This window comes from Mycolicibacterium chitae (assembly GCF_900637205.1).
Taxonomy (GTDB): Bacteria; Actinomycetota; Actinomycetes; order Mycobacteriales; family Mycobacteriaceae; genus Mycobacterium; species Mycobacterium chitae.
Genome location: NZ_LR134355.1, coordinates 4,149,550 through 4,204,613, shown reverse-complemented (window position 1 = coordinate 4,204,613; position 55,064 = coordinate 4,149,550). Strand labels below are relative to the sequence as shown.

The 55,064-nt window shown below is 70.4% G+C and carries 59 protein-coding genes (2 of these 59 only partly in view); 29 read left to right on the top strand and 30 right to left on the bottom strand.

Translation table 11 applies throughout. The features are described 5' to 3' along the window. On the bottom strand, positions 1-2,241 hold the 5' portion of the coding sequence (locus tag EL338_RS20155) for a heavy metal translocating P-type ATPase (protein WP_126335367.1). It extends 21 nt beyond the left edge of the window; only the first 2,241 of its 2,262 coding nucleotides appear in the window; its start codon is at positions 2,239-2,241; the stop codon falls past the left edge of the window. A 9-nt stretch (positions 2,242-2,250) separates the two neighbouring features. After that, complete coding sequence (locus EL338_RS20150) at positions 2,251-2,460, bottom strand: heavy-metal-associated domain-containing protein (protein ID WP_126335366.1); 210 nt, start codon at positions 2,458-2,460, stop codon at positions 2,251-2,253. Between the two features lie 212 nt (positions 2,461-2,672). Between EL338_RS20150 and EL338_RS20145 the strand changes: the two genes are divergently transcribed. Then, positions 2,673-3,350: a PadR family transcriptional regulator gene (locus tag EL338_RS20145; RefSeq protein WP_126335365.1), complete on the top strand. Its 678-nt coding sequence runs from the start codon at positions 2,673-2,675 to the stop codon at positions 3,348-3,350. Here the strand turns inward: EL338_RS20145 and EL338_RS20140 are convergent. Beyond that, positions 3,326-3,739, bottom strand: a complete 414-nt coding sequence (locus EL338_RS20140) for a nitroreductase family deazaflavin-dependent oxidoreductase (protein WP_126335364.1) — start codon at positions 3,737-3,739, stop codon at positions 3,326-3,328. The genes EL338_RS20145 and EL338_RS20140 overlap by 25 nt on opposite strands. A 172-nt stretch (positions 3,740-3,911) precedes the next feature. Here EL338_RS20140 and EL338_RS20135 point away from each other — a divergent pair, with 172 nt between their 5' ends. From EL338_RS20135 to EL338_RS20095, 9 genes are all read left to right on the top strand, one after another. Further along, positions 3,912-4,289 (top strand): hypothetical protein, encoded by a 378-nt coding sequence (locus EL338_RS20135; protein WP_126335363.1) that lies wholly within the window; start codon positions 3,912-3,914, stop codon positions 4,287-4,289. Between the two features lie 77 nt (positions 4,290-4,366). Further along, positions 4,367-4,762: a nitroreductase/quinone reductase family protein gene (locus EL338_RS20130; RefSeq protein ID WP_126335362.1), complete on the top strand. Its 396-nt coding sequence runs from the start codon at positions 4,367-4,369 to the stop codon at positions 4,760-4,762. 52 nt (positions 4,763-4,814) lie between these two features. Further along, the gene (hemL, locus tag EL338_RS20125; protein WP_126335361.1) at positions 4,815-6,128 is read left to right on the top strand and encodes a glutamate-1-semialdehyde 2,1-aminomutase; all 1,314 of its coding nucleotides are present in this window, start codon (positions 4,815-4,817) and stop codon (positions 6,126-6,128) included. 23 nt (positions 6,129-6,151) lie between these two features. Beyond that, on the top strand, positions 6,152-6,736 hold the full coding sequence (locus EL338_RS20120; protein WP_435404911.1) for a histidine phosphatase family protein: 585 nt from the start codon (positions 6,152-6,154) through the stop codon (positions 6,734-6,736). Next, on the top strand, positions 6,733-7,335 hold the full coding sequence (locus EL338_RS20115; protein ID WP_170217465.1) for a TlpA disulfide reductase family protein: 603 nt from the start codon (positions 6,733-6,735) through the stop codon (positions 7,333-7,335). The genes EL338_RS20120 and EL338_RS20115 overlap by 4 nt, the downstream gene beginning before the upstream one ends. Then, a complete protein-coding gene (locus EL338_RS20110; protein ID WP_126335359.1) occupies positions 7,332-8,114 on the top strand; it encodes a cytochrome c biogenesis CcdA family protein in 783 nt (260 codons plus the stop codon). Before EL338_RS20115 ends, EL338_RS20110 begins: the two co-directional genes overlap by 4 nt. Positions 8,115-8,173: 59 nt before the next feature. Then, positions 8,174-9,679, top strand: a complete 1,506-nt coding sequence (gene resB, locus EL338_RS20105; RefSeq protein WP_126336984.1) for a cytochrome c biogenesis protein ResB — start codon at positions 8,174-8,176, stop codon at positions 9,677-9,679. Beyond that, a complete protein-coding gene (ccsB, locus tag EL338_RS20100) occupies positions 9,676-10,653 on the top strand; it encodes a c-type cytochrome biogenesis protein CcsB (protein ID WP_126335358.1) in 978 nt (325 codons plus the stop codon). Before resB ends, ccsB begins: the two co-directional genes overlap by 4 nt. A 234-nt stretch (positions 10,654-10,887) precedes the next feature. After that, entirely contained in the window at positions 10,888-12,069 is a 1,182-nt protein-coding gene (locus EL338_RS20095; RefSeq protein ID WP_163792255.1) for a MinD/ParA family ATP-binding protein, read from the top strand. A gap of 20 nt (positions 12,070-12,089) precedes the next feature. Here the strand turns inward: EL338_RS20095 and EL338_RS26200 are convergent, their stop codons facing one another. Continuing rightward, positions 12,090-12,251, bottom strand: a complete 162-nt coding sequence (locus EL338_RS26200) for a hypothetical protein (protein WP_170217463.1) — start codon at positions 12,249-12,251, stop codon at positions 12,090-12,092. A 75-nt stretch (positions 12,252-12,326) separates the two neighbouring features. Here EL338_RS26200 and EL338_RS20090 point away from each other — a divergent pair, with 75 nt between their 5' ends. Next, entirely contained in the window at positions 12,327-12,608 is a 282-nt protein-coding gene (locus tag EL338_RS20090) for a DUF4229 domain-containing protein (protein ID WP_126336982.1), read from the top strand. Positions 12,609-12,622: 14 nt separating this feature from the next. Here EL338_RS20090 and EL338_RS20085 read toward each other — a convergent pair whose 3' ends face one another. Then, a complete protein-coding gene (locus tag EL338_RS20085; protein ID WP_126335357.1) occupies positions 12,623-13,756 on the bottom strand; it encodes a phosphotransferase in 1,134 nt (377 codons plus the stop codon). A 167-nt stretch (positions 13,757-13,923) separates the two neighbouring features. Between EL338_RS20085 and EL338_RS20080 the strand changes: the two genes are divergently transcribed. Further along, positions 13,924-14,151: a helix-turn-helix domain-containing protein gene (locus EL338_RS20080; RefSeq protein ID WP_126335356.1), complete on the top strand. Its 228-nt coding sequence runs from the start codon at positions 13,924-13,926 to the stop codon at positions 14,149-14,151. 4 nt (positions 14,152-14,155) lie between these two features. Then, positions 14,156-14,713: a Clp protease N-terminal domain-containing protein gene (locus EL338_RS20075; RefSeq protein ID WP_126335355.1), complete on the top strand. Its 558-nt coding sequence runs from the start codon at positions 14,156-14,158 to the stop codon at positions 14,711-14,713. A gap of 1 nt (position 14,714) precedes the next feature. Here the strand turns inward: EL338_RS20075 and EL338_RS20070 are convergent, their stop codons facing one another. Next, on the bottom strand, positions 14,715-15,584 hold the full coding sequence (locus tag EL338_RS20070; protein WP_126335354.1) for a 1,4-dihydroxy-2-naphthoate polyprenyltransferase: 870 nt from the start codon (positions 15,582-15,584) through the stop codon (positions 14,715-14,717). Positions 15,585-15,616: 32 nt separating this feature from the next. Here EL338_RS20070 and EL338_RS20065 point away from each other — a divergent pair, with 32 nt between their 5' ends. Both EL338_RS20065 and EL338_RS20060 read left to right on the top strand, forming a co-directional pair. After that, positions 15,617-16,393, top strand: coding sequence for an S-methyl-5'-thioadenosine phosphorylase (locus EL338_RS20065; RefSeq protein WP_126335353.1), 777 nt, complete (start codon positions 15,617-15,619; stop codon positions 16,391-16,393). A 45-nt stretch (positions 16,394-16,438) separates the two neighbouring features. Next, positions 16,439-17,566 carry an NAD(P)H-dependent flavin oxidoreductase gene (locus tag EL338_RS20060; protein ID WP_126335352.1) on the top strand — a complete coding sequence of 376 codons (1,128 nt, stop codon included), beginning with the start codon at positions 16,439-16,441 and terminating at the stop codon, positions 17,564-17,566. A gap of 3 nt (positions 17,567-17,569) precedes the next feature. Here EL338_RS20060 and EL338_RS20055 read toward each other — a convergent pair whose 3' ends face one another. Together EL338_RS20055 and EL338_RS20050 are read right to left on the bottom strand one after the other, a co-directional pair. Next, positions 17,570-18,595: a sensor histidine kinase gene (locus EL338_RS20055; protein ID WP_126335351.1), complete on the bottom strand. Its 1,026-nt coding sequence runs from the start codon at positions 18,593-18,595 to the stop codon at positions 17,570-17,572. Continuing rightward, entirely contained in the window at positions 18,582-19,292 is a 711-nt protein-coding gene (locus EL338_RS20050) for a response regulator transcription factor (protein ID WP_126335350.1), read from the bottom strand. Before EL338_RS20050 ends, EL338_RS20055 begins: the two co-directional genes overlap by 14 nt. 100 nt (positions 19,293-19,392) lie before the next feature. Between EL338_RS20050 and EL338_RS20045 the strand changes: the two genes are divergently transcribed. After that, complete coding sequence (locus tag EL338_RS20045; protein WP_179967112.1) at positions 19,393-20,088, top strand: AzlC family ABC transporter permease; 696 nt, start codon at positions 19,393-19,395, stop codon at positions 20,086-20,088. A gap of 3 nt (positions 20,089-20,091) precedes the next feature. Then, complete coding sequence (locus tag EL338_RS26290) at positions 20,092-20,415, top strand: branched-chain amino acid transport AzlD family protein (RefSeq protein ID WP_179967111.1); 324 nt, start codon at positions 20,092-20,094, stop codon at positions 20,413-20,415. Between the two features lie 18 nt (positions 20,416-20,433). On the opposite strand, the gene EL338_RS20040 is transcribed toward EL338_RS26290, so the two are convergent. From EL338_RS20040 to EL338_RS20015, 6 genes are all read right to left on the bottom strand, one after another. Beyond that, positions 20,434-21,048: an MSMEG_1061 family FMN-dependent PPOX-type flavoprotein gene (locus EL338_RS20040; protein WP_126335349.1), complete on the bottom strand. Its 615-nt coding sequence runs from the start codon at positions 21,046-21,048 to the stop codon at positions 20,434-20,436. An 18-nt stretch (positions 21,049-21,066) separates the two neighbouring features. Continuing rightward, positions 21,067-22,176 (bottom strand): o-succinylbenzoate--CoA ligase, encoded by a 1,110-nt coding sequence (gene menE, locus EL338_RS20035; RefSeq protein WP_372942149.1) that lies wholly within the window; start codon positions 22,174-22,176, stop codon positions 21,067-21,069. A gap of 64 nt (positions 22,177-22,240) precedes the next feature. Continuing rightward, entirely contained in the window at positions 22,241-22,627 is a 387-nt protein-coding gene (locus EL338_RS20030; protein ID WP_126335347.1) for a VOC family protein, read from the bottom strand. 99 nt (positions 22,628-22,726) lie between these two features. After that, positions 22,727-23,575: an SDR family oxidoreductase gene (locus tag EL338_RS20025; protein ID WP_126335346.1), complete on the bottom strand. Its 849-nt coding sequence runs from the start codon at positions 23,573-23,575 to the stop codon at positions 22,727-22,729. 75 nt (positions 23,576-23,650) lie between these two features. Then, entirely contained in the window at positions 23,651-24,568 is a 918-nt protein-coding gene (locus EL338_RS20020) for a 1,4-dihydroxy-2-naphthoyl-CoA synthase (RefSeq protein WP_126335345.1), read from the bottom strand. Positions 24,569-24,610: 42 nt separating this feature from the next. Continuing rightward, positions 24,611-25,303, bottom strand: a complete 693-nt coding sequence (locus EL338_RS20015) for an HAD family hydrolase (RefSeq protein WP_126335344.1) — start codon at positions 25,301-25,303, stop codon at positions 24,611-24,613. Positions 25,304-25,424: 121 nt separating this feature from the next. Between EL338_RS20015 and EL338_RS20010 the strand changes: the two genes are divergently transcribed. Then, on the top strand, positions 25,425-26,438 hold the full coding sequence (locus EL338_RS20010) for an acyl-CoA dehydrogenase middle domain-containing protein (RefSeq protein WP_235666223.1): 1,014 nt from the start codon (positions 25,425-25,427) through the stop codon (positions 26,436-26,438). Between the two features lie 166 nt (positions 26,439-26,604). Beyond that, a complete protein-coding gene (locus EL338_RS20005; protein WP_126336981.1) occupies positions 26,605-27,909 on the top strand; it encodes an LLM class flavin-dependent oxidoreductase in 1,305 nt (434 codons plus the stop codon). On the opposite strand, the gene fadD8 is transcribed toward EL338_RS20005, so the two are convergent. Both fadD8 and EL338_RS19995 read right to left on the bottom strand, forming a co-directional pair. Then, complete coding sequence (gene fadD8, locus EL338_RS20000; protein WP_126335343.1) at positions 27,906-29,528, bottom strand: fatty-acid--CoA ligase FadD8; 1,623 nt, start codon at positions 29,526-29,528, stop codon at positions 27,906-27,908. The genes EL338_RS20005 and fadD8 overlap by 4 nt on opposite strands. Before the next feature lie 28 nt (positions 29,529-29,556). Continuing rightward, positions 29,557-30,261 carry a GntR family transcriptional regulator gene (locus tag EL338_RS19995; protein ID WP_372942376.1) on the bottom strand — a complete coding sequence of 235 codons (705 nt, stop codon included), beginning with the start codon at positions 30,259-30,261 and terminating at the stop codon, positions 29,557-29,559. 32 nt (positions 30,262-30,293) lie between these two features. Between EL338_RS19995 and EL338_RS19990 the strand changes: the two genes are divergently transcribed. The 7 genes from EL338_RS19990 to EL338_RS19960 all read left to right on the top strand — a co-directional run bounded on the left by EL338_RS19990 (position 30,294) and on the right by EL338_RS19960 (position 38,799). Continuing rightward, complete coding sequence (locus EL338_RS19990; protein ID WP_435404877.1) at positions 30,294-33,077, top strand: FAD-binding and (Fe-S)-binding domain-containing protein; 2,784 nt, start codon at positions 30,294-30,296, stop codon at positions 33,075-33,077. 54 nt (positions 33,078-33,131) lie between these two features. After that, positions 33,132-34,037: an o-succinylbenzoate synthase gene (locus EL338_RS19985; protein ID WP_235666556.1), complete on the top strand. Its 906-nt coding sequence runs from the start codon at positions 33,132-33,134 to the stop codon at positions 34,035-34,037. 54 nt (positions 34,038-34,091) lie between these two features. Continuing rightward, on the top strand, positions 34,092-35,045 hold the full coding sequence (locus EL338_RS19980) for a GlxA family transcriptional regulator (RefSeq protein WP_126335340.1): 954 nt from the start codon (positions 34,092-34,094) through the stop codon (positions 35,043-35,045). 18 nt (positions 35,046-35,063) lie between these two features. After that, the gene (locus EL338_RS19975; RefSeq protein WP_126335339.1) at positions 35,064-35,813 is read left to right on the top strand and encodes a DJ-1/PfpI family protein; all 750 of its coding nucleotides are present in this window, start codon (positions 35,064-35,066) and stop codon (positions 35,811-35,813) included. 66 nt (positions 35,814-35,879) lie between these two features. Continuing rightward, complete coding sequence (locus EL338_RS19970; protein ID WP_126336979.1) at positions 35,880-36,659, top strand: alpha/beta fold hydrolase; 780 nt, start codon at positions 35,880-35,882, stop codon at positions 36,657-36,659. Next, on the top strand, positions 36,656-38,314 hold the full coding sequence (gene menD, locus EL338_RS19965) for a 2-succinyl-5-enolpyruvyl-6-hydroxy-3-cyclohexene-1-carboxylic-acid synthase (protein ID WP_126335338.1): 1,659 nt from the start codon (positions 36,656-36,658) through the stop codon (positions 38,312-38,314). The genes EL338_RS19970 and menD overlap by 4 nt, the downstream gene beginning before the upstream one ends. Further along, positions 38,311-38,799, top strand: coding sequence for a DUF3592 domain-containing protein (locus EL338_RS19960; protein ID WP_179967110.1), 489 nt, complete (start codon positions 38,311-38,313; stop codon positions 38,797-38,799). The genes menD and EL338_RS19960 overlap by 4 nt, the downstream gene beginning before the upstream one ends. A gap of 4 nt (positions 38,800-38,803) precedes the next feature. On the opposite strand, the gene EL338_RS19955 is transcribed toward EL338_RS19960, so the two are convergent. Beyond that, a complete protein-coding gene (locus EL338_RS19955; RefSeq protein WP_126335337.1) occupies positions 38,804-39,475 on the bottom strand; it encodes a DsbA family protein in 672 nt (223 codons plus the stop codon). A 99-nt stretch (positions 39,476-39,574) separates the two neighbouring features. Here EL338_RS19955 and EL338_RS19950 point away from each other — a divergent pair, with 99 nt between their 5' ends. Continuing rightward, complete coding sequence (locus tag EL338_RS19950) at positions 39,575-40,756, top strand: glycosyltransferase family 4 protein (protein ID WP_126335336.1); 1,182 nt, start codon at positions 39,575-39,577, stop codon at positions 40,754-40,756. A gap of 31 nt (positions 40,757-40,787) precedes the next feature. On the opposite strand, the gene EL338_RS19945 is transcribed toward EL338_RS19950, so the two are convergent. Then, positions 40,788-41,612, bottom strand: coding sequence for an SDR family oxidoreductase (locus tag EL338_RS19945; protein ID WP_126335335.1), 825 nt, complete (start codon positions 41,610-41,612; stop codon positions 40,788-40,790). A 69-nt stretch (positions 41,613-41,681) separates the two neighbouring features. Between EL338_RS19945 and EL338_RS19940 the strand changes: the two genes are divergently transcribed. Continuing rightward, the gene (locus tag EL338_RS19940) at positions 41,682-42,368 is read left to right on the top strand and encodes a demethylmenaquinone methyltransferase (protein WP_126335334.1); all 687 of its coding nucleotides are present in this window, start codon (positions 41,682-41,684) and stop codon (positions 42,366-42,368) included. Positions 42,369-42,380: 12 nt separating this feature from the next. Here EL338_RS19940 and EL338_RS19935 read toward each other — a convergent pair whose 3' ends face one another. The 11 genes from EL338_RS19935 to EL338_RS19885 form a co-directional block, all read right to left on the bottom strand. Beyond that, positions 42,381-43,157, bottom strand: coding sequence for an oxygenase MpaB family protein (locus EL338_RS19935; RefSeq protein ID WP_235666222.1), 777 nt, complete (start codon positions 43,155-43,157; stop codon positions 42,381-42,383). Between the two features lie 91 nt (positions 43,158-43,248). Further along, positions 43,249-44,151: an oxygenase MpaB family protein gene (locus EL338_RS19930; RefSeq protein WP_126335333.1), complete on the bottom strand. Its 903-nt coding sequence runs from the start codon at positions 44,149-44,151 to the stop codon at positions 43,249-43,251. 19 nt (positions 44,152-44,170) lie between these two features. Continuing rightward, positions 44,171-44,764, bottom strand: coding sequence for an Rv1363c family protein (locus tag EL338_RS19925; RefSeq protein WP_126335332.1), 594 nt, complete (start codon positions 44,762-44,764; stop codon positions 44,171-44,173). Then, positions 44,751-45,965, bottom strand: a complete 1,215-nt coding sequence (locus EL338_RS19920; RefSeq protein ID WP_126335331.1) for an MCE family protein — start codon at positions 45,963-45,965, stop codon at positions 44,751-44,753. The genes EL338_RS19925 and EL338_RS19920 overlap by 14 nt, the downstream gene beginning before the upstream one ends. Further along, positions 45,962-47,029, bottom strand: coding sequence for an MCE family protein (locus EL338_RS19915; RefSeq protein ID WP_126335330.1), 1,068 nt, complete (start codon positions 47,027-47,029; stop codon positions 45,962-45,964). Before EL338_RS19915 ends, EL338_RS19920 begins: the two co-directional genes overlap by 4 nt. Continuing rightward, positions 47,026-48,138 carry an MCE family protein gene (locus EL338_RS19910; protein ID WP_126335329.1) on the bottom strand — a complete coding sequence of 371 codons (1,113 nt, stop codon included), beginning with the start codon at positions 48,136-48,138 and terminating at the stop codon, positions 47,026-47,028. Before EL338_RS19910 ends, EL338_RS19915 begins: the two co-directional genes overlap by 4 nt. Beyond that, the gene (locus tag EL338_RS19905; protein ID WP_126335328.1) at positions 48,135-49,187 is read right to left on the bottom strand and encodes an MCE family protein; all 1,053 of its coding nucleotides are present in this window, start codon (positions 49,185-49,187) and stop codon (positions 48,135-48,137) included. Before EL338_RS19905 ends, EL338_RS19910 begins: the two co-directional genes overlap by 4 nt. Continuing rightward, entirely contained in the window at positions 49,187-50,233 is a 1,047-nt protein-coding gene (locus EL338_RS19900) for an MCE family protein (protein WP_126335327.1), read from the bottom strand. Before EL338_RS19900 ends, EL338_RS19905 begins: the two co-directional genes overlap by 1 nt. Beyond that, a complete protein-coding gene (locus tag EL338_RS19895; protein WP_235666555.1) occupies positions 50,230-51,630 on the bottom strand; it encodes an MCE family protein in 1,401 nt (466 codons plus the stop codon). The genes EL338_RS19900 and EL338_RS19895 overlap by 4 nt, the downstream gene beginning before the upstream one ends. Next, positions 51,630-52,487, bottom strand: a complete 858-nt coding sequence (locus EL338_RS19890) for an MlaE family ABC transporter permease (protein ID WP_126335325.1) — start codon at positions 52,485-52,487, stop codon at positions 51,630-51,632. Before EL338_RS19890 ends, EL338_RS19895 begins: the two co-directional genes overlap by 1 nt. Beyond that, entirely contained in the window at positions 52,484-53,296 is an 813-nt protein-coding gene (locus EL338_RS19885) for an MlaE family ABC transporter permease (RefSeq protein WP_126335324.1), read from the bottom strand. The genes EL338_RS19890 and EL338_RS19885 overlap by 4 nt, the downstream gene beginning before the upstream one ends. A gap of 290 nt (positions 53,297-53,586) precedes the next feature. Here EL338_RS19885 and EL338_RS19880 point away from each other — a divergent pair, with 290 nt between their 5' ends. Then, complete coding sequence (locus EL338_RS19880) at positions 53,587-54,831, top strand: TetR/AcrR family transcriptional regulator (RefSeq protein WP_126335323.1); 1,245 nt, start codon at positions 53,587-53,589, stop codon at positions 54,829-54,831. A 13-nt stretch (positions 54,832-54,844) separates the two neighbouring features. On the opposite strand, the gene EL338_RS19875 is transcribed toward EL338_RS19880, so the two are convergent. Then, positions 54,845-55,064 carry the final stretch of a GAF domain-containing protein gene (locus EL338_RS19875; protein ID WP_126335322.1) on the bottom strand. It continues 260 nt past the right edge of the window, so only the last 220 of its 480 coding nucleotides appear in the window; its start codon lies off the right edge, out of view; it ends in the stop codon at positions 54,845-54,847.

Below are 55,064 nucleotides of genomic sequence, written 5' to 3'. Positions count from 1 at the left end.
GCTGGCTGCCGTGCTGCGAAAGGTCCGCAGCCGCAAGCTGTTTCCGACGACGAAGACGCTGGAGAAGGCCATCGCGGCGCCGGCCAGCATCGGGTTGAGCAGGCCGAGGGCGGCCAGCGGGATCGCGGCCACGTTGTAGGCGAAGGCCCAGAACAGGTTGCCCTTGATCGTGGCCAGGGTGCGCCGCGACAGCCGGATCGCGTCGGTGACGCTGCGCAGATCACCGCGGACCAGGGTGAGGTCGGCGGCCTCGATCGCGACGTCGGTGCCGGTGCCCATCGCCAGCCCCAGGTCGGCCTGGGCCAGCGCGGCCGCGTCGTTGACGCCGTCGCCCACCATCGCGACCGTCTTGCCGTTGGCCTGCAGCCCGGCGACCACGTCGGCCTTGTCGGCGGGCAGCACCTCGGCGATGACGGTGTCGATGCCCACCTCGGCGGCGATGTGCTCGGCGACGGCGGTGTTGTCGCCGGTCAGCAGCACCGGGGCGAGCCCAAGGTCCTTGAGCTGCCCGATGGCCTCGGCGCTGGTCGGCTTGACGGTGTCGGCGACCACCAGCACGCCGCGCGCCTGGCCGTCCCAGCCCACGACGATCGCGGTCTTGCCCTGCCGTTCGGCGGTGGCCTTCGCGGCGGCCAGCTCGGCGGGCAGGCCGTGTCCGCGCTCGGCGATCAGGTCCTCCCGGCCGGCGACGACGGCGTGCCCGTCGACGGTGCCCTGCACGCCGCGGCCCTCGATGTTCGCGAAGTCCGTCACGGGCGGCAGCGCGCCGACCTCGGCCTCGGCGCCGGCGGCGATGGCCCGCGCGATCGGGTGCTCGGAGGCGTGCTCGAGCGCCCCGGCCAACCGAAGCAGTTCGGCGCGGTCGGTGCCGGGCGCGGCCAGCACGTCGGTGAGGGTCATCCGCCCGGTGGTGACGGTGCCGGTCTTGTCCAGCACGACGGTGTCGACCCTGCGAGTCGACTCCAACACCTCGGGGCCCTTGATCAGCACGCCGAGCTGGGCGCCGCGGCCGGTGCCGACCAGCAGCGCGGTCGGGGTCGCCAGGCCCAGGGCGCACGGGCAGGCGATGATCAGGACCGCGACCGCCGCGGTGAACGCCGCCGACGCGGGGAAGCCCGCCAGCAGCCAACCGGCCAGGGTCGCGACCGCGATGGCGATCACGATCGGGACGAACACGGCCGAGACCCGGTCGGCCAGCCGCTGCACATCGGCCTTGCCGGATTGGGCGTCCTCGACGAGCTTGGCCATCTGCGCCAGCTGGGTGTCCGAACCGATCCGGGTGGCGCGGACCACCAACCGCCCCCCGGCGTTGACGGTCGCGCCGGTGACGGCATCACCGACGGTCACCTCGACCGGTATCGATTCGCCGGTGAGCATGGAGGCGTCGACGGCCGAGCTGCCGGTGGTGATGACGCCGTCGGTGGCGAACTTCTCGCCGGGCCGGACGACGAACTCGTCGCCCACCTGCAGCTCGTCGACGGGGATGCGCACCTCGGTATCCCCGCGCAGCACCGCGACGTCCTTGGCGCCGAGCTCCATCAGCGCGCGCAGCGCCGCGCCGGCCTGACGCTTGGAACGCTTCTCGAAGTACCGGCCCGCGAGCACGAACATCGTGACCCCGGCGGCGACCTCCAGGTAGATGTTGCCCGCCCCGTCCGACCGCGCCACGGTCAGCTCGAAGGGATGCTTCATGCCGGGGGCGCCGGCGGTGCCGAAGAACAGCGCGTACATCGACCACAGCAGGGCCGATGAGGTGCCCAGCGAGATCAGGGTGTCCATAGTCGCCGCGCCGTGGCGCAGATTGGTCCACGCGGCCTTGTGGAACGGCCACGCCGCCCACACGACGACGGGCAGGGTCAGCGCCAGGGAGACCCACTGCCAGTAGTTGAACTGCAGCGCGGGCACCATGGCCAGCGCGATCACCGGGATCGAGAGCACCACCGCGCCGATCAGCCGGCGGCGCAGGCCGGTCAGTTCCGGGTCCGGGCGGCCCTCGTCGGCCTCTTCGGCGGGCAGGGTGGCGGTGTAGCCGGTCTTCTCGACCTCGGCGATCAGGGCCGCCGGGTCATATCCGGCCGGCATCGAGACGGTCGCCTTCTCGGTGGCGTAGTTGACCGTCGCGGTCACGCCGTCGAGCTTGTTGAGCTTCTTCTCGATCCGCATCGCGCACGACGCGCAGGTCATGCCGCCGATCGCCAGCTCGATCCCGGCGTGCTGTTGCGCGGCCCGTGACGCAGTCATAGTCCCGACTCAGGCGGGGACGGCTTCGTAGCCGGCCTCGTCGACCGCCGCGAGGACGGGGGAGTGGTCCAGCGGTGCGTTGCTGACGACGACGAGCGAACCCGTCGCGGCGCTGACGTCGACCTGCTCGACGCCGGCGATCTTGCCGACCTCGTCGCGGATGGCGTTCTCGCAGTGCCCGCACGACATGCCGGTCACCCGGTACTCACTCTTGGTCACGATCCTCCTTCTAGATACCCCTAGGGGGTATGTTACGACTGGCTCAAACGATACCCCCGTAGGGTATCGAATTCAAGCCTGGGGCGGTCGCGCACCCCCGCGGCGCCGGCTCGGCGGCGGGAGAAAGTTCTTGTTCACCGATAGTTCGCGATATATCGTTGCCATATCGGAAGCGCGGAGCGACCCGCTTCCCACTAACCAGAGGAATCGATATGACCAACCCATGGGAACCGCCCCCGGGCGGACTCGGATTCACCTCGGTGGATCTACGGACCTTGTACCGGCAGAGCCGGGAAGGTCACCGCAAGCTGCGGGAAAACCTGCGCGAACAACTGCGTGACTCGGAGTTCCGTGGCCCCTTCGGTGGGCCCGGCGGCGGTCTCGGCTTCGGCTTCGAGCCACTCGGCGGCTTCGGCGGCGGGGGACGCCGAGGCGGCCGTGGCCGCAGCCGTCGCGGCGATGTCCGCGCGGCCATCCTCACGCTGCTGGCCGAGCGGTCGATGCACGGCTACGAGATGATCCAGGAGATCGCCGAGCGCAGCCACGGCCTGTGGCGACCCAGCCCCGGCTCGGTGTATCCCACCCTGCAACTACTGGTCGACGAGGGGCTGATCGTCTCCGTCGAGAGCGACGGCAGCAAGAAACTCTTCGAACTGACCGAGGACGGTCGCGCCGCGGCCGAGAAAGTCGAGACGCCGCCGTGGCAGCACATCGCCGACGGGTACAAGGCGGCCGAGCCGACGCACGTCGACCTCACCAACGCGGTGAGTCAGCTGATGGGCGCCGTGGGCCAGTCGGCCGCCACCGCCACCGCCGAGCAGCAGGAGCGGATCGTCGACATCGTCAACGCCGCCCGCCGCGACATCTACGGCATCCTCGGCGAATCCTGACCGTCCGACTCGACGCGGCGCAGCAGTACCGCGTTCTCGAAGGGTAACCGGGGGAACAGGTTCCGGCCCAGCCCCTTGATCCGCGGTGCGGCCTCGGCCTTGCTGACCACCCGCGGATCGGTCACCGCGAAGGTGCGCCCGCGCCGCTGCATCCGGCCCCCGCCGGCCGCCGTGAGGTTCTTCAACCAGTCCCGGTCCGGTCCGTAGGTGAGCAGGATCGCCACGCCCTCGTCGGTGGAGAACACCGTCAGCGGGGTTCGGTACGGCTTGCCCGACTTGCGGCCCACGTGCTCGAGGATGCCGAAGCTCGGCGCCCGCCCGGCCCAGCGCCGCTGGATCGGGTTGGTCACGTACCGGTTCAGGCGGGCCAGCCACTGGGGGAGTTGCATGCCCCCATGAAACCCTGCCGCGACGACGAGGCCAAGACCCGCCGGCGGGCCGGTTCTTGCGGTTTTTGACCCCGGACTGCCGCCGCTACCTGGTAAAACGCTGCCGTTGGCTAACTTGTTAGGTGATACAAAAACACTTGTGGCTCGTCCACAAACGAGAAGGGACGTCGACTTGGCTGGCAAACGCACTCCGTTGATCGCGACCGTGGCGGGACTGACCGCCGCCGGTTTCCTGTTCGGCACCGGCGCCGCATCGGCACAACCGCACGGTGGACTGCTGGACACCACCTGCAGCTACGCCCAGTTCCAGGCGGCCGCGCAGCAGCACGCGCCTGATCTGGCGGCGAACCCGGAGAAGATGGCGAAGTTCGAGCGAATCCTCAACCTGCCGGTCGAGGAGCGCAAGGCCAAGGCCGAGCAGAAGCGCGCCGAGAAGGGCGAGATCAGCCCCGAGAAGCGCGAGAAGATCCGCGAATGGAAGGAATCCCCCGAGGGCCAGGCCAAGATCGCCACCATGCGGACCGTCCTGGACACCTGCGGCCAGTACTGATTCCGAGCCTTTCGGCAGCACCCTCAGCACCGCCGGCCCCGGGTCGGCGGTGCTGAACTTTCTGCCAAACTGGGGCCATGGCCTATCTCGAGCAGAACTGGTTCACCGCGAAGGTGTTCAACCGGATCGCGATGGCGACCGGCTTGGCCGGTGCCGAGACTCTCACCGTCACCCGGCGCAGCACCGGCGAACCGCAGCGGATCCCCGTCACGACCGTGGTGGTCGACGGCGGTCGCTACCTCGTGTCCACCCGCGGCGAGTCGCACTGGGTCAAGAACGTGCGCGCCACCCCGCAGGTCGGACTGCGCACCGGATCGGGACTGTCCAGCTTCACCGCCACCGAGATCCCCGTCGAGGCGCGCCCGCCGATCCTGGCCGCCTACCGCGCCAAGCTGGGCAAGATGGTCGAGGGGTACTTCCGGGACCTTCCCGACGCGGCCGACCACCCGGTCTTCAAGCTGAGCCCCACCTGAACAACTACACCCTGTAGTTGCCGCCCCGCGCCGTCCTGGGACACTGGTGGCCATGGCCAATACCGATCAGTCCGCAAAACTGTTCGCCGAGGCTGCCGAGCTGATCCCCGGCGGCGTGAACTCCCCGGTGCGGGCGTTCAACGCCGTCGGCGGTACGCCCCGCTTCATCACCTCGGCGCAGGGTTGTTGGCTCACCGACGCCGACGGCAACCGCTACGTCGACCTGGTGTGCTCCTGGGGGCCGATGATCCTGGGGCACGCGCATCCGCAGGTCGTCGCGGCGGTCACCGAGGCCGCCGCAAACGGGCTGTCCTTCGGGGCGCCCACCCCCACCGAGTCCGAACTGGCGGCCGAGATCGTCGAGCGCGTCGCGCCGGTGCAGAAGCTCCGGCTGGTCAACTCCGGGACCGAGGCCACCATGAGCGCGGTGCGGCTGGCCCGCGGATTCACCGGCCGCGCGAAGGTCATCAAGTTCTCCGGCTGCTACCACGGCCACGTCGACGCCCTGCTGGCCGATGCGGGTTCGGGGGTGGCGACGCTGGCGCTGCCGTCCTCGCCCGGGGTCACCGGCGCCACCGCCGCGGACACCATCGTGTTGCCCTACAACGACGTGGCCGCCGTCGAGGCGGCGTTCGCCGAGCACGGCGACCAGATCGCCGTCGTCATCACCGAGGCCAGCCCGGGCAACATGGGATGCGTGCCGCCCAACCCCGGCTTCAACGCCGCGCTGCGCCGGATCACCGCCGCGCACGGCGCCCTGTTGATTCTCGACGAGGTCATGACGGGTTTCCGGGTGAGCCGCAGCGGCTGGTACGGCATCGACCCGGTCGACGCCGACCTGTTCACCTTCGGCAAGGTGATGAGCGGCGGCCTGCCCGCCGCGGCGTTCGGCGGCCGCACCGAGGTGATGGATCGGCTGGCCCCGCTGGGCCCGGTGTATCAGGCCGGGACGCTGTCGGGGAACCCGGTCGCGATGGCCGCCGGATTGGCCACGCTGCGGGCGGCCGACGACACCGTCTACGCCGCGCTCGACGCGAACGCCGACCGGTTGGCCGCCCTGCTCACCGGGGCGCTGTCCGAAGCCGGTGTCGCCCACCGGGTTCAGCGCGCCGGCAATATGCTCTCGGTGTTCTTCGGTGAACACCCCGTCACCGACTTCGCGTCCGCCCGCGCCAGCCAGACGTGGCGCTTCGCGCCGTTCTTCCACGCCCTGCTCGACGCCGGCGTGTACCCGCCCTGCAGCGCGTACGAGGCGTGGTTCGTCTCGGCGGCGCTCGACGACGACGCGTTCGCCCGCATCGCCGAAGCCCTGCCGGCGGCCGCCCGCGCGGCCGCGGCGGCCAAAGACCCGGAAGGCCTGAGTTGAGTCTGACGACGCGCGTCCACGTGATGCGCCACGGTGAGGTGCACAATCCGGAGGGCGTCCTCTACGGGCGGCTGCCCGGCTACCGACTGTCCGAACGTGGTCAGGCCCAGGCCAGTGCGGTCGCGGATTCCTTGGCGGACAACGACATCGCCGTGGTGATCGCCTCCCCGCTGCAGCGCGCCCAGGAGACCGCGGCGCCGATTGCGGCGCACCACGGGCTGACCATCGGCACCGACGACGACTTGATCGAGTCCGCGAACTACTTCGAGGGCAAGCGGATGTCGCCGGGCGACGGGGTGTGGCGGCATCCCAAGGTGTGGTGGCAGGTGCGCAACCCGTTCACCCCGTCGTGGGGCGAGCCGTACCGCGAGATCGCCGCGCGGATGTCCGCGGCGGTGGATCGGGCGCGCCTGAAAGGCGAAGGCCGCGAGGTGGTTTGCGTCAGCCACCAGCTGCCGGTGGAGACGTTGCGCCGGCACATGCAGGGCCACCGCCTGCCGCACGATCCGCGGCGGCGGCAGTGCAACCTGGCCTCGCTGACCACCTTCACGTTCACCGGCGACCGGCTGACCGACGTGTCGTATTCGGAACCGGCGGCCGGCTTGTGAGCCTGCGCAGTCGGATCTTCGCGCTGTTGGCGCTGGCGTTGGCCGGCTGCCTGGCGCTGACCGGCTGCGCCACCGGCGACGACGCCGTCGCCCAGGGCGGCACGTTCGAGTTCGTCGCCCCCGGCGGGAAGACCGACATCTTCTACGACCCGCCCGAATCCCGCGGTCAGCCCGGCCCCATCCGCGGGCCCGACCTGATGGACCCCGACCGGGAGCGCTCGCTGGAGGAATTCGCCGGCGATGTGGTGGTCCTCAACGTCTGGGGACAGTGGTGCGGTCCGTGCCGCACGGAAATGACGCAGCTGCAAGAGGTTTACGACACCACCCGCGATCAGGGCGTGTCCTTCCTCGGGATCGACGTGCGGGACAACGACCGCGACGCCGCCAAGGATTTCATCCTGGACCGCAACATCACGTTCCCGTCGATCTACGACCCGCCGATGCGCACCATGATCGCCTTCGGCGGGCGCTACCCGACCTCGGCGATCCCGTCGACCATCGTGCTGGACCGCGAGCACCGGGTGGCCGCGGTGTTCCTGCGCGAACTGCTCGCCGAGGACCTGCTGCCCGTGGTGCAACGGCTGGCCGACGAATCATGAGCGGGGCCGCCGAACTCGCCGCCTCGGGGCCGCTGCTGCTGGCGCTGGGGCTCAGCGTGCTCGCCGGCCTGGTGTCCTTCGCGTCGCCGTGTGTGGTCCCGCTGGTGCCCGGCTACCTGTCGTACCTGGCCGCGGTGGTCGGAGTCGACGAGCGCGTCGAGGCGGCCGAGGGGGCGCTCAAGCTCCGCACCCAGCGGTTGCGGGTCGCCGGTTCGGCGCTGCTGTTCGTGGCGGGTTTCACGGCGGTGTTCCTGCTGGGCACCATCGCGGTGCTCGGTATGACGACGTCGCTGATCACCAATCAGCTTGTGCTGCAACGGGTCGGCGGCGTGATCATCATCATCATGGGGTTGGCCTTCATCGGGTTCATCCCGGCGCTGCAGCGTCAGGCGCGCTTCACCCCGCGGATGCTCTCGACGGTGGCCGGGGCGCCGTTGCTCGGCGCGGTGTTCGCGCTGGGCTGGACCCCGTGCCTGGGCCCGACCCTGACCGGCGTCATCACCGTGGCCTCGGCGACCGACGGCGCCACCGTCGCGCGCGGGGTGGTGCTGGTGATCGCCTACTGCCTGGGTCTGGGCATCCCGTTCATCCTGTTGGCCTTCGGCTCCACCTGGGCGCTGGGCGCGCTGGGCTGGCTGCGCCGGCACAGCCGCACCATCCAGATCGTCGGCGGCGTGCTGCTGATCCTCGTCGGCCTGGCGCTGGTGAGCGGGCTGTGGAACGAGTTCATCTCCTGGGTGCGCGACGCGTTCATCAGCGACGTGAGGCTGCCGATTTGACCGGGCCGATCTCCCGCGCGTTCGCGCTGGTCCGCAACACCTGGCGCGGGCTGACGTCGATGGGCACCGCGCTGGTGCTGCTGTTCCTGGTGGCGCTGGCGGCCATCCCCGGCGCGCTGCTGCCCCAGCGCAGCCTGAACGCCGGCAAGGTCGACGAGTACATCGCGACGCACTCGACCCTCGGCCCCTGGCTGGATCGCTTTCAGTTCTTCGACGTGTTCTCCAGCTTCTGGTTCACCGCGATCTACGTGCTGCTGTTCGTGTCGCTGGTGGGGTGCCTGACCCCGCGGATGATCGAGCACGTCCGGACGCTGCGCGCCGTCCCGGTGGCCGCGCCGCGCAACCTGGGCCGGCTGCCCAAGCACGCGCAGGCCGACGCCGCCGGGGACCCGCGGCAGATGGCCGAGCAGATGTCGCAGCGGCTGCGGGGCTGGCGCAAGGTGATCCGCGAGCCCGAGGGCAGCGCCGGGGCGGTCGAACTATCCGCGGAGAAGGGCTATCTGCGCGAGTTCGGCAACCTGGTGTTCCACTTCTCGCTGCTGGGCCTGCTGGTCGCGATCGCGTTCGGCAAGATGTTCGGCTACGAGGGCAACGTCATCGTCATCGCCGACGGCGGCCCGGGATTCTGCTCGGCCTCACCGGCGGCGTTCGACTCGTTCCGGGCCGGCAACACCGTCGACGGCACGTCGCTGGAGCCCATCTGCCTGCGGGTGCACGACTTCGACGCCGAGTACCTGGACAGCGGGCAGGCCATCGGGTTCGCCGCCAACATCAGCTATCAGGCCGGCGCCGACCTGGCCGCCGACAACTGGCAGGACTACCGGCTGGCGGTCAACCACCCGCTGCGGGTCGCCGGCGACCGGGTCTATCTGCAGGGCCACGGCTACGCGCCGACGTTCACGGTGAGGTTCCCCAACGGCGAGGTGCGCTCGCAGACGATCCAGTGGCGTCCCGACGATCAGCTCACGCTGCTGTCCTCCGGGGTGGTGCGCATCGATCCGCCCGCCGGCATGTACCCCGACGTCGACGAGCGCCGCAAGCAGCAGATCGCGGTGCAGGGGCTGCTGGCACCCACCGAACAACTGCACGGCACGCTGCTGTCGTCGAGCTACCCGGCCCCGAACAACCCGGCCGTCGCGATCGACATCTACCGCGGCGACACGGGCCTGGACTCCGGCCGGCCGCAGTCGCTGTTCAGCCTCGACGAGCGGCTCATCGAACAGGGCCGGCTGGAGAAGCTGGACCGGGTGAACCTGCGCGTCGGCGAGGAGGTCCGTCTCGACGACGGCTCGGTGCTGAGCTTCGACGCCGTGACGCCGTTCGTGAACCTGCAGGTGTCCCACGACCCGGGTCAGGTGTGGGTGCTGGTGTTCTCGATGACGATGATGGCCGGGCTGCTGGTGTCGCTGGTGGTGCGACGGCGTCGCATCTGGGTCCGGCTGGTCCCGGGGCAGGCCACCGGTACCGTGAACGTCGAGCTGGGCGGCTTGGCGCGGACCGACAATTCGGGCTGGGGCGACGAGTTCGAACGGCTCACCGAACGATTGTTGAAGGAAGTGTCATGAACAGCGAGCACGTGGACCTCGATCTGGCCCGCTACTCGGACTGGGCGTTCACGTCCTCGGTCGTGGTGCTGATGGTGGCGCTGCTGGCGCTGGCGGTCGAGCTGGCCTACAGCCGCAGCCGCAAGGTGGCCGAACGCGAGTTGGTGCACGCCGGATCGGTGAGTGCGGACAGCGCCACCCCGGGCGTCGTCGTCGACGCTCCGCGACGCACGGCCGACGACCGCGTGGGCCGGACCGGGCTGGCGCTGGTCTACCTGGGCATCGCGCTGCTGCTGGCCTGCATCGTGCTGCGCGGCATGTCCACCGGCCGGGTGCCGTGGGGCAACATGTACGAGTTCATCAACCTGACCTGCTTCTGCGGGTTGGTGGCCGCCGCGGTGGTGCTGCGCCGTCCGCAGTACCGCACGCTGTGGGTGTTCGTCCTGGTGCCGGTGTTGATCCTGCTGACGGTGTCGGGCAAGTGGCTCTACAGCCACGCCGCCCCCGTCATGCCCGCGCTGCAGTCCTACTGGCTGCCCATCCACGTCTCGGTGGTGAGCCTGGGCTCCGGGGTGTTCCTGGTGGCCGGCGTGGCCAGCATCCTGTTCCTGCTGAAGATGTCCCGGTTCGGTGCGCCGGGCGCCGAGGGGCCGGTGGCGCGGGTCATCTCGCGGCTGCCCGACGCGCAGACGTTGGACCGGATCGCCTACCGCACCACGATTTTCGCGTTCCCGGTGTTCGGCTTCGGGGTGATCTTCGGGGCCATCTGGGCCGAGGAGGCCTGGGGTCGCTACTGGGGCTGGGACCCCAAGGAGACGGTGTCGTTCATCGCCTGGGTGGTCTACGCCGCCTATCTGCACGCGCGCTCGACGGCGGGCTGGCGCGACCGCAAGGCCGCCTGGATCAACGTGGTCGGGTTCATCGCCATGGTGTTCAACCTGTTCTTCATCAACCTGGTGACCGTGGGGCTGCACTCCTACGCCGGGGTCGGCTGACCGGCATCGCGGCGCCCGGGGCGATAGGGTGCACAACGCAACTGACGTCGATTCAGGGGGAATGGGCCATTGTCTGATCAACCAAGGTCTGACGAACTGGGGTCTGACCAACCGGGGCGCGGCGCGGACGCGCGGCACGGCAGGGACGACGACGCGCCGCCGGCCTGGTTGTCGGACCTGCCGTCCACCGACGAACGCCCACGGCATTCGGCCGACCCGGCCGAGACCACCCAGCTGCCCCGATACCCGTCCGAGGCCTTCCGCGACGAGCAGCGATTCAGCGAAGGGCCGCCGCCGGCGCAGTGGACCGACCCGACGCCGCCGACGGGCTTTCCCGCCGTCGGCCAGTATTCGACCCCGCCCGGGCAACAGGCCGGACATCAGCAAGGGCCGCCGCCGGGACAGCCGTGGCCGCCGGCACCGTCGGGCGCCTACCCGCCCGGGGCCGTGCTGCCGCCGCCGTACCGGCCCGACGTCCCGCAGACCCCGTACCCCGACCTGGCGACCCACGCGCTGCTCAAACCCGTCAAACCGGCGCCGACCAGTGGCTGGCGCCGCTGGCTCTACGTGCTGTCGGGCAAGACCATCAACGTCGGGGAGAGCCCCAAGGATGCACACCGCCGCAACCTCGTCGCGCACGTCAACCATCCGCTGCAGGGCTGCTACAAGATCGCGGTGCTCAGCCTGAAGGGCGGCGTCGGCAAGACCACCATCACCGCGACGCTCGGCGCGACGCTGGCCTCGATCCGCGGCGACCGGGTAGTGGCGGTGGACGCGAACCCCGACCGCGGCACGCTGAGCCAGAAGGTGGCGCTGGAAACCCCCGCGACGGTGCGCGACCTACTGCACGACGCGGACAACATCGAGCGCTACAGCGATGTGCGCCGCTACACCTCGCAGGGGCCGAGCCGGCTTGAGGTGCTGGCCTCGGAGAGCGACCCCGCGGTCTCGGAGGCCTTCAGCTCGCAGGACTACGCGCGCACCCTGGAGGTGCTCGAGCGGTTCTACAGCCTGGTGCTCACCGACTGCGGGACCGGTCTGATGCATTCGGCGATGTCGGCGGTGCTGTCCAGCGCGGACACGTTGATCGTGGTGAGTTCCGGTTCGGTGGACGGTGCGCGCAGCGCCTCGGCGACGCTGGACTGGCTGGACGCCCACGGCCATGAGGACCTGGTGCGCAATTCGGTGTGCGTGGTCAACGCGGTGCGGCCGCGGTCCGGCAAGGTCGACATGCAGAAGGTCGTCGATCACTTCTCGCGACGGTGCCGGGCGGTGCGGTTGGTGCCGTTCGATCCGCACCTGGAGGAGGGTGCCGAGATCAGTCTGGACAGGCTGCAACCGTCGACCCGGGATGCGCTCATCGAGCTGGCGGCGGTGGTCGCCGACGGGTTCCCCAGCGAGTTCCGCCCGCGCTGAGCGCGGCGCTCAACCCGGCGTCAGCGCGGGTTGTTGTCGCCGTGACTGAGCCGCCAGAGGAACTCCGGGTCGTCGTCGGGCCCGATGACACGGGTCTGCGGCCGGTTGGCCTGTGCGCGTGTGATGCGCCAGCCGGCGTAGACCAGGGCCCCGATGATCAGGATGACGAGCAGGTAGAGCACTTAAACCTCCTTTGTTCGAATATACGCGGTGTCGGTAGGCTCTGGCCTGTGGCTGATGAACGCTCCACCGGCGGAATGGTGCTCGACGTCCTGGCCTACATCGGCGCGCGCCTGTTGCTGGTCGGTGCGCTGGCTGCGGTCATCTTCTTCGGCGCCCACTGGATCGGGATCGGCGACATCCCGTTGGTGGTGGCTTTCCTGTTCGCCATCGTGATCGCGCTGCCGCTGGGCATCTGGTTGTTCGCGCCGTTGCGTCGGCGCGCGACCGCCAGCATCGCCGCCGTCGACGAGCGGCGCCGTCGCGACCGCGAGCAACTCCAGGCGCGGCTGCGCGGCGAGGATCCGCCGAGCAACTAGCCGGCGGGCTCTGCCTAGAGCGAGGCCTTCAGCGCCGCAACGGTTTCCAGATCCTCGAGGGCGGCGACGGCGCGCCGCAACCCCTCCATCGCAATGGTCTCCACCTGCATGCCGCCCATGCCCGCGGTGATCAACGCGGCCACGTAGGCGTAGAGCGCGGCCTGCCGGTAGCGCAGCCACAGGTCGTCGCGGTCCAGCTCGGGCCCGCCCGCGGCGGCCAGGGCCTGGCGGTACTCGTCTAGCAGGTCGCGCTGGGCGGCCCGGCGCTCCTCCGGGGTCATGCTGGTGACCAGGGTGTAGGCCAGTTCACGGGACGGATGGCCGCGTCGGACCGCCTGCCAGTCCAGCAGCCCGGCCGCACCGTTGCGGAAGTACACGTTGCCCGGATGCGCGTCGCCGTGCATGACGGTGTGCGGCGGGCGGTCGATCAGCATCGCCGCGGCGCGGTAGTTGTCGATGATGAAGCGGCCGGTCTCCAGGGGGATCGAGGTGCGGTCGGCCAGCCGTTTCACCGAGGTGTTCATCAACGCGCCGGTGAGCAGCGAGGTGCTGTCCCCGGAGGCGGTATAGAGCCAGTCCAGCGGTCCGCGGCCGGTGGGCAGCCGCTCCCAGTAGGCGGCGTGCAGCTTGGCCAGCAGCTCGACGATCAGCGCGGCCCGGTCGGGGCCGATGGGGTGCAGGGTGTCGGGGAACTCGCACGCGTCGACCGCCAGATCCTCGAGAACCAGGATGTAGCGACCGGTCAGCGGGTCGAAGTCGGCGCCGTGCAGCTTCGGCACCCCGGTCAGGCCGGGGGACAGCTCGCGGTAGAAGCGGACCTCGGTGTTGCCCAGTCGGCCGAGCTCACCCATCAGCCGGGTGGCGGCGTTGTCGGCGGGCATCTTGACGAACACCGTCTCGGGGACGCCGTCGCCGGTCAGTGCCAGCCGCGCGCGCGACGATGTGCCGGCGTCGCCGTCCAGGACGGTCACCGAGGTGACGGGACGCCCGAGCACCTTGGTCAGGGCCGCGGCGTCCAGCGCCGCGACGGCGCGGGGCGGCCCCACCCTGTTGCCCAACACCGCATCGGTGGCCACGCGTTGCACGCCGCGGCCCAGATGCCCGACCAGACCGACCGCCGAACGTGCCTGCATCACTGGATTCTTCATCTCGGTCCTCAACCTAGCTGCTCGGGTCCGGTCGGGTGACCGAGGTGCAGACTTTACAGATTAGATGCTGATTGTCACTCTCGCATCGAGGGGATGTCATCGTTCGGAAGGCGCGGCGTGTCAAGATGTGTTGACGCTTGCGAGGGTGTCAAGTTATCTTGACAACCATGACTGCCGCGCCGGAACCGGTGGAACCGGACTTCGACCGGAGCCTCGGCGATATCGACCCGGCCGTGGGCCTGCGTGCCGTCGGCGCGCTGCAGCGACTTCAGGAGCGGCTCGAGGCGCTGCACGTCGCCAATGCCCGGGAGCAGGGCTGGAGTTGGCAGGCCATCGCCGACGCGCTCGGCGTCAGCCGACAGGCCGTGCATCAGAAGTACAACCGCAGGAGGTGAGTCGATGTTCGAGCGGTTCAGCCGCGGCGCCCGCGCCGCGGTGGTGCTCGCCCAGGAGGAGGCGCGTGACCTCGGCGCGCGGACCATCGGTCCCGAGCACCTGCTGCTGGGCCTGCTGCAGGGCGCCGGACCCGACCTCGCCGCGCTGCTGGACGGCTACGGGCTCAGCGCCGACGTCATTCGCGACCGCCTGGCCGGCGACGGTGAGGCCGGCTTCGCCGACGACGCGGAGGCCCTGCGGCACATCGGGATTGACCTGTACGCGGTGCGCGACGCGGTGAACACGTCGTTCGGGCCGGACGCCTTCGACGCGGCGCTGCACCGCTCGGGCCGGCGCCGCCGCCGGCGTGGTCACCTGCCGTTCGGCCGCGCCGCCCGCAAGGCGCTGGAGCTGGCGTTGCGAGAAGCGTTGGCGCACAAGGACCGAACCGTCGCCGTCGAACATCTGCTGCTCGGGCTGTTGCGCGGCGGCGATGACCGCGTCGTCGGTGTGATCGCCGAGCACGTCTACGCCGCGCAACTGCGCGACGAGGTGGTCGCACTGCTCGACCGCGCCGCCTGAGTCAGCCCAGCGCCAGCGCGGGCGCGATCGTGATCGACCACACCAGCATGGTCAGCCCGGTGTCGCGCAGCACCGGGATCAGCGCCGGACCGGCACCGCCCGAGGTCACCGGCCGGGCCGCGCGCACCGCCAGGGGAGCCGCCACCAGACCCAGCAGCGCCCACGGCGTCGCCAACGCCAACACCACCGTCAGCACACCGGCCAGCGCCAGCAGCGCCACGAAGAACCGGCGCGTCCGCGCATCGCCGAGGCGCACGGCCAGGGTGATCTTGCCGGAGGCGGTGTCGGTCGGGATGTCGCGCAGGTTGTTGGCCACCAACACCGCCGAGGACAGCAGGCCCATGACCACCGCGGCCACCAATCCGACCCAGTCCACCCGCAGCGCCTGGGTGTACTGCGTGCCCAGGACGGCGACCAGCCCGAAGAACACGAACACCGCGATCTCGCCGAAACCGCTGTAGCCGTAGGGTTTCGAACCGCCGGTGTAGAACCAGGCGCCGGCGATGCAGACCGCGCCGACGGCGGCCAGCCAGGGATCGCTGACCGCCACCAGCGCCAGGCCGGCCAGCGCGGCGACGACGAGGCTGGCCACCGCGGCGGAAAACACCGCGCGCGGGCGGGCCAGCTTCGAGCCCACCAGCCGCAGCGGCCCGACGCGTTCGTCGTCGGTGCCGCGGATGCCGTCGGAGTAGTCGTTGGCGTAGTTGACGCCGATGATCAGCGCCACCGCCACCACCAACGCCAACAGCGCCTTCCACCACACGGCGGCGCCGAGCCAGGCGGCCGCACCGGTGCCGGCGATCACGGGAGCAATAGCGTTGGGCCAGGTTCGCGGACGGGCGCCCTGGATCCACTGCGCGACGGTGGCCATGCACAGATCGTCGCATGCCGCAGAATGGTCGGATGCTCGGAGTCATCGGTGGTAGCGGCTTCTATTCGTTCTTCGGCGCGGACGCGCGCACCGTCAGCGTCGACACCCCTTACGGGCCGCCCAGCGGGCCCGTCACGTTCGGCACCGTCGGCGAGCACGAGGTGGCGTTCCTGCCCCGGCACGGGATCGACCACGAGTTCTCCCCGCACACCGTGCCGTACCGGGCCAACCTGTGGGCGCTGCGGGCGCTCGGCGTGCGACGGATCTTCGGACCGTGCGCGGTGGGCAGCCTGACCACCGCCCACGGCCCCGGCGCCGTCGTGGTGCCCGATCAGTTGGTGGACCGCACCAGCGGCCGGCCCGCCACCTACTTCGACTCCGGCGGCATCCACGTCAGCTTCGCCGATCCGTACTGCCCCGGCCTGCGGGCGGCGGCGGCCGGCCTGCCCGGCGTCACCGACGGCGGCACCATGGTGGTCATCGAGGGGCCGCGGTTCTCCACCCGGGCCGAGAGCCAGTGGTACGCGGCGCAGGGCTTCACCCTGATCAACATGACCGGATACCCGGAGGCGGTGCTGGCCCGCGAGTTGGAGATGTGTTACGCCGCGATCGCGCTGGTCACCGACCTCGACGCCGGCGTGGAGGCCGGTTCCGGGGTGACGACGGCCGACGTGTTCGCCGAGTTCCAGCGCAACCTCGCACCGTTCAAGAAGCTGGTGCACGAGGCGCTGGACGGGGTGGACGACGGGCAGGCCTGCGAGCACTGCCGGGCGCACGCCGGGGTGAAGTTGCCCTTCGACCTACCCTGACCGGGGCGATTGAATTCTTGACATGCGTCAAGTCATACTTGGCCGATGAAGACACCGATCTGCGAGCAGTACGGCATCGACTTCCCCCTCTTCGCGTTCAGCCACTGCCGCGACGTCGTCGCCGCGGTGACCAACGCCGGGGGCCTCGGCGTGCTCGGCGGCACCGCGTTCACCCCGGAGCAACTCGAGCAGGAGCTCACCTGGATCGACGAACAGGTCAAGGGCAAGCCCTACGGCGTGGACATCATCGTGCCCGCCAAGTACGAGGGCAAGGGTGAGAACGTCACCGGCACTCAGCTGGCCGACCGGATCCCGGACTACTACAAGACCTATGTCACCGAACTGCTTGCCGGCCATGACATTCCCGCCGAGGAGAAGCGTCGCCTGGGCGGCAGCAGCCTCTCCGGCGACACCGGCGAGGCCCTGCTCGAGGTCGCGCTGCGGCATCCGATCAAGTTGATGGCCAACGCGCTCGGCGTGCCGCCGGCCTACATGATCGAGGCCGGCCGGTCCTCGGGCGTTCCGGTGGCCGCGCTGGTGGGCGCCAAGGAGCACGCCATCAAGCAGGTCAAGGCCGGTGTCGATCTGATCATCGCCCAGGGCACGGAGGCCGGCGGGCACTGCGGCGAGGTGTCCACCCTGGTGCTGGTGCCCGAGGTGCTGGCCGCGCTGGCCGAGATCGGCAGCGACACACCGGTGCTCGCCGCCGGCGGCATCGTGACCGGCAAGCAGATGGCCGGCTGTGTGGCGATGGGCGCGGCCGGGGCGTGGACCGGTTCGGTGTGGCTGACCACCGAGGAGGCCGAGACCGCGCCGTACACCGTGCAGAAGATGCTCGCCGCCACCTCCCGCGACACCATCCGCTCGGCCGGGCGCACCGGAAAGCCGTCGCGGCAACTGGTTTCGGACTGGACCGACGCGTGGGCGCCCAATCCCGGCGGGCAGCAGCCGCTGCCGCTGCCCCTGCAGTCCATGCTCGTCGAACCGGTGCTGCGTCGGGTGGACAAGCTGGCCGCCAACGGCCACGAGGGCGCCCAGGCGCTGGCGACCTACTTCGTCGGCCAGGGCGTCGGCCTGATGAACAAGGTCAAGCCCGCCCGCGAGGTGGTGCTGGAGTTCATCGAGGACTACGTGGCCGCGGCCGAACGCCTCGCCGGTTCGCTCGAGGACTGACCCTCAGCACGGCGAGGGCAGGCGCACCTCGAACCGCGCGCCGGAGTCGGTGTTGCCCGCCGAGATCGTGCCGCGGTGGGCCTGCACCAGGCCGGCGGCGATGGCCAGACCCAGCCCCGATCCACTGGGTAGCGACGGATCCGACCGCGGCACACGGTCATTGGAGCCGCGGTAGGCGACGTCGAACACCCGCGCCAGCGAGTCGCCGTCGATACCCGAACCGGTGTCGTCGACCCGGACCCAGGCACCCCGTTCGTCGCAGCCCATCGACATGGTGACCGACCCGCCCTCGGGGGTGTGCGCGATCGCATTGGCGACGAGATTCGACAGCACCCGGGTCAGGTCGCGGTGGCTGCCGGCCACGCGGACCGGGTCCTCGGGCACCACGGTGCGCAGGTCCACCCGGGCGCGCCGGGCCACCAGGGCATAGGCGGCCGCAACGTCGTCGACCACCTGGTCGAGCTCGAGCGTGTCGGCCGCCGGCGCGATGGCCCCGGCGTTGATCTTGGACATATCGAACAGGTCCTCGACCATTTCCGAGACCCGGATGCTCTCCTGCTCAATGTGTTTCGCGTGCCGGGGAACATCGTCGGGGTCCACCAGGCCGTCGGCCATGGCCTCGGCCACCGTCCGGATCCCGGCCAGTGGGGTGCGCAGGTCGTGGCTGACGAACGCCACCAGCTTGCGCCGGGAGTCCTCGGCCGCGCGTTCGGCATCGCGAATCTCGCGCTCCCACACCGTGCGTCGGGCCTGATAGCGGCCCAGCATCACCGCGGCCGGCACCGTCACCACCGACACGATGACCACCACCATCGCGGTCTTGGCCGGCGTGCCGCTGATCATGAAGCCGCTGGCCCCGAGCACCCCGGTGAAGGTGGCGGCCAACGGGATCAGCACCAGCACCACCATGCTGGCCGCCAGCGACCAGGACCGGGCCAGGCGGATCAGCAGGCTGCCCGCGAGCACCACCGGCACCGAGCAGATCAGAACAAAAGCAACCGTTTCGACCAGGCCGTCAGGCACAGTCATGGTTGGCGTCCTGCGCGGCGGGGGCATCCCGCCAGAAGTAGCCGCGGCCCCACACCGTGTGGATCTGGTGGTAGGCACCGAGCTTGGCGCGCAGCCGCTTGACGTGCACGGTCACCGTGGAGAGATCACCGTAATCCCAGCACCACACCTGGTTGAGCAACTCCTGACGGCTGAACACGGTGTCGCGGTGGGTCAGGAAGAACAGCAGCAGGTCGAACTCGCGGTTGGTCAGGCCGACGGGGTTGCCGGCCACGGTGGCGGTGCGTGCGGCGGTCGAGATGGTGATGGCGCCGGCGGTGATCTCGCTGGGCTGCGGTGCGGCGGCGGCGGGGGCGCGGCGCAGCAGCGAGCGCACCCGCAACGTCAACTCGCGCGGGCTGAACGGCTTGGTCACGTAGTCGTCGGCGCCGGCCTCCAGACCGGCGATCCGGTCCTCTTCCTCGCCGAGGGCCGTGAGCAGGATCACCGGCACGCTGAAGTTCCCGCCGCGGCACAGGCTGCGCACCAGAGCCAGGCCGCTGACCCCGGGCAGCAGCACGTCGATCACGGCGATGTCCACCTGTCCGCTCTCGAGCACGCGCAGCGCCTCGTGCCCGTCGCCGACGACCGCGACCGCCATGCCCTCGCGCTCCAGGTAGCGACGCACCATGTCACGCACGACAAGGTCGTCGTCTGCCACCAGGACACGCGCCGTCATTTGCCGTCTGTACCCGAATGCCCCCCGGGTGAAACCCCGCTACCTGCACCGATGTGCACGGTTTGGCGTCGCGGGGCCATGGCCAGCGAGACTGGTGACCATGTCCGACCGCGCGCCGCAGCACCCGTTACGGGCGGTGCTGGCCCTGACCGTGCCGATCGGGCTGGCGTTCATCCCGCTGGGAATGGCTCTGGGCATCCTCGTGGTCAACGCCGGGCTGGCCTGGTGGTGGGCCCCGGTGTTTGCCGCGGTGATCTACGCCGGATCGTTGGAGTTCCTCATGGTGGGCCTCGCGGCCACCGGCGCCCCGGTGGCCACGGTCGCGATGACCGCGTTCGTCGTCAACTCCCGCCACGTCTTCTATGCCCTGTCGTTCCCGCTGGAGCGGGTGCGGGGGTGGTGGACGAAGCTGTTCAGCACCTTCGCGCTGTCCGACGAGGCGTACGCCGTCGCGGTCAGCCCGGAGGCCGCGACGTGGACGACCCGCCCAATTGTGTTGATGCAGTTGTTCCTTCAGTGTCTGTGGGTGTCCGGTGCCGCGCTGGGCGCACTGCTGGGCACGGCGCTGCCCATCGACCGGCTCGAGGGCCTGGACTTCGCGCTGACGGCGCTGTTCGTCGTGCTGGCGATCGAGGCCTACCGGCAGCGGCCGGACCGCCTGACCGCCGCGACGGCCGCGGTGTGCGCGGTGGCGGCCTGGATCGCGGTGCCCGGGCAGATGCTGATCGTCGCGTTTGCCGCGTTCACCGCCGCCCTGGCGGTGCGATTCCTGCGGCGTCCGGCGCGGGCGGGCTGAGCCGTGCCGGACAACGGTTACATCGCGCTGCTGGTCGGCGTCGCCGCGGCCATCACCTGGCTGCTGCGCGCCCTGCCGTTCGCCGGGCTGGCCCCGATGCGCGACAGCGAGGTGGTCAAGTACCTGGGCATCCACATGCCGCTCGGGGTCATGGTGATGCTCACGATCTACACGCTGCGCCCCGGCGTGACCGCCGGCGGCATCGGCGTGCTGTGGCTGGCGCTGGCCGTGCTCATCACCGCGGGTCTGCACTGTTGGCGCGGGCAGGCGCTGCTGAGCATCGTCGGCGGTACCGCGGTGTACGTGGTGCTGATGACGTGGTTGTGAGGTGGACGTGCTGGTGAATCAATACAGGATCTTGCGCATGTTGTCCTCGCTGTAATAGCCCTCGAGTTCGGCCAGGCTCAGACCGCTGCGCGCTGCGTGCGCCATCTGCGCGACGCTGGGCAGCGCGGTGGGGTTCCAGGTGTGCGGCTCCCAGGCATCGGCGCGCAGGAAGGCCCGCGCGCAGTGGAAGAACACCTCCTCGACGGCGATCTCCAGCGCCAGGATCGGGCGCTTGCCGCCGATGCTCATCGCCTCGAAGTAGTCCGCGTCGGCCAGCACGGTCGCGCGCCCGTTGATCCGCAGCGTGTCGCCGCGGCCCGGGATGGCGAACAGGGTGCCGACGTGCGGGCGCTGCAGCACGTTGAGGTAGCCGTCGACCCGCTTGTTGCCGGGCCGCTCCGGGATGGCGATGGTGGTGGCGTCGATGACGTAAGCGAATCCCGGCGGGTCGCCCTTCGGCGAGACGTCGACGCGGCCCTCGGCGTCGGTGGTGGCCACGAAGGCCAGCGGCGAATGGGCCAGCCAGTCCCGGTGGATGGGCTTGAGGGTGTCACCGACCTTGTTGGCGACGTACTCGTTGGGGTGCCCCACGATCTCGCGGAGCGCTTCGACGGTGCTGACTTCTCGGCGCATGCCCTCCATGATGCGTGATCAGGAAGGCGAGTAGCGGTCCACCAAGGCGCGCCGGTCGACCTTGCCGATGCCCAGGCGGGGCACTTCCTCGACGATGTGGATCTCCCGCGGGGCGGCCGTGGCGTCCAGCGTCTGCTCGACGTGGGCCCGCAATTCGGCCACGGTGGGCTCGGGGGAGTCGAAGGCCAGCACGACGACTGCGGCCACCCGCTGCCCCAGCCGTTCGTCGGGCACGCCGAACACCGCGGAGTCGACCACGTCAGGGTGGGTGATCAACGCGGCCTCGACCGGCTGCGGCAGCACCGTCAGCCCGCCCGTGCTGATCGCGTCGTCGGCGCGCCCCAGCACCTGCAGCACCCCCGAATCATCCACGGCGCCAATGTCGTCGGTGCGGAACCAGCCGGACTCGGCGAACGGGTCCGGGTCCGCCGGGTTGCGGTAGCCCTTGGCCAGCGTCGCGCCGCCCAGCACGATGCGACCGTCGTCGTCGATGCGCAGCTGCACCCCGTCCAGCGGGCGCCCGTCGTACACGCAGCCGCCGGCGGTCTCGCTCATGCCGTAGCTGCGGACCACCGAAATCCCGGCCACCGCAGCGCCTTCCAGCACCGCCTCGGAGGCGGGGCCGCCGCCGAGCAGCACGGCGTCGAGGTCGGCCAGCGCGGCGGCCGCGGCCGGGTCGGCCAGCGCCTTGGCCAGCTGCACCCCCACCAGCGAGGCGTACCTGCGGCCCGAGCCGAGCTTCATCGCGGCGACGGCCTCGGGCAGGGCCGCGACGTCGAACCCGCTGGACACGTCGATCTCGACGGGGGTGGTGCCCGCCACCACGCTGCGGATCAGGACCTGCATGCCGGCGATGTGATGCGGCGGCAACGCCAGCAGCCAGGTGCCCGCGCCGCCGAGCCGGTCGTGGGTGGCGGTGGCACTGGCGATCAGGGCGGGTGCGGTCAGCAGCGCGCCCTTCGGGGTGCCCGTCGTGCCGGAGGTGGGGATCACCAGGGCGACGTCGTCGTCGATGTCCTCCCCAGCCCGCAAAGAGCTTGTCAGCAGCTCGTATTGCCGGAGGTCGCCGCCGGGAACCGGCAGTACCGGGGTGGCGCTGCCGTCGAGGACGGCAGCCAGCGCGGCCATCATCGAGTGCGCCGACGGGCCGGGCGGAACTACGAGCGTGCGCAAGGTAGCGATGGCGATGATCCTAGCCCCGGGTGTCGCGGCGCAGCGGGTGGTCGTCGGGTACCTCGACGAAGATCAGCGTCACCCCGTCGGGGTCGTCGACGTGCATCTCGTGCAGCCCCCACGGTTCGCGGCGGGCCTCGCGGGCGATGGCCACGCCGCGGGACTGCAACTCGGCCTGGGTGGCGTAGAGGTCGCGGACCTGCAGCCACAACGCACCGGGGAACGGCGGTGACCCGGCGGGCGGAGCCCCGTGGCCGGCGAGTTCGATCAGCGACTGTCCGGCGTAGAACACCGTGCCGCCGCCGTACTCGCGGGCCAGGGCCAAGCCGAGGTCGTCGCGGTAGAAGGACAGGGAGCGTTGGTAGTCACTCGGCCGGAACAGCACCCGGCTGGCAAGGATCTCCATGCTGACGTGTCTACCCCCTCCTGCGCGAAGGTGCGCGTCCCCGGGCAACACGCCGGGTCCGCGGCCGGTTCTGCGCACGCTCGCGGGGCACTCGACAGGTCAGGTCGGCTGAATGCGCTGACGCTTCATCACGGTGTTGAGCAGCCCCGGAGCCACGACGTCGACCGCGCGGGAGGTGACCGCCATCCGCGGCGCGATCCGCACCGGGCGCGTGCGGGCCGCCCGCACCATCCATTCGCCGGCCTCGTCGGCGCTCAACGCCGGCAGCCCCTGATACTCGGCCGTCGGCGCGATCATCGGGGTCGCCACCAGCGGGTAGTACAGCGTCGTCGAGTGCACGCCGCGCGGCGCCCACTCCGTCTCGATGGCCCGGCTGACCGCCGCCAGCGCGGACTTCGAGGCGTTGTAGGCCGCGAACAGGGGAGCGGCCTCGTTCATCACACCCCAGGTGGCGACGTTGATCAGGTGGCCGTCGCCGCGGTCGATCATGCCGGGCGCGAAACCGCGGATCAGGCGCAGCGGCGCGAAGTAGTTCAGCGCCATCGTGCGTTCCACATCGTGCCAGCGGTCCAGCGACTCGGCCATCGGCCGGCGGATGGAACGCCCGGCGTTGTTGATCAGGATGTCAACGTCGCCAACGGTTTCCACCAGCGCATCGATGGCGTCGAGGTCGGACAGGTCGCACGCGATGGCCTCCGCGTCACCCCCGTCGGCCTGGATCCGCGCGGCCACCGCGTCGAGCAGTTCCCGGCGACGCGCCACGACGATCACGTGGGCCCCGGCCCGGCCGAACTGCTCGGCGGCGGCCTCCCCGATGCCCGAGGAGGCGCCCGTCAGCAGCACGCGCTTGCCCCGCAGGTCGACGTTGGTGCCGGTGGGCAGGCTCAGCGGCGGCCGCATGCCGGCCAACGCCGCGGCCTCGGTGAGTCTCCGCAGGGGATTGACCATCGTGTGCTCCCTAAACCGGAGCGACTTCGGCGTGATCTCACACGGTCAGCATGGGAAATCACGCCAAAATCACTGCTAGAAGTAGCGGGGGAACGGGGTCCAGTCCGGATCCCGCTTCTCCAGGAACGCGTCGCGGCCCTCGACGGCCTCATCGGTCATGTAGGCCAGCCGGGTGGCCTCCCCGGCGAACAGCTGCTGGCCCACCAGGCCGTCGTCGAGCAGGTTGAACGCGTACTTCAACATCCGTTGGGCCTGCGGCGATTTGCCGTTGATGGCCGCGGCCCACTCCAGGGCGACGTTCTCCAGCTCGGCGTGGTCCACCACCTCGTTGACGGCGCCCATCTGGTGCATCTGCTCGGCGGTGTAGCTGCGGCCCAGGAAGAAGATCTCCCGGGCGAACTTCTGCCCCACCTGACGCGCCAGGTAGGCGCTGCCGTAGCCGCCGTCGAAGCTGCCCACGTCGGCGTCGGTCTGCTTGAACATCGCGTGCTCGCGGCTGGCCAGCGTCAGGTCGCACACCACGTGCAGGCTGTGCCCGCCGCCGGCGGCCCAGCCGTTCACCAGGCAGATCACCGGCTTGGGCATGAACCGGATCAGCCGCTGCACCTCGAGGATGTGCAGCCGTCCGGCGCGGGCCACGTCCACGGTGTCCGCGGTCTCGCCGGCGGCGTACTGATAGCCCGTGCGGCCGCGGATGCGCTGATCGCCGCCCGAGCAGAACGCCCAGCCGCCGTCCTTGGGGGACGGGCCGTTCCCCGTCAGCAGCACCACGCCGACATCCGGTGACATCCGGGCGTGGTCGAGCGCGCGGTAGAGCTCGTCGACCGTGCCGGGCCGGAATGCGTTGCGCACCTCGGGCCGGTCGAAGGCCACCCGGACCGTGGGCTGCGGATTTCCGGCCGCGTCGACGTGCCGGTGGTAGGTGATGTCGGCCAGGTCGGTGAACCCGGGGACGGGCTGCCACAACGTGGGATCGAAGGGATTCTCGCTCACCCAGTGAACGGTAGCCGTCGGGCGATTCGGGTGCGCGCAGGGTCAGAGGTCGAAGTGCTCGCGCAGGCCGCGTAGCAGCGCGTCGGGACGCTGCGCGGTGGGCAGCGGGTCGACGAGGACGAACCCGCAGCCCACGTCCCGGGCGCCGCCGTCGGCCTCCTCACTGTCGCCGACCATCACCGCATCGCCGGCCTGCACACCGAGGCGGTGCAGCGCCGTGGTGAAGATCTGCGGGCTCGGCTTGACCGCCCCGACCTCGAAGGACAGCACGAACTCCGAGACGTACCGCTCGATTCCGAGAGCCGCGAACGCCGGCCGCACGTCGAACGCGATGTTGGAGACGACGGCGGTCCGCACGCCGCTTTCGGCCAGCCGCCGCAGCACTTGCGCGGTATCCGGGTACGGCGTCCAGCACGCGGGGTCGATCATCTTCTGGTACAGCGACTCGGCGTGGTGGCCGGACACCCCGGACTCGCGCAGCACGTGCAGGTAGGCCTCGCGGTGCAGGTGCGGTTCCAGGTCGCGGTTGGTCCACGCGTGGTGTTGCGCGTCGTCCATCGGGACGGACTGCCCGGTCGGCGCGGTCATCCGGCGCATCAACTCGACCTGCACGTGGCGGTCGACCTCGCTGTCATCGACCCGGACGCCCTCGAACCAGCTGTCGTCCTCCTCCAGCCGGAACAGCGTGCCGGAGAAGTCGAACAATGCGGCCCTGGGCGCGGACGGTGACTGCATGCCTCCATGCTGCCATCGAATTCGTGCCCTCGAATCGGGGTGTGGAAACGCGCCGAATTGGGCATCTAACAGGCATGCTCTCTTCGCTCGACCCCCCTCTGCGATCCCGGACGGCACGGCGATGACCGCCGGGGTCGTCAAGCACTGGCTCGACAGCGGCAAGCTCGAGTTGCCGCTGCCCGGTTCGGGGGCCACGGCGCAGCGCTGGCAGCGCCTCGGCGAACTGGCGCACGAGGATCTGGTGGCGGCTCGGATCGCGATGGCCCACGCCGACGCCGTCGCGATCCTCGACGAGCTCGGCGGTAAGCCCGTGCAGCACGCTCAGCTGTGGGCGGTCTGGGACGGTGCGGACGCCGGAGATTCGGTGACGGCCGCGACGACCCACGACGGTGCCGTGACACTGTCCGGCACCAAGCAGTGGTGCCCGGGGGCGTCTTTCTGCACGCACGCCCTGGTCGCGGGCACCCATCCCGACGGGACGCGCGGCCTGTTCGCGGTGTCGCTGTGGGATACGACGGTGCGTGCGCTGCCCAGCGAATGGGCCAACCCCGGCATGGCCGGAAGCGACACGCGCGCAGTGCGATTCACCAACACCTCGGCGGTGCCCGTCGGCGATCCCGACGGCTACCGGAGCCGGCCGGGATTCTGGCACCGCGCCATCGGCGCGGCCGCGTGCTGGTTCGGCGGTGCCCGCGCGGTTGCCGAACCGCTGTACGAACTGTCCGCGAGCGGGGCCGCCGACGAGCATGCACTGGTCCACCTCGGCGCGGTGGACGCCGCGCTGGCGGGGGCCGGGGCGGTGCTCGGCGCCAGCGCCGGGCAGATCGACGCCGACCCGTTCGACCGGGCCGGGCAGGCCGAACTGCTGGCCCGGCGGGTGCGAGCCGTGGTGGCGGACGCGGTCGACGAGACCATCGACCGGGTGGGCCGCGCGTTGGGACCGGTGCAGCTGTGCCGAAACGAGATCCATGCGCGACGGGTGGCGGACCTGTCGATCTATGTCCGCCAGATCCACCCCGAGCGCGAACTCGCCGCGCTCGGTGCGTTGGTCGCACCCGCCGCCCCCGCCGCACCCGCGGCCACCACGCTGCGCTTCCCGACGCGGCGCCGCGTAAGTCGGCCTAGGCCGGCTTAAAACTCACGCTGAGCGCAATCCTCGGCGCGGGCCTGAAACTCTGCGAAGCTGCCGTGGCTCTGGCGTGCGAAGTTGTCTGCCGCCCCCGAATTTTCGCCTGGCTATCGTGTTACCCGGCGCGTCCCTGGCCATCGACCGTAGGAGTTCCCACGTGACCAAGAAGAAGATGCACCTGCTGGGTTTCGTCCAGCACGGTGTGATGAACCACGCGTCGACCATGTGGGCCCACCCGCGCGACAAGATCGGCTACCACTGGTCGCGTCCGGAGTTCTGGCGCGATCTGGGCCGGACGATGGAGCGCGGCCTGTTCGACGCGATGTTCATCGCCGACGAGTTGGCGCCGTACACCACCTACAAGGGCAGCTCGGATCCCGTGGTGAAGTTCGCCGGCCAGTGTCCGGTGCACGAACCGGCCAGCCTGGTGCCGATCATCGGGGCGTTCACCAAGCACCTCGGCATCGGCATCACGCTGTCGACTTCCTTTGTGCCGCCGTACATGATGGCCCGTCAGCTGTCCACGCTGGACCATCTGACCGGCGGCCGGGTCGGCTGGAACATCGTCACCTCGTACTCCAAGAGCGAGTTCCAGGCGATGGGCAAGGAGAACCTCACCCCGCGCGACAAGCGCTACGAGGTGGTCGAGGAATACATGCAGCTGCTCTACCAGCTGTGGGATTCCTGGGACGACGACGCCATTGTCTACGACCGGGAGAACGGCGTGTTCGCCGATCCGGCCAAGGTCCGTGAGATCGACTTCCAGGGCGAGTTCTTCCAGTCCAAGGGGCGGCACTTCGTGGCGCCGTCACCGCAGCGGCGGCCGGTGCTGTGGCAGGCCGGTTCCTCGGATCAGGGGCGCGAATTCGCTTCCAAGCACGCCGAATCCGTGTTCGGCATCTTCCCGACCCCGAAGAGCATGCGGGCCTACGCCGACGACATCCGGACCCGCGCCGACAATCACGGCCGCGACCCGGAATCGGTGAAGCTGATCTATGGCCTGCAGACCGTCATCGACCGGGACAAGTCCCGGGCCAACGACCGCTACGCGGAGTTCGTGGAGAAGGTCCAGATCGAGAGTGCGCTCGGAATCCTTTCCGGCCACACCGGATTCGACTTCTCCACCCTGGGCCTCGACGACAACGTGGTGGACGCCGACGTGCAGGGCATCCGCGGCCTGTTCGACGCGATCCTGGAGGCCAAGGACGGCGCCCCGGTCACGGTGCGGGAGGCCGCGCAGATCTACGGCGTCTCGATGGGCGCCCCGGTGGCCGTCGGCACCCCGGCGGATGTGGCCGATCAGATGGAGCAGTACATCGACGAGGGCGGCTGCAACGGCTTCATGATGCTGGCGACCGACACTCCGGGCTGCTTCAACGACATGACCGAGCTGCTGGTGCCCGAGTTGCAGCGCCGCGGCCGGTTCCGCACCCGGTACCCCGGGACCACGCTGCGCGACAGCCTGCAGGAGTACTAAACGGCCCGGGAGGCGCCTTCCCAGAACCGCGCCCGCACGGCCTTCTTGTCGGGCTTGCCGAGCCCGGTCAGCGGCAGCGCGTCGACGACCACCACCCGCTTGGGCACCTGCACCGAACCCTTGCGGTCCTTGACGGCGGCCTGGATCTCGGCGGTCATGGTGGCGATCGACGCCTCGTCGGTGCCGGCCTCGGAGCGCAGCACCACCACGGCGGTGACGCTCTCGCCCCACTTGTCGTCCGGTGCGCCGACGACGCAGACCTGGGCCACCGCCGGGTGTTCGGCGACGACGTCTTCGACCTCGCGCGGGTAGACGTTGAAGCCGCCGGTGACGATCATGTCCTTGACCCGGTCGACGATGAACCAGAACCCGTCTTCGTCCTCGCGGGCCATGTCACCGGTGCGCAGCCAGCCCCCGGTGAACGTCTTCGCGGTTTCCTCCGGCAGGTTCAGGTAGCCGCCGGAGAGCAGCGGGCCCGACACGCACACCTCGCCGACTTCGCCTTGGGGGACCGGGTTTCCGTCGGCGTCGAGCAGCGCGCAGCGGGCGAACAGCGTCGGCCGGCCGCACGAGGACAGCCGCTTGTCGTCGTGGTCATTTTTGCCCAGGTACGAGATCGCCATCGGCGCCTCGGACTGCCCGTAGTTCTGCGCGAAGATCTTGCCGAACCGGGAGATGGCCTCCGCCAACCGAACCGGGTTGATCGCCGAGGCGCCGTAGTACACGGTTTCGAGCGACGACAGGTCGCGGGTGTGCGAATCCGGGTGATCCATCAGGGCGTAGAGCATCGCGGGCACCACGAACGTGGCGGTGATCCTGTGCTCCTCGATGTAGCGCAGCGCCTCGCCCGGATCGAACTTGGCCATCACGTGCATCTCGCCGCCCTTGATCAGGGTCGGCAGGAAATAGGCGGCCCCGGCGTGCGACAGCGGGGTCAGCATCAAGAACCGCGGGTTCTCCGGCCACTCCCACTCGGCGAGCTGGATGGTGGTCATCGTGGTGGTGGCCTGGGTGGTCATCATGACGCCCTTGGGCTTTCCGGTGGTCCCGCCGGTGTAGGACAGGCCGTTGACGTGGCCGGGGTCCAGGTTGGCGGCCTCCAGCGGACGCGGGGTGTACTTGGCCGCCTCGGCGGTCAGGTCGACGACGGTCACGTCGGCCTTGGCCGCGGCCTCGGCGAGCGGGGCCGGCACCGCGCCGATGGTCAGCACCTGCTCGAGCGCGTCGACCTTGCCGATCAGGCCGATCGCGCGTTCGGTGAACATCGGGTTGGGGTCGATGATCAGCGAGGTCGCCCCGGAGTCCGACAGCACATAGGCGTGGTCGTCGAGCGAGCCCAGGGGATGCAGCGCCAGCCGGCGGTAGCCGCGGGTCTGTCCGGCGCTGGTGATCATCAGCACCTCGGGGCGGTTCAGCGACAGCAGCCCCGAAACCGCCCCGGAGCCCGCGCCGAGGGCCTCGAAGGCCTGGACGTACTGGCTGATCTTGGCGGCCAACTCGCCGCCGGTCAGGGTGGTCTCGCCGAGGTGCAGCACGGGCCTGTCCCGGTGCCGCTTGAGGGCCCCGATGAGCAGGTGGCCGGAGTGGACCGGGTGGCGCAGAAGCTGGTCGTCGCTCATGTTCCCCAGACTAGAACGTGTTTCAGTTCTAGTACATGGCGGAGTCGGCGGCGGCCGCCTCCGCATCGCGCTGGGCCTGCGCCACCAGCAGTTTTCCGGTGTGGACGAGGTGCGCCCGCATGGCGGTCTCGGCCGCGTCGGCGTCGTGAGCCAGTAGTGCGTCGACAATCGGCACGTGCTCGGCGTCGATGTCGAGCAGGGTGCGGGTCTTCTCCGCGGTCGAGGCGCCCAGCAGGCGGGTCGTCTCGCGCAGGCCCTTGACGATCGCCCGGGCGCGCCCGTTGCCGGCCAACTCGAGGATCAGGTCGTGCAGGCCCTGATCGTGCTGGACGAAGGCGCGTTCGTCACCGGCGCGCGCCGCGGCCGCCATCAACTCGCGCTGGCGCACCAGTCGTGCGCGCCCGGCCGTGCCCTCGGCGACCGTGCGCACCGCGGGCAGTTCCAGGGCCAAGCGCACCGCGAAGATGTCCTCGATGTCGGAGGCCTGCGGGCGCAGGATCTGAAAGCCCTGCCGCGCTTCGAATTTGATCAGGCCGACCTCTTCGAGGCGCAGCAGCGCCTCGCGGACGGGGGTGCGGGAGACGCCGAGGGATTCGGCGAGTTGGTACACGGAGTAGCGCACGCCGGGTCGCATCCGGCCGTCGTCGATCGCCGCCCGCACCGCCGCGACCACGGCCTCCATCCGGCGGCCCTGCGGGGCGAGCGGTGCCGACTCGGGGAGTCCCTGCGCCACCCCGGCACCGTAGCATGCCAGGCAGGTGTAGCATGCTACGAATGGATCCGGCGAGCTTCGTCACGCTGTTGCGCCGCGCCGGGGTGTCCGACGTCCTGTCCGACGGCACAACGCGCGCGGCGTACTCGACGGATGCCTCGCTATACCGCGTTCCGCCGCTGGTGGTGGCCCGGCCCCGGCACGTCGACGAGATCGCCGCCGCGCTGGCGGTGTGCCGCGCCGAGGGGGTGCCGCTGACCGCCCGCGGTGCCGGGACCTCCATTGCCGGCAACGCCGTGGGCACCGGCCTGGTGCTCGATTTCAGCCGCCATCTCAACCGCGTGCTCGCGGTCGATCCCGACGCCGCGGTGGCCACCGTGGAACCTGGCGTCGTCCAGGAGGCGCTGCAGCGCCACGTGGCGCCGCTGGGTCTGCGGTTCGGCCCGGACCCGTCGTCGTCCTCGCGGTGCACGATCGGCGGGATGATCGGCAACAACGCCTGCGGCACCCGCGCCCTGGGATACGGCCGCACCAGCGACAACGTGGTCGGCCTGCGCGGCATCACCGGCGCCGGGGAGGCACTGGACGCCGCGGTGGTGCGGACCGGCCTGCAGCGGATCGGCGAGGCGAACCTGGCGGTCCTGCGCACCCAGTTCGGCCGGTTCAGCCGGCAGGTGTCCGGGTACGGGCTGGAAAACCTGTTGCCCGAGCGGGGTTTCGACATCGCCCGACTGCTGGTGGGTAGCGAGGGCACGCTGGCCGTGCTCACCGAGGCCACCGTCGCGCTGGTCGCCGAACCCGCGCACCGGGTGCTGGTGGTGCTCGGCTACCCGGACATCGCCGCCGCCGGGGATGCGACACCGCAGGTGTTGACCCATCGTCCGGTGGCCTGCGAGGGCATCGACTCGCGCATCGTCGACGTGGTGCGGGAAAAGCATGGGCCGCAGGCGGTTCCACCGCTGCCGGCGGGTGCGGCCTGGCTGTTCGTCGAGGTCACCGGGGCCGACCTGGCCGACACCGTGGCCCGCGCCGAACGGGTCGGTGCGGACTGCGCCGCGCTGGCCGCGCGAGTGGTGCCCGACCGCGCGCAGGCCGCCGCACTCTGGCGGATCCGGGCCGACGGCGCGGGCCTGTCCAGCCGCAGCCCCGCCGGACTGCCGGCGCACGCCGGCTGGGAGGACGCCGCGGTGCCGCCCGAGCGGCTGGGCAGCTACCTGCGCGACTTCGACGCGCTGCTCGGCGAGTACGGCCTCACCGGCCTGCCCTACGGCCACTTCGGCGACGGCTGCCTGCACATCCGCATCGACTTCCCGCTGCAGAAACCCGGCGGCGCAGGCGTCTTCCGGGAATTCCTGCTGGCCGCGGCCACGCTGGTGGCCGGGTACGGTGGCTCGCTGTCGGGGGAGCACGGCGACGGCCGGGCCCGCAGCGAGTTGCTGCCCATGATGTACTCGCTGGCCGCGATGGATCTCTTCGCCGCCGTCAAACACGTCTTCGACCCGCAGAACATCCTGAACCCCGGTGTCGTCGTCGACCCCCGCCCGTTCGACGCCGACCTGCGCGAACCCGCCGCGCCCAGCCTGCGGCGCGACCTGGCGCTGGCCTACCGCCACGACGGCGGCGACTTCACCCAGGCCGTGCATCGCTGCACCGGGGTGGGCAAGTGCCGCGCGGACAACAGCGCCACCGGCGGGGTGATGTGCCCGTCGTACCGGGCCACCGGCGAGGAGAAGGACTCTACCCGCGGCCGGGCCCGCGTGCTGCAGGAGATGATCAACGGCACCGTGGTGACCGACGGATGGCGCGCCGCCGAGGTGCACGAGGCGCTGGACCTGTGCCTGTCGTGCAAGGGCTGCCTGTCCGACTGCCCCACCGGGGTCGACATGGCGTCGCTGAAAGCCGAAGTGCTGCACCAGAGTTACCGACACCGGCCGCGCCCGGCCACGCACTATTCGCTGGGCTGGCTGCCGCGCTGGGCCAGGCTGGCCGCCACCGCGCCGCGGATGGTCAACGCGGCCCTGCGCGGCGCCGGACCGCGCGGACTGGCGCTGGCCGGCGTCGACGGGCGGCGGCGCATCCCCGAATTCGCCCCGCAAACGTTCCGGTCGTGGTTCTCCCGTCGACCCCCGTCCGCCGGGGACCCGGTGCTGCTGTTCGTCGACACGTTCACCAACTACTTCACCCCCGAGGTCGGGCAGGCGACCGTGCGGGTGCTCGAACGCGCGGGTTATGCGCCCGTGCTCACCGCCAAGCAACGCTGCTGCGCGCTGACCTGGATCTCCACGGGGCAACTCGATGCGGCCCGAAAGATCCTGGGCCGCACCGTGTCCGAGCTGGGCGCCACCGACCTGCCGATCGTTGGCATCGAGCCGTCGTGCACGGCCGTGTTGCGCTCCGATGCCGCCGAGCTGGTCGGTGCGGCCGCCGATCCGGTGGCCGGACGCACCCACACCCTGGCCGAGCTGTTGGCCGCCCGCGGCTGGGAGCCGCCCGATCTGACCGGCGAATCGGTGCTGGCCCAACCGCATTGCCATCACCACGCGGTGCTGGGCTGGAGTCCCGATGCCGCGCTGTTGGCCGCCGCGGGCGCCCAGGTGCAGCGCCTGGCCGGCTGCTGCGGGCTGGCCGGGAACTTCGGCGTGGAGAAGGGGCACTACGAGGTCTCGGTGGCCGTCGCCGACCTGGAACTGCGGCCCGCCGTCGCCGCGGCGGGCCCGCAGACCACGATCCTGGCCGACGGCTACTCGTGCCGCACGCAGCTGGCCGACCTGACCGACCGCCGCGGCCTGCACCTGGCCCAGCTCCTCGACCGCGCACTCACACGGCTAGCGTCGTGAACCGTGGAGCCACTAGACGACCTGCTGGACCGCGTCCACGTCGTTGCCCTGCCGATGCGGGTCCGCTTCCGCGGCATCACCGAACGCGAGGTGGCGCTGATCGAGGGCCCGGCCGGCTGGGGCGAGTTCGCGGCGTTCCCCGAGTACGGCCCGGCCGAGGCCGCGTCCTGGCTGGCCGCGGGCCTTGAGGCGGCCTTCCGGGACCCGCCGCCGCCCCGCCGGACCCGCATCGCCATCAACGCCACCGTGCCCGCGGTGTCCGCGGCCGAGGTCCCCGATGTGCTGGCCCGCTTCCCCGGCGCGCGCACCGCCAAGGTCAAGGTCGCCGAGAAGGGCCAGACGCTGGCCGAGGACGTGGCCCGGGTCAACGCCGTGCGCGCGCACCTGCCGACCGTGCGGGTGGACGCCAACGCGGGCTGGGATGTCGACGGCGCGGTGGCCGCCATCGAGGCGCTGACCGCCGACGGCCCGCTCGAGTACGTCGAACAGCCGTGCCGCACCGTCGCCGAACTGGCCGAGGTGCGCCGCCGGGTCGGCACGCCGATCGCGGCTGACGAGAGCATCCGCAAGGCCGACGACCCGCTGCACGTCGTGCGGGCCGGGGCCGCCGACGTCGCTGTCCTCAAAGTTGCTCCGCTGGGCGGGATCTCGGCCTTGCTGCGCATCGCCGAGCAGATTGACATCCCGGTGGTGATCTCGAGCGCGTTGGACTCGGCGGTGGGGATCGCGATCGGGCTCTCGGCCGCCGCCGCGCTGCCGTCGCTGCACCACGCGTGCGGGCTGGGGACCGGCGGGCTGTTCGTCGAGGACGTGGCCGAGGTGCCCGCACCCGTCGACGGTGAACTGGCAGTGGGGCCGGTGGCGCCGGACCCGGCCCGGCTGCGCGAACTGCGCGCGACGGGGCAGCGGCGCGACTGGTGGCTGCGGCGCATCGCCGAGTGCTATCCGCTGATGTCCTGATTTGTGGGGTGTATGGCATAGACGCCATCGGCGGGACGCGCCACGATGAGAGCCATGCGGCGATCGGTGATGCTGCTCGGCTATCCGGGCGTGCAGTCCCTGGACGTGGTCGGCCCGTTCGAGGTGTTCGCGACGGCCACCCTGGTCCTCGGCGGGACGGCCGGCTACGACGTCACGCTGGTGTCCGCCGGGGGGCGCCCGGTCCGCTCCGACAGCGGCCTGGAACTGGCCGCGGCCCCGCTGCCGCGCCACGACACCGCCGACACCGTGGTGCTGCCCGGCGGCGCCGGGGTGGCCGACGCGCGGCGCGACCCGCAGGTCATCGACTGGATACGACGGGTGTCGGGCACCGCGCGGCGCGTCGTCAGCGTCTGCACCGGCGCCACGCTGGCCGCGGAGGCCGGCCTGCTCGACGGCTGCCGGGCCACCACCCACTGGGCCTTCGCGCAGGCCCTGGCCGACGAGTTCCCGGCCATCGACGTCGATCCCGAACCGATCTTCGTGCGCAGTTCGTCGCGGGTGTGGACGGCGGCCGGGGTGACGGCGGGCATCGACCTGGCGTTGGCGCTGGTCGAGGACGACCACGGCACTGACGTCGCGCAGACCGTGGCCCGCTACCTCGTGCTCTACCTGCGCCGCCCCGGCGGGCAGACCCAGTTCGCCGCGCCGGTCTGGATGCCGCGGGCCAAGCGCGCCCCCATCCGCGCGGTGCAGGAACTCGTCGAGGCTGAACCCGGTGCCCGGCACCGCATCCCGGATCTGGCCGACCGCGCGGCGATGAGCCCCCGGCACTTCATCCGGGTGTTCACCGCCGAGGTCGGTGAATCGCCGGGCGCCTACGTCGAACGGATCCGCACCGAGGCGGCCCGTCGTCAACTCGAGGAGACCGACGACACCGTTGTCGCGATCGCCGCCCGATGTGGCTTCGGCACCGCAGAAACCATGCGCCGCAACTTCGTTCGCCGCATCGGGATATCCCCGGACCAGTACCGCAAGAGTTTCGCCTAGATCCCCAAGGAGCACGCCATGACCCAGATCGCCATCGTCGTCTACCCCAACTTCACCGCGCTGGATCTCATCGGTCCCTACGAGGTGCTGCACCGGCTGCCCGACACCGAGGTGCGCTTCCTGTGGCACGAGACCGGCCCGCTGACCGCCGACTCCGGCGTGCTGATGATCGGCGCCACCCACACCTTCGCCGAAACCCCGGCGCCCGACGTCGTGCTGGTGCCGGGCGGGCCCGGCTGCGTGGAGGTGGCCCGTGACGAGGCGGTGCTGGCCTGGCTGCGCCGGGTGCACGAGGGCGCGACTTGGACGACATCGGTGTGCTCGGGATCGGTGGTGCTGGCCGCCGCCGGGCTGCTCGACGGCAAGCGTGCCACCTCGCACTGGTCGTCGCTGGCCGCGCTGAAGATGTTCGGCGTCACCCCGGTCGGCGACCAGCGGATCGTCCACGAGGGGGACACCGTCACCGCCGCCGGCGTCTCGGCCGGCATCGACCTGGGCCTGTGGCTGGCCGGTCAGCTGGCCGGGGAGGCCAAGGCCAAGGCCGTGCAGCTGGGCATCGAATACGACCCGCAGCCACCGTTCGACTCCGGGCACGTCGACAAGGCCACCGCGGCCACCAAGGCCAGCGCCGCCGCGCTGCTGGGTAAGGACCTGGTCACGCCGCCGCTGCTGAGGGCCGGCGCGCTGCTGGCCTGGGACCGGGCCATCGCGACCGCCCGCGCGCGTCGTCGCAGCAGCCGCCGCCGCAGCCGAGCGATTTCGGCGTGATCTCCCACGGTGGACGTGTGAGATCACGCCGAAGCCCGGCTCGGCTAACGTGGCCGGGTGACCAATCTGGCCTATGACGACCGAGGCACCGGCGACCCGGTGCTGTTCATCGCCGGGCGTGGCGGCGCCGGACGCACCTGGCATCTGCACCAGGTACCGGCGTTCACCAGGGCCGGTTTCCGCTGCATCACGTTCGACAACCGCGGCATCGGCGCCACCGAGAACGCCAGCGGGTTCACCACCGAGACCATGGTGGCCGACACCGCGGCGCTCATCGACGAGCTCGTGGGCGGCCCGGTGCGCATCGTCGGGGTGTCGATGGGGTCCTTCCTCGCCCAGGAGCTCATGCTGGCCCGGCCCGAGCTGGTCAGCCAGGCGGTGCTGATGGCCACCCGCGGCCGCCACGACCGGACCCGGGAGTTCTTCAACGGCGCCGAGCGGCTGATGATGGATGCCGGTGTGCAGCTGCCGCCGGAGTACGACGCCAAAGTCCGCATGCTGGAGAACTTCTCGCCGAAGACGCTCAACGACGACCGGATGGCCGACGACTGGATCCAGATGTTCACCATGTGGCCCAGCAAGCCGACCCCCGGGATGCGCTGTCAGCTCGAGATCAACCCGGCCGCCAACCGGCTCTCGGTGTACCGGTCCATCGCCACCGAGGTGTTGGTGCTCGGCTTCGCCGACGACGTGCTGCTGCCGCCGCATCTGGGCAAGGAGGTCGCCGACGCCCTGCCCAACGGCCGCTACCAGGAGATTCCGGATACCGGCCACCTGGGCTTCATCGAGCGGCCCGACGTCGTCAACGCCGCGATCCTGGAGTTCTTCGGCCGGCTCTCGCTATGAACCCCTCGACGGCCCAGGCGCGCATCGTCGTCGACGAATTGATTCGCGGCGGTGTGCGTGACGTGGTGTTGTGCCCCGGCTCCCGCAACGCGCCGCTGGCGTTCGCGTTGGAGGCCGCCGACCGCGCCGGCCGGCTGCGGTTGCACGTCCGCATCGACGAGCGCACCGCCGGTTACCTGGCCATCGGGCTGGCGGTGGCCGCCGGGGCCCCGGTCTGCGTCGCGATGACCTCCGGCACCGCGGTGGCCAACCTCGGGCCGGCCGTCGTCGAGGCCAACTACGCCCGGGTGCCGCTGATCGTACTGAGCGCCAACCGCCCCTACGAGCTGTTGGGCACCGGTGCCAACCAGACCATGGAGCAGCTCGGCTACTTCGGCACCCAGGTGCGGGAGAACATCAGCCTCGGCCTGGCCCCGGATCAGCTGGCCAATTCCCCGATGGATGTGCTCAACGCGCAGTGGCGCTCGGCCACCTGCCGGGTCCTGGTGGCGGCCAAGGGATCTCGTAGTGCCAATGCCGGCCCCGTGCAGTTCGACATCCCGCTGCGCGAACCGCTGGTGCCCGATCATGAGACCGACGGCGGCGCGGGCCTGCCCGACGGGCGCCCCGGCGGCCGGCCGTGGACCCTCACCCCGCCGGTGAGCTTCGATCAGCCGCTGGAGGTCGACCTGAGCCTGGACACCGTGGTGATCGCGGGCCACGGCGCCGGGCCGCAGCCGAACCTGGCCGCCCTGCCCACCGTCGCCGAACCCACCGCGCCGCAGCCCGCCAACCCGCTGCACCCGCTGGCGCTGCCGCTGCTGCGGCCACAGCAGGTCATCATGCTGGGCCGGCCGACGCTGCATCGTCCGGTCTCGGCGCTGCTGGCCGACCCGTCGGTGCCGGTGTTCGCGCTCACCACCGGGCCGCGTTGGCCGGATGTCTCGGGCAACTCGCAGGCCACCGGCACGCGGGCGGTCACCACCGGCGAGCCGAGCTCGGCCTGGCTGCGCCGCTGCGCGGAGGTCAACGGGCACGCCGTCGACGCGGTGCGCGGCCAACTCGAGGCGCATCCGCTGACCACTGGCCTGCACGTGGCCGCCGAGGTCGCCGACGCGCTGCGCGACGGCGATCAGCTGGTCCTGGGCGCCTCCAACCCGGTACGCGATGTGGCCCTGGTGGGCCTGGCCGGCACCGGTGCGCCGCGCGCCGTGACGGTGCGGTCCAACCGCGGGGTCGCCGGCATCGACGGGACCGTGTCCACGGCCATTGGGGCCGCGCTGGCCCACGAGCGCGCCACCGGCGGACGCACGGTGGCGCTGATCGGGGACCTGACGTTCGTGCACGACAGCTCGGGTCTGCTGATCGGACCCACCGAACCCACCCCGCGCCGGCTGACCATCGTCGTCTCCAACGACAACGGCGGAGGCATCTTCGAGCTGCTCGAGCAGGGCGATCCGCGGTTCTCCGATGTATCCTCGCGGATTTTCGGCACCCCGCACGACGTCGACATCGCCGCGTTGTGCCGCGCCTATCACGTCGAGTACCGCCAGGTCGAGGCCGCCGGGTTGACGGGCGTCCTCGACGAGCCGCACGACGGGATGCGCGTCGTGGAGGTGAAGGCCGACCGGTCGTCGCTGCGCAAGTTGCACGCATCGATCAAGGCCGCCCTGTGAGGCGTCAGATCAAAGCCCTTGCGCGCCAACTCCTGCCGAGCAAGACGCCCGGGGCCCCCGACACGCCGATGCGGAAGGCGTTGCGCTGGACCAAGACCGGCGTGTGGGTCCTGGTGCTGGTGGTGACGCTGCAGTCGGTGCTGCTGGTGGCCGGCGCGTGGCGCAACGACCGGCAGATCGAGGCGAACCTGGGGGTGGCCCAGGCCGAGGTGCTCAGCGCCGGACCGCGTCGCTCCACCATCGAGTTCGTGACGCCGGACCGCGTGACGTATCGACCCGAACTCGGGGTGCTGTACCCGTCCGAATTGGCCACCGGCATGCGCATTTACGTCGAATACGACACCACCGACCCCGACCTGGTGCGCGTGCAGGACCGCAACGCGCTGCTGGCCATCATCCCGGCCGGCTCGATTGCCGTCGTCGGCTGGCTGATCGCGCTCGGCGCGCTGGCCGGGTTGGCGGCCCTGGAGCGACGGCTGAACTGACCGCTCAGGCCGCCCGCATCAGGTCCGAGAGCCAGTCGACGTCGTCGATGTCGAGGATCTCCTCGGCGTCGAGGTCGAAGACCACCGGGGTGGCGACCCGCCCCAGGATCTCTTCCAGCAGTTCGGCGTTGGCCTCGGACACCGCGTCGGCGTCGACCACGGTCACACCCTGCCCGATGCTCTCGACCAGCCGGGTCAGCAGCCCGCTGTAGGCCGCGATGGCGGCGAAGTCGGCATCACCGAAGTCGGTCTCGGACAGGTCCTGATGCGCCCACAGTTCCTGCACGAACGCCTGGAAGCCGCCGGCCGAGGTCGCCGGGTCGACCGCGGTGAACAACGCGTTGGTGACGGTGGCGGAATAGTCCAGGCCCAGGGCGTCGTCCAGGAAGGTCACCGGCCGGTAGGTGACGGCCAGTCGACCGGAATCCAGATGCGAGCGCAACTCGTCGCCGAAGTCGGACTGCAGGTACGCGCAGGCATGGCACTGCGGTTCGGTGAACAGCTCGAGTTGCACCGGGGCGTCGGGGAAGCCGACCTGGATCCCGGCGCCGTCGGCGGTCAGCGCCACCCCGGGTCCGCGCGGGTCCGGCCGGGCCGTACCCGCGACCTCGACGGTGCACCCGGAGACCAGCACCGCCGCGGTGACCGCCGCCAGGACCGCCCGCCAACCTCGCATGCTGTCTCCCTTTCGGTCCCAGAAGGCGTCCGACGCGTTTCGCCTGCCGTCTGCCTGCCCGCAACCCGGCGGCAACGCGGACCTGGCACGCTCGGCGTCGTGCGCGTTGCGATTGTCGCAGAAAGTTTCCTCCCGAACGTCAACGGTGTCACCAACTCGGTGCTTCGGGTGCTCGAGCATCTGCGCCGCAACGGCCACGAGGCGCTGGTGATCGCCCCGGACACGCCGCCGCGGCAGCCCAGGGCCGACCGCGTGCACGACGGGATCCGCGTGCACCGAGTGCCCTCGCGGATGTTCCCGAAGGTCACCTCGCTGCCGCTGGGCATCCCGTGGCCGCGGATGGTGGGGGTGCTGCGTGGCTTCGATCCCGACGTCGTGCACCTGGCCTCGCCGGCGCTGCTCGGCTGGGGCGGGGTGCTGGCGGCGCGGCGGCTGGGGGTGCCGACGGTCGCGGTGTTCCAGACCGACATCGCCGGGTTCGCCGAGAGCTACGGGCTGTCGGTGGCATCGCGGGCGGCCTGGGCGTGGACGCGTCAGCTGCACAGCAAGGCCGACCGCACCCTGGCCCCGTCCACCTCGGCGCTGGAAAACCTTGTCGAGCACGGGGTTCCGCGGGTACACCGGTGGGCCCGCGGCGTCGATGTCACCGGGTTCGCGCCGTCGGCCCGCAGCGACGCGCTGCGCCGAAGCTGGTCACCGGACGGTCGGCCGGTGGTCGGTTTCGTGGGCCGGTTGGCGCCGGAGAAGCACGTCGAGCGGCTGGCGACCCTGGCGGCCCGCGCCGATCTGCAGGTCGTGGTCGTCGGCGACGGCATCGACCGGCACAAGCTCCAGAACGCCTTGCCCACCGCGGTTTTCACCGGCGCGCTCTACGGGGCCGAACTGGCGACGGCGTACGCGAGCATGGACGTCTTCGTGCACCCCGGCGAGCACGAGACGTTCTGCCAGGCCGTGCAGGAGGCGATGGCCTCGGGCCTGCCGGTCATCGCGCCCGACGCGGGCGGCCCCCGCGACCTGGTCACCCCGATGCAGACCGGCCTGTTGCTGCCCGTCGACGAGTTCGAGCAGCAACTCCACGCGGCGGTCGATCATCTGATCGCCGAGCGCGGGCGGTACGCGGTGGCCGCGCGGCGCAGCGTGCTGGGCCGCACCTGGCCGGTGATCTGTGACGAACTGCTCGACCACTACGCCGCCGTGGCCCATCCCGCGCGCATGCAACCACCCACGCGCATGCAACCAAATAACGCGAGTGTGCGGGTCCCCGGGCGACACGCCGGGTGAATTCCCGGGTTTGCGCCCGCTCGCGCCCCCGTCAGCCCTGGGCCAGCTCCGCGACGTGCTGCCAGGCCTCCCAGGTGCTGATCCGCTGCGCGTAGTCGGCCTTGGCCAGCTCGAGGGGCAGGCTGCCGAAGAACACCCGCAGCGGCGGCTCCGGCGCGTCGACAATCTGCAGGATCGCCCGGCTGGAGGCGGCCGGATCGCCGGGACGGGCCACCCGCTGGGCCCGGATCCGGTCGGCCTCGGCGTGCGCCTCGGCGTAGTCGGGCAACGGGGTCGCGCGCCTGGCCGACGAACCGGCCCAGTCCGTGGCGAAGCCGCCCGGCTCGACCAACGTGACGTGGATGCCGAAGGACGCCACCTCCTGGGCCAGCGACTGCGAGAAACCCTCCAGCGCCCACTTGGAGGCGTGATAGATCCCGACGTTCTGGAACGCGGTGATCCCGCCGATCGAGGACACCTGGATGATGTGGCCGCTGCGCTGGGCGCGCAGGAACGGCAGCGCGGCCTGGGTGATCCACAGCGCGCCGAATACGTTGGTTTCGATCTGGTCGCGGGCCTCGGCCTCCGACAGTTCCTCGACGAACCCGAACTGGCCGTACCCGGCGTTGTTGACGACGACGTCCAGGCGGCCGAAGTGATCGTGTGCGGTCTGCACCGCGGCGAAGTCGGCGGCCCGATCGGTGACGTCCAGCGCGAGGGGCAGCACGGCGTCGCCGAACCGTTCGACCAGGTCGTCCAGGGTGTCGGTGTCGCGCGCCGTGGCGGCGACCTTATCGCCCCGCTCGAGGGCCGCGATGGCCCAGTGCCGGCCGAAGCCGCGGGAGGTGCCGGTGATGAACCACACTTTTTCAGTCATGAGCCAATCCAACGACCCAGCCGGTGGTTGATTCCCGATTCGGGCAAGTTCACAGGTAGCGTCGGTGCGGTGAGCCGCGCGACGCTGGACAAGGATCCCCGTGAGGTGGCGTCGATGTTCGACGCCGTCGCCCGTCGTTACGACCTGACCAACACGGTGCTGTCACTGGGCCAGGACCGGTTCTGGCGCCGGGCCACCCGCGCGGCGCTGGAGATCGGGCCGGGGGACCGGGTGCTGGACCTGGCCGCCGGGACCGCGGTCTCGACGGTCGAACTGGCGAAGTCCGGCGCGTGGTGTGTGGCATGCGACTTCTCGGTGGGCATGCTCAAGGCCGGCGCGCAGCGCACCGTGCCCAAGGTCGCCGGCGACGCGACCAAGCTGCCGTTCGACGACGAGTCGTTCGACGCGGTGACCATCAGCTTCGGGCTACGCAACGTAGTCGACCATGTCGAGGGGCTGCGCGAGATGGCCCGGGTGACGCGGCCCGGCGGCCGGCTGGTGGTGTGCGAGTTCTCGACGCCGACGGTGCCGGTGTTCTCGACGGTGTACAAGGAGTACCTGATGCGGGCGCTGCCGGCGATGGCCCGCGCGGTGTCCAGCGACCCGGAATCCTATGAGTACCTGGCGGAGTCGATCCGTGCCTGGCCCGATCAGGCGGAGTTGGCGCGCCGCATCGCCACGGCGGGGTGGTCGTCGGTGCGCTGGCGCAACCTCAGTGCGGGGATCGTGGCCCTGCACGCGGCCACCAAGCCCTAATCCTGCCCCGTCCTATTCCATAGCGCGACCGTGCGCGCCCCCGGCCGACACGCCGACGGTTTCGCGTACTTTGCGCACCTTCGCCGGCGCTCGCAGGGCCGGGATCGTCGCCCCCACGCGACACAATCCCGCGAACGTACGCAGCGCCCGTCGATCCCGTGCGCCCGGATGCACGCCGGTCAGATCGATGGCCGCCTCGTGCTGCATCGCGCGGATCGCGGCGCGGGGCACCCGGGACGGCCACCAGTCCGAGGGCGCGAAGATCTCGTCGCGGAAACGTTCGAAGTGCTCGCCGGCGGATAGCTCGGTGCGGCAGTAGCTTTCGAAGTTATCACGGAACGACGGCCAGTCCGGCGGCATTGGCCGCGCCGAGATCCCGTACTTCCGATACCAGTCGCAGCACTGCTGATAGAGCCGCTCATGCTCGTCGTCATCCAGCGGCTGGACGAACGTGTTCACCATCGCGACAAGGCTTTCCACGTAGGTCGCGTGCTGGAAGTGGAAGAGTTCGGGGTCCAGGGCGTGGTACTTGCTCCCGCCCGGGGTGTGGCCCTTGACGTGTTCGTGGCCGAACCGGATGACCGGGCGCATGTCGGAGTCGGTGTAGGCGATGTCGACGGCCATGGTCACGGTGCGCTTCTTGTGCTGCCAGATCCGTTCGCGCAGCAGGGCGTGCTCCCAGATACCGGTGGCGATGGCCGGGTGTAACAACTGCAGGCAGACGGCGCGGGGGAGCATGAACAGGAACCGTCGATCGCCGGCGTAGCGGTGCAGCAAATGGTCCGTCACGGCGACACTCCTATCGTGAGCGTGCGCAAAACCCGTAAATCACTCGGCGTGTCGCCCGGGGACGCGCCCGCTCGCGCTGAATGTTGTTGGGCTACAGAATGGACTTTTGCCGGCGGATACGTCGGCGCAGGTCCTTCATCAGCACGGTGTAGTTGTAGGTCCGGATGAACCGCGGGATGAACCGGTTGACGAACGACACGAACAGGAACAGGTGCTCGAAGCGCCGACGGTCGGTCTCGGTCCACTCCCAGCCCATCGGCTCGCGGAAGACCGGCGCCAAGAATCCGATGGTCAGGAACCGCAGCAGCGGGGCCAGGATCATCCGCGGCACCACGTTGATCATCTTCAGGGCGACGAGTTCGTTGAGGAAGTCGCGTACGAAGTCGTCGATCTGGATGCGCTCGCACGAGGTGTTCCAGTACACGTCGAAATCCTTGCGGGTGGCCGGCCACATGTCCTCGAGCACCTGCAGGGTGGTGCCGATGGTCATGGCGCTCTGGTAGAAGTTCTCCGCTTGCTCCTCGTCCATGGCCCCGTGGATCAACTGATGGGTGTCTTCGTAGAAAATGAACAGGCAAGCGGCGACCCACAATTGGAGCTCGCGGTTGAAGGCGTTGTACTTGACCGGGCTGTCTGCGGTCGAGCGGACCTGCCGATGCGCGACGTTGACCGCGTCCCGGTAGGCGTTGCGCTCCTCCTCGGTCCCGAGGATCGCCACCGCCAGATATTGCGCGGTGGTGCGCAACCGCTTCCACGGATGATGCATGAGGGAGCCGGATTCGACGCGGCTCTCCGCGACCCCGTATCCGACCTCGGGCCAGCTCAGCTGCATGATCACGTTGGCCGCCGACGCGGCCGCCGACCAGAAGTCCAGGGCGTCGGTGAGATCGACCTGCTTCTTGTTCCAGCGCGGGGTGCGCTGGGTGATCTGGATTCGCGTCTGCTCGGTGGTCAACACCGGTTCTGTCTCGGTCTGCACGTACTGCGCTGGCATCGCGATCTCCTTTGTCCGATTACAGGGTCTTGACGTCGTTGACGATCCAGCGGTCGCCGTCGCGCACCAGCTCGACCAGCATCCGGTAACGCTGCGTGTTGCCCTCGGGGGCAGTCACATTGGTGACCTGTTGGTCGACGAAGCCGATCACGGTCGCCGACTCGTCGTCGAGGCGTTCGACGGCCACGTGCTCGGCGGTCGCGGCGGCCACACCCTTGCTGGTCACCACGATGTCGCGCAGGGCGGCGACCATCTCGTCGTACTTCTGCGCGAACTCGGGTGTGGAGTCGGCGGTGATGGCGCCCTTGTTGGCGTCCAGATCCTGGTAGTCGAACGAGGCCATCGCCACCAGGTAGTCGCGCGCGGTCGAGACGGCCTGCTGCTGCCAGCGGTGCAGCTCGCTCTGCTGGTACAGCGTGTACCCGAGCGCCCCGCCGAGGGCGAGCACGGCCGCCAGCAGCACCGGCACCACGGCGCGCCGCAGCCAGGAGCGCGATGCGACCGGCGCCGGTTCGGGCGCCGCGGGCGCCACGTCGAGGTTGGTCTCGTCGTCGACGGTCTGGGTGGTTGACACTTCGGGGTCCTCCGGGTCGGTCACGTCATCTCGGGACATCGTTGTTCCGCAGAATCATTCGCCACTTGTAGACGAGTTCGGCCAGGGTCGGGATCTTGATCGGATCGCGCACGACGGGTGGGCCGACCACGCCGCCGGGGATCTGCGAGTTCTGCATGCCCAGGTCGTTGGGCCGCGGCGCGTTGGCCGCCCCGCGCATCTGCATATCCGGCGACGGCGGGCAGTACCGGACCAGGTTGGGCTCCACCGGGGTGACGTCCCCGATGGTGCGCCGGTCGACGTCGTGCACGCACACTGGCCCCTGGGTGGCGATCAGCGCGAAGTCCGCGCGATCGCCCTTGACGATCGACGAAAGGTCGTAGAGACCCTGCGGTATCGCCGTCAGACCGGTCTCCAGCGATGCGGTGCGGTCGCCGACGATCGGGGTGACGGTGGCGAGGTTGGCCAGCGTCGCGCCGAAGCTGTCGCGGTAGGTGTCCAGCACCTGCCGCACCGAGGCCAGCGCGGCCGGCGAGTGATCGGTCAGGTGCAGGAAAACCGGTCCGCTGTCGTCGAGTTGGGTCGCGAACTGCGCGCTGGCATTCATGCCGCGCACGAAGCTGTGCTGTTGGGCGGCCATGGTGGTCACCAGCCGGGCGGTGCCCTCGATCAGCGGCTGCAACTGCTCGGTGCGCTCGTGCAGGCCCTCGGAGATGACGGCGGCGCTGTCGATCAGCGAAGCCAGGCTGGGACCCAGTCCGGTGAAGGAGTCCGACAATTCGGTGGCGACGTCGCCGACGGCCTGCGCGTCGATGCCCTTGACCAACCGGCCGGCGTCCTGCATGACGCGGTCCATCTGCACGGGCTGACGGTCGGCCGGGGCCGCGATGGTGTCCCCGGACTCGAGGAACGGGGCGCCGGCGGATTGCGGGAAGATGTCGACGCTTTGGATGCCGGCGGCGGTGCCCATGCCGACCGTCATGATCGAGTCGCGCGGGATGCGAGTGTCCGGATCGACCGACAGCCGGACCCGGGCGCCGCCCTCGGGGGCCAGGCCGACGTCGGCGACCGTCCCGACCTCGACGCCGCGGACGGTGACGCTGGTGCCCTTGGTCAGACCGAAGCCGTCGGTCATGGTGGCGTGCAGCGTCATCGGGGTCTGAAACCCCTGTGCGCCCACTACGTAACGGATGCTGAACGGCACCACGATCGCGCTGATCGCGGCGAAGATGGCCACCTGGACCAAGACGAGACGGGTCAATGCAGCCCCCCGGAGAGAAAACCGTCGAGCGCTTCCTGGCCGGTGATCGGGATGCCGTTGACGATCAGGCCGCCGGTGAGCAGCTTGTCGATGGTGCCCGGGATGTCCAGCGCGCCATCGAACATCAGATAGTCGCCGTGCACGGACTCGCCGAACCGGTCGAGGAAGGTGTTCATGGTGGTCAGGGTGTCGGTGAGCCGGTCGTTGTAGCTGCTCAGGGCGGACACCACGGTGCCGGCGTCCTGGACCAGGGCCGCGGTATCGGCGTGGGCGAAGGCGTCATTGGCGGTGGCCGCCAGCGCGGTGGTCGAGGCGAATAACGTCTCGAGCTTGGCCCGCTGGACGTCGAGCATCGCGACCACCCGCGGCAGCGAATCCAGATACGCGCCGACGGTGTGCTGTTCGCGTTCGAACTGGGCGCTGATGTCGGCGGCCAGCCGCAGTGCCTCGTCGAAATCGCCCTGATGTTCCTGGGTTTTGGCGGTGAGCACCGACATGGCGTCGATGAGGCCGCGGATCTTTTCCGATCGGCCACCGAACGCCTGATCGAGTTCGTTGACGATGGTGGTCAACTGGTCGACGCCACTGCGCGACATCAGGGCGCCGAAGGTCGCGAGCGCCGTCTCGATCTGCGGGCCCAACTCGGTCTGGGTGGGCGGGATGACGTCGCCGTCGCGCAGCACCCGGCCCGCCGGTTGCGCCGGGGCGGCCAGCCGGACGAACGGATTGCCCAGGGCCGACGGCAGTTCCACGCTGGCGATGGTGTTCGTCGGCAGGTTGGCGTCGGCGCGCACGCTCAGTTCCACCGAGGCCCCGGAGGCGGCCAGGTTCAGCTTGCTGACCCGCCCGACCACCTTCTGGCCGTCGCGGACGTCGGCGCCGATGGCGATGCCGTCGGCCGTGGGCAGGATGACGGTGACCGACATCGCCTGCCCGGGCGCGCTGCGGCCCAGCGGCAGATCCTGGATGCCGATGTCGGATCCGGCCCACAGGGCCACACCGCTGAGCGCGGCGATGCCGAGCATCGCGGCCGTGGTGCTCGCGGGTTTGGGTAGGCGACTCATCTGGGGTGCTCCGGATTCGGCGGCGGGATGACGCCGGTGACGGCGCTGACGATGCCGAGCGGATCGGACCGGCTGATGGGGAAGGACAGCGGGTTGACGATGCCGACCCCCGAGCAGATCTCCCACTGGTGGCGTTCACAGAAGTTGTGCGCATCGGCGAACTGGAGCAGCGCCGAGGACACGTTGAGCCGGATGCGGCCGCGGCGGTCGGGGCCGATGGTGCCCGACAGGTTCTGCATCATCAGCGGGAGCAGATCCATGAACTCGGCGAGTTCGGGCTGGCGTCCGGTGAGGATGTCACCGACGACGTTGAGGTTCGTCGAGATGGCGCCCATGTCGTCGGAGTGCTTGTGCACCACGGTGTTCACTTGGTCCAGCACGGTCTTGAGGTCCTTCATCGGGCCGGTGATGTCGACGTTCGCCTCGGCCCACGAATCCCCGAGCAGACCAAGGGAGCTCACCAGGTTGTTCAGCGATACCTGCCGCTGGTTGAACGCGGTCAGCATGGTGTCGAGGTTCTCGACGACGGTGTCGATGTCCTCGGCGCGGGCGCCGACCACACCGGTGGCGCTGCTGAGGTTGCGGATGGCGGTGTTGAACTGCTTGCCCTGGCCGCGCCACTGGTCGGCGCCGCGGGCCAACAGTTGACCCATGTCGCCCTGATCGGGGCCCAGCGCCTCGGTGAGCGTCGTCAGGCTGGCCAGCATGCTGTCGAAGGTGATCGGCGCATGCGTGCGTTCGACCGGGATGACGTGGCCGGGCGCCAATTGCGGCCCGCTGCCGCCGTAGGCGGGTCCCAGTTCGACGCTGCGGTCGCTGATCAGCGCCGGGCTCATGATGTAGGCGTCGACCTCGGCGGGCAGCTCGACATCGGCCGGCATCGACATCGACACCCGCACGGTGGTGCCCTGCGGCGTGACCTCGGTGACACGGCCGACCGGGACCCCGAGCACGGTGACCTTGCTGCCGGGGTAGATCCCGTTGACGTAGGTGAAGTCGGCGTGCAGGACGGTGGCGTTGTCGGTGCGGCCGAACACGTACCAGCCGCCGGCCCCCAGGAAGACCAGCACGGCCACGGCCATCACGACGACGCGCTTGCGGTGACTCATCGGCACGTCCTCTGGATGTTCAAGGCACACAGCAGGTTGTCCGGCATCACCAGCGACGGCGAGTTGACGTCGGCCCAGTTCCCGTTGCCGGTGGCGTTGGTGACCGAGCGCATGGCCGGCGGCAGGTTGCGCAGCGTGGCGTCGATGTGTTCGGCGTTGTCGCGCAGCGTGGCCGTGATCCCGGTGAGCTTGGTGATGACCTCGCTGAAGTCGTGCTGCTTTTCGCCGTAGACCGCGGACAGTTCCCGCAGCAGCGCGCCGAGGTTGGTGACGATCTGGCTGAGTGCATCGCGGCGGGCGGTCAGCGACGAGACGATGTGTGCGGCGTTGGCCGCGGTGTTGGTCACGGTGTCGTTCTGCTCGACGAGCAGGTCCGACAGCGACCGCGAGATGCGCAGCAGCTCGTCGAACTTCGCGCCGCTGTCGGCGAAAACGGCGCTGGCGCTGCTGATCCCGGCCAGCGCGGCGCTCAGGTCGGTGTTGTCGGTGGGGATGGACTCGTTGACGGTGCGCATCGCAGCGGTGAGCGCCTCCCGGTCGAGGCCGGCCGCGGCGTCCTCGGCCTTGCGCCCGACCTCGTCGAGGCTGTAGGGCACCGTGGTGCGCGCCAGCGGAATCACGTTGCCGTCCTGCGGATCCACCACACCGGCGGGCGTGACGTCGAGGAACCGCTTGCCCAGCACGGTGCGCAACCGCACGGTGGCGGTGGTCTGGTTGCCCAGCGGCTGGCCGTCGTCGAGCCGGAAGTCGACGCGTACCCGGTCGCCGGCGAGGTTGACGCGTTCCACCCGCCCGGCCGGCACCCCGGCGACGTAGACCGGGTCGCCGCTGGTCAATCCGCTGGAGTTGGCCATCTCCGCGGTGAACGCGTCGGTGCGGGCCTGGTAGACGACGCGGGGCAGGCCAATGGTCACCAGCATCAGCACGATCAGCGCGAGGGTGCCGATGGCGCCGAGGGTGAACGGGATCGTCGGGTTGTGCCCGCGGTCCTTCTTGAGCAGGAACATCACCGCCCCGACGAACAGGTCGATGAGTTTCACCAGGAACATCACAGGCACACCTCCGTATGCCGACTGCCGAAGATGTTTGCCTCGTGCTTGGCGATCTTGAGCGTGAAGTTGCAGAGGTACAGGCTGACGAAGCCGCCGTAGCTGCTGGCCCGGTTGATGGAATCGGCGAAGTGCGGCAGCTTTTCGACCAGCGCCTCGAAGTCGGCGGTGTTCTGTTCCCAGGTGCCCAGCATCGCGTTGAGATCGGTCAGCGCCTCGCCGTAGGCGGCGCTGGACTGCGTGACGGTGTTGGTGAGCGTGGCCAGCACGGCGTTGCCCTGATCGAGCAGCAGTTCCAGCTGACCGTTGGGACCGGTGACCGTGGCGGTCAGGCGCTCGAGCCCGCCGAGCATCTCGGTGAGTTGCGGCTGGCGCGCGTTGACCGTGCTCATCAGCGCCGACACGTTGTCGATCAGGGTGGTGAAGATCTGATCGTTGTGGTCCATCGAGGCGGTCATGGTGGCGATCTGGGCCAGCAGGGTGGTCACCGTTTGCGTTTGGCCGCCGAAGGTTTCGGCGAAGCCGCGGGTGATGGTGTTGACCTGTGCGGGTTCGAGCGCGTCGAACAGCGGCTTGAACCCGTTGAGCAGCGCGGTCAGGTCGACGGCGGGGCTGGTGGCGGCCAGGGGGATGACCCCGCCGGCCGCGAGGAGCTGGCGGGGTTCGCCGGTGGACAGTTCCTGCACGGTCCCGGTCGGATCGGACAGCGCGACGTAGCGGGCGCCGAGCATGTCGCCGTAGCGCACCGCGGCGGTGACGTCGGTGGTCAGCGCGTAGCGCGACCGGACCTCGAGCCCGACGTCGGCGCGGCTGGTGCCCTGCCCGTTGTCGGCGAACCGGATCGAGTCGACGCGCCCGATGCGGATCCCGTTCATGGTGACCGGGTTACCGACGCTGAGGCCCTCGACGCTGCTGAACTGCGCCACGTAATTGGTGGTGTTGCCGCGCACCGGCACCGACAACGTGTTGACCACGAGCAGGCCGCTCATCACCCCGGCGGCGCAGAAGCTGCCCACCTTGGCCCAGGACTGCCAGCTGACCTTCATGCGACCCGTACCTCCGTGCCGCGCACCAGGGGACCGAGCATCACCACGGTGGCGATGTGGGGCTCGGCGGCGCCGTGGCCGCCCAGCACCTCGTTCTGCAGGACGCCCAGCGCGTGCGATTCGGCCGCGCCGCCGACGATCGCCGAGGCGGGCGCCGCCTCCGCGGGGAAGCCGGGTCCCGGGGCGGGGCCGGGTGCGGGGGCTGGCGGCGGGGGAACGCCGCCGCTGCGCTGACCTTCGGGGAAGAACGCCACCGGCGGCGGCGATTTCAGGTCAACGGAGTCGGGCAGCGGGATGTCCAGCGGCATGGTCGGCACCGGGTTGAACGGGTCGGCGTCGGCGCAGTGGGCGCCGTAGGTCGTCCCGTAGACCGGGCAGTCCGCGGCCGTGTAGGGCATGGGGCCGGAGAAGGTGGCGACGGCGGTGATGCTGAACTTCCCGGTGGCGAAGGTCCGCGCCCCGGCGTCACCGAAAGTGCGCGCACCGGCCAGGGTTTCGACCAGGCCCTCGGGTTGGGCCGCGGTGGTGGCCAGGATCTTGCCGCCGGCGTCGAGGACGGTGATGAACGATTCGCGGTGGTCGGCAAAGAACGCGGTCAGCACCGAGCCCAGGCCGGCCATCTCGCCCAGGGCCGCCCCGAAGGCGGCGCTGTCGTCGGCGAGGCGCTCCGAGACGTTGGTGGCGGCCGACAGGGTGGTCAGGATGTCGGGGGTCGCGGTGTGCAGGGCGCTCATCACGTCGCGGAACTGTGGGGTGGTGTCCAGGAACCGGGTGACGGTCGGGGTCAGCACCGACGAGGCCGCGCTGAGATTGTCGATGGTGGAACCGATCTCGGAGCCCCGGTCGCGCAGCGCCTGGCTGACCGCGGTGAGCGCGGTCTGCATCTTCTCGGGCTGCAGCGTGGAGAAGACGTCGACGATCTTGGTGAAGACGTCGTAGAGCGCCAGCGCGTCGGCGCTGTCGTCGATGGAGATGGTGGTGCCGGCGCTCAGCGGCGCGGCGGTGCCGGTCTGGTCCGCGCGGTCGGCGAGTTGCAGGTAGATGTCGCCGAAGAAGGTGCGCGGCACGATGCGGGCCACCACGGTGGCCGGGATCAGCGGCAGCTTGTCGCGGTCGATGGCCAGGCGCACGCGCGAAGTTTCGGTGCCGGACTGGATTTCGGCGATGCGCCCGACGTTGACCCCGTGATAGCGCACCGGCGCGGCGGTGGTGATCAGCCCGGCCGAGGCCGGCACGCCGACGAACACGTCGCCGGTGGGGTCGAGGCTGCCGGTGGCGCGGCCGACGAGGACCGCGGCCACGACTCCGGCGACCGCGACGGCGATCAGGCCGCGCACCGCCAGCCAGGGCCGGCCGGGCATGAAGGGCCTGCGGCCCCGCGTCTTTCGACCGAGCATCACACCCCCATCCCCGGGATCTCGGGAACCAGACCCCACAGCGCGAAGGTCAGCAGGACGTCCAGCACGCCGATGGCCAGGATGGCGGTGCGCAGCGCCCGGCCGGCGGCCTGGCCCACGCCCTCGGGGCCACCGGAGGCGAAATAGCCGTAGGTGCAGTGCACCAGCGCGACGACGACGGCGAACACGATCGCCTTGATCCCGGAATACAGCAGGTCCTGGGGGCCCAGCGCGAGGTGGAAGAAGTAGTCGTAGGTGCCCGGCGAGGCCCCGTTGAAGAACACCACCACGGTGCGCGTCGACAGGTAGCTGGCCAGCAGGCCGATCATGTAGATCGGGATCACGCAGACCACGGCGGCGATCACGCGGGTGCCCACCAGGAACGGGATGGACCGCAGCGCCATCGCGTCGAGCGCATCGATCTCGTCGGAGATCCGCATGGCGCCGATCTGCGCGGTGAAGCCGGTTCCGACCTTGGCGGCCAACGCGATTGCAACCACCACCGGGGCCAGCTCGCGGGTGTTCGCGACGGCGGCGAGCATGCCCGACAGGGTGTTCATCCCGACCAGGTCCAGGCCGCGCTGGGTCTCGACGCCGAGCATCATCGCCGCGGCCAGCGACATGGCGAACACGATGCCGATGGTGCCGCCGCCGGAGAGCAGGGAGCTGTTGCCGAAGGTGACCTCGCCGATCTGGCTGAGTGAATGCTTGCGGTACCGCACCAGCGCGTAGGGCAGCGAGGCCAGCACCTTGCCGTAGAAGCTGACGTGCTGACCGATGGTGGCCAACCCGTGGTAGCCCGCGGCCGCGGGCTGCGTCAGGTGGTGCAGGGGTGCCGAACTGGTCAGGGCGGTCATCGGTAGCTGCCCACGGCGGGAACGACGACGGTGTAGAGCGCCGAGAGGATCGTGTTGAGGATGAACACCAGGGCGAAGGCGAGCACGACGGCCTCGTTCACCGAGTCCGCGACGCCGCGCGGTCCGCCCTTGGCGTGCAGGCCCTTGAAGGTCGCCACCAGCGTGGCGGTCAGGCCGAAGACGGCGGCCTTGATCAGGGCCATCACGAAGTCGGAGACCCGGCCGTACTGGCTGAAGGTGGCCAGGAAGCTGCCGGCGGGCAGTTGTTGCACGCCGATGTGGTACGCGTAGCAGGCCAGGACGCCGCCGAAGGTCACCATGGCGCACAGCGCCACCGAGACGATGACCGCCGCGATCAGCCGCGGGGCGACCAGGCGCTCGATGACGTCGAGGCCCATCACCTCCATGGCGTCGACCTCCTCGCGGATCTTGCGCGAGCCCAGGTCGGTACAGATCGCCGAGCCCGCCACGCCCGCCATCATCAGGGCGCAGACCAGCGCGGCCGCCTGCCCGACGACGATGAAGGCCACCACGGCGCCCGAGTAGCCGCCGGCGCCGATCCGGCCGGCCAACTCGCCGACGGAGACGGCGATGAACACGCCGATCGGCATCATCAGCAGCAGGGCGGGGCCGGTGCAGACCCGGCCGATGAACAGCGTCTGGGTGATCAGTTCGTCGAGGGCCAGCCGCCGCCGGACCACCGCGACCCCGACGCTGACGAGCGCTTGGACCGAGAATCCCAGGACGTAGCCGCCCTGGACCATGAGGTCGCGCAGCGGGCCCTTGGTGGCCGGCAGCTCGTAGGTCATGGCGTCCTTTCCCGGATCGAGTCACGGCGTCCGGGGTGCAACAGCCCGACCCCCGGTCGAGTGGAGCATGTCACACGTCCGCTCCATCGCGCAAGGTCTAAGTTAATGACCATTCGCCGGTTGGTGGCCGGGTCGCCGGGTGGTCGCGATGTGCGGGTGGCTCGGCTACGCCAGTAGTCAGCGGGGTTATTCGATCAGATGGAGTCGCTATGACTCGCAATCTATGTTGAGCGATGTTCCTATGCCACGCAAGCTGACCTCGGGGGCCTGGGTGGGTTACCGTGTCCGCCATGTCCTCGGTTCGCAGGCGACCCCGTAACCGCAAGGCCCAGATCGCCCGCGCGGCGGCCGAGGCCTTCGGGGAGTCCGGCTACCACGCGGTGAGCATGGACGACATCGCGACCCGCGTCGGCATCTCGGCCGCAGCGCTCTACCGTCATGCGGCCGGCAAGTACCAGTTGTTCCGGGACGCGGTCCTGGCGCTGGGAACTCAGCTGCAGGACTGTACCGCGTTCGTCGAGGAGCCGCCGAACCCGTTGGAGCCCGCCCAGTTGCGCGATCAGATCCTGACCGCCCTGATCGACACGGCGTTGGCCAACCGCAGCTCGGGCGGGCTGTACCGGCGGCAGGCCCGCTATCTGGTCGACGACGACCACGTACTGCTGATGGACCAGTTGAAGTCGGTGAACCGGCGTATCCAGGTGCCGTTGCGGGAGCTGCGGCCGGGGTTGGCCGCACCGCAGCGCTGGACGTTGTCGGCGGCGGCGCTGAGTGTCATCGGTTCGGTGGCCGACCATCATGCCCAGCTCGGTCACCCGCAGCTTCGGGAGCTGCTGCTCGGTCGCGCCGCGACAGTTCTGAATGCCGAACTGCCCCAAGGTGTCTCACGCGAGGCGGTCGTGTCCGCGGCGGAGGTCAGCGCCGGCCGCTACGAAGACGTGCTGCGCCAGTCGCTGATCCTGTTCCACCGCCGCGGCTACCACCAGACCAGCGTGGAGGACATCGCCGGCGCGGTCGGCATGCCGGCATCCGGTATCTACCGGTACTTCTCGGGCAAGGCCGACATCCTGGCCGCCTCGTTCCGCCGCGCCGCCGACCGGGTCTCGGCCGATGTCGCCAATACCCTTGCCGCGGAGTCGGATCCGGGGCAGGCGCTGGACCGCCTCATCGAGGCCTACATCGCCAGGTCCTTCGAGAACCCGGAACTGGCCCACGTCTACCACACCGAGCGGATCAACCTTCCGCCCGCGGATGACAAGGTGCTGCGCAACATTCAGCGGGCCACGGTAGAGGCCTGGGCGCAGTTGCTCACCGCGGTCCGGCCGCAGTTCGGGGTGGCCGAGGCGCGCATCGTGGTCCACGCGGGCTTCGCCGTCGTCGTCGACATCGGCCGCCTGGTCGGGTTCGAGGACGCCGGGGGAGCGCCGCAGTCGCGGGCCTGGGTGCGCACGCTGATGACCGCGACGCTGCTGGGCGGCGACGTCGCGGAAGAGCCCGCGGACACCGCCGGCGTGAGCGTCGATCTGTCGGCCTGAACCGCAGGCGATCTCAGCGCGCCCGCCACAGCCGCTCGGAGGCCGGCCCCGCCGACTCGGCGCGGATCCGTTGGAAATTGCGGCCGCCGCGGCGAAACGTCGCGAGCACCGCGGCCGGCACCTCGTGCTCGACCCACGGTCGGTCGGACCAATCGCAGCTGCGCACGTGCACCAGATCGGCGGCCACCGCGGCCGGATCGGCGTCGTACGACCACGGCCCGGTCAGCTGCCCC

Bases quoted from the DNA above. Each gene is read 5' to 3' on its own strand.
- ccsB (WP_126335358.1), top strand. From the start codon at position 9,676: ATGAACAGCGAGCACGTGGACCTCGATCTGGCCCGCTACTCGGACTGG.
- EL338_RS20015 (WP_126335344.1), bottom strand. From the start codon at position 25,303: ATGCAGTCACCGTCCGCGCCCAGGGCCGCATTGTTCGACTTCTCCGGC.
- fadD8 (WP_126335343.1), bottom strand. From the start codon at position 29,528: ATGAGCGACGACCAGCTTCTGCGCCACCCGGTCCACTCCGGCCACCTG.
- resB (WP_126336984.1), top strand. From the start codon at position 8,174: ATGGGCACCGCGCTGGTGCTGCTGTTCCTGGTGGCGCTGGCGGCCATC.
- EL338_RS19990 (WP_435404877.1), top strand. From the start codon at position 30,294: ATGCTACGAATGGATCCGGCGAGCTTCGTCACGCTGTTGCGCCGCGCC.
- EL338_RS20090 (WP_126336982.1), top strand. From the start codon at position 12,327: ATGGTGCTCGACGTCCTGGCCTACATCGGCGCGCGCCTGTTGCTGGTC.
- EL338_RS19905 (WP_126335328.1), bottom strand. From the start codon at position 49,187: ATGTTCCTGGTGAAACTCATCGACCTGTTCGTCGGGGCGGTGATGTTC.
- menE (WP_372942149.1), bottom strand. From the start codon at position 22,176: ATGGCCGCGCTGGCTGCCGTCCTCGACGGCAGCGCCACCCCGGTACTG.
- EL338_RS19980 (WP_126335340.1), top strand. From the start codon at position 34,092: ATGCGGCGATCGGTGATGCTGCTCGGCTATCCGGGCGTGCAGTCCCTG.
- EL338_RS20055 (WP_126335351.1), bottom strand. From the start codon at position 18,595: ATGACTGTGCCTGACGGCCTGGTCGAAACGGTTGCTTTTGTTCTGATC.
- EL338_RS20080 (WP_126335356.1), top strand. From the start codon at position 13,924: ATGACTGCCGCGCCGGAACCGGTGGAACCGGACTTCGACCGGAGCCTC.
- EL338_RS19890 (WP_126335325.1), bottom strand. From the start codon at position 52,487: ATGACCGCCCTGACCAGTTCGGCACCCCTGCACCACCTGACGCAGCCC.
- EL338_RS20025 (WP_126335346.1), bottom strand. From the start codon at position 23,575: ATGGTCAATCCCCTGCGGAGACTCACCGAGGCCGCGGCGTTGGCCGGC.
- EL338_RS20030 (WP_126335347.1), bottom strand. From the start codon at position 22,627: ATGGAGATCCTTGCCAGCCGGGTGCTGTTCCGGCCGAGTGACTACCAA.
- EL338_RS19925 (WP_126335332.1), bottom strand. From the start codon at position 44,764: ATGTCCCGAGATGACGTGACCGACCCGGAGGACCCCGAAGTGTCAACC.
- EL338_RS19915 (WP_126335330.1), bottom strand. From the start codon at position 47,029: ATGAGTCGCCTACCCAAACCCGCGAGCACCACGGCCGCGATGCTCGGC.
- EL338_RS20075 (WP_126335355.1), top strand. From the start codon at position 14,156: ATGTTCGAGCGGTTCAGCCGCGGCGCCCGCGCCGCGGTGGTGCTCGCC.
- EL338_RS20010 (WP_235666223.1), top strand. From the start codon at position 25,425: ATGACCGCCGGGGTCGTCAAGCACTGGCTCGACAGCGGCAAGCTCGAG.
- EL338_RS20005 (WP_126336981.1), top strand. From the start codon at position 26,605: ATGCACCTGCTGGGTTTCGTCCAGCACGGTGTGATGAACCACGCGTCG.
- hemL (WP_126335361.1), top strand. From the start codon at position 4,815: ATGGCCAATACCGATCAGTCCGCAAAACTGTTCGCCGAGGCTGCCGAG.
- EL338_RS19985 (WP_235666556.1), top strand. From the start codon at position 33,132: ATGCGGGTCCGCTTCCGCGGCATCACCGAACGCGAGGTGGCGCTGATC.
- EL338_RS19900 (WP_126335327.1), bottom strand. From the start codon at position 50,233: ATGAAGGTCAGCTGGCAGTCCTGGGCCAAGGTGGGCAGCTTCTGCGCC.
- menD (WP_126335338.1), top strand. From the start codon at position 36,656: ATGAACCCCTCGACGGCCCAGGCGCGCATCGTCGTCGACGAATTGATT.
- EL338_RS20140 (WP_126335364.1), bottom strand. From the start codon at position 3,739: ATGCAACTCCCCCAGTGGCTGGCCCGCCTGAACCGGTACGTGACCAAC.
- EL338_RS20050 (WP_126335350.1), bottom strand. From the start codon at position 19,292: ATGACGGCGCGTGTCCTGGTGGCAGACGACGACCTTGTCGTGCGTGAC.
- EL338_RS20040 (WP_126335349.1), bottom strand. From the start codon at position 21,048: ATGCGCCGAGAAGTCAGCACCGTCGAAGCGCTCCGCGAGATCGTGGGG.
- EL338_RS19945 (WP_126335335.1), bottom strand. From the start codon at position 41,612: ATGACTGAAAAAGTGTGGTTCATCACCGGCACCTCCCGCGGCTTCGGC.
- EL338_RS20145 (WP_126335365.1), top strand. From the start codon at position 2,673: ATGACCAACCCATGGGAACCGCCCCCGGGCGGACTCGGATTCACCTCG.
- EL338_RS20110 (WP_126335359.1), top strand. From the start codon at position 7,332: ATGAGCGGGGCCGCCGAACTCGCCGCCTCGGGGCCGCTGCTGCTGGCG.
- EL338_RS20070 (WP_126335354.1), bottom strand. From the start codon at position 15,584: ATGGCCACCGTCGCGCAGTGGATCCAGGGCGCCCGTCCGCGAACCTGG.
- EL338_RS19930 (WP_126335333.1), bottom strand. From the start codon at position 44,151: ATGCCAGCGCAGTACGTGCAGACCGAGACAGAACCGGTGTTGACCACC.
- EL338_RS19910 (WP_126335329.1), bottom strand. From the start codon at position 48,138: ATGAGTCACCGCAAGCGCGTCGTCGTGATGGCCGTGGCCGTGCTGGTC.
- EL338_RS20130 (WP_126335362.1), top strand. From the start codon at position 4,367: ATGGCCTATCTCGAGCAGAACTGGTTCACCGCGAAGGTGTTCAACCGG.
- EL338_RS19955 (WP_126335337.1), bottom strand. From the start codon at position 39,475: ATGCGAGGTTGGCGGGCGGTCCTGGCGGCGGTCACCGCGGCGGTGCTG.
- EL338_RS20065 (WP_126335353.1), top strand. From the start codon at position 15,617: ATGCTCGGAGTCATCGGTGGTAGCGGCTTCTATTCGTTCTTCGGCGCG.
- EL338_RS19895 (WP_235666555.1), bottom strand. From the start codon at position 51,630: ATGCTCGGTCGAAAGACGCGGGGCCGCAGGCCCTTCATGCCCGGCCGG.
- EL338_RS19880 (WP_126335323.1), top strand. From the start codon at position 53,587: ATGTCCTCGGTTCGCAGGCGACCCCGTAACCGCAAGGCCCAGATCGCC.
- EL338_RS20045 (WP_179967112.1), top strand. From the start codon at position 19,393: ATGTCCGACCGCGCGCCGCAGCACCCGTTACGGGCGGTGCTGGCCCTG.
- EL338_RS20085 (WP_126335357.1), bottom strand. From the start codon at position 13,756: ATGAAGAATCCAGTGATGCAGGCACGTTCGGCGGTCGGTCTGGTCGGG.
- EL338_RS20120 (WP_435404911.1), top strand. From the start codon at position 6,152: ATGCGCCACGGTGAGGTGCACAATCCGGAGGGCGTCCTCTACGGGCGG.
- EL338_RS19885 (WP_126335324.1), bottom strand. From the start codon at position 53,296: ATGACCTACGAGCTGCCGGCCACCAAGGGCCCGCTGCGCGACCTCATG.
- EL338_RS19975 (WP_126335339.1), top strand. From the start codon at position 35,064: ATGACCCAGATCGCCATCGTCGTCTACCCCAACTTCACCGCGCTGGAT.
- EL338_RS20060 (WP_126335352.1), top strand. From the start codon at position 16,439: ATGAAGACACCGATCTGCGAGCAGTACGGCATCGACTTCCCCCTCTTC.